This window comes from Isoptericola sp. NPDC055063, assembly GCF_053608125.1.
Genome location: NZ_JBSGUW010000013.1, coordinates 109,958 through 165,984, shown reverse-complemented (window position 1 = coordinate 165,984; position 56,027 = coordinate 109,958). Strand labels below are relative to the sequence as shown.

At 74.8% G+C, this 56,027-nt stretch carries 51 protein-coding genes, 1 pseudogene and 1 riboswitch (2 of these 53 running past the window's edge); of the genes and pseudogenes, 31 read left to right on the top strand and 21 right to left on the bottom strand.

All coding sequences use genetic code 11. The annotated features are described in order from the left end of the window. Positions 1–129, top strand: partial view of a PAS domain-containing protein gene (locus tag ACWF41_RS16710; protein WP_380326715.1) — the end only. It extends 657 nt beyond the left edge of the window; the window shows 129 of its 786 coding nt (coding positions 658–786); its start codon lies off the left edge, out of view; its stop codon occupies positions 127–129. 187 nt (positions 130–316) lie between these two features. On the opposite strand, the gene ACWF41_RS16705 is transcribed toward ACWF41_RS16710, so the two are convergent. Beyond that, a complete protein-coding gene (locus ACWF41_RS16705) occupies positions 317–583 on the bottom strand; it encodes a DUF4235 domain-containing protein (RefSeq protein WP_380323020.1) in 267 nt (88 codons plus the stop codon). 140 nt (positions 584–723) lie between these two features. After that, positions 724–828, top strand: a riboswitch (TPP riboswitch). A gap of 72 nt (positions 829–900) precedes the next feature. Between ACWF41_RS16705 and ACWF41_RS16700 the strand changes: the two genes are divergently transcribed. The 4 genes from ACWF41_RS16700 to ACWF41_RS16685 all read left to right on the top strand — a co-directional run bounded on the left by ACWF41_RS16700 (position 901) and on the right by ACWF41_RS16685 (position 5,075). Further along, a complete protein-coding gene (locus ACWF41_RS16700) occupies positions 901–2,013 on the top strand; it encodes a thiamine ABC transporter substrate-binding protein (RefSeq protein WP_380323017.1) in 1,113 nt (370 codons plus the stop codon). A 137-nt stretch (positions 2,014–2,150) separates the two neighbouring features. Beyond that, complete coding sequence (locus ACWF41_RS16695; protein ID WP_380323014.1) at positions 2,151–3,806, top strand: ABC transporter permease; 1,656 nt, start codon at positions 2,151–2,153, stop codon at positions 3,804–3,806. Continuing rightward, positions 3,806–4,642, top strand: a complete 837-nt coding sequence (locus ACWF41_RS16690; protein ID WP_380323011.1) for an ABC transporter ATP-binding protein — start codon at positions 3,806–3,808, stop codon at positions 4,640–4,642. Before ACWF41_RS16695 ends, ACWF41_RS16690 begins: the two co-directional genes overlap by 1 nt. Next, the gene (locus ACWF41_RS16685) at positions 4,629–5,075 is read left to right on the top strand and encodes a hypothetical protein (protein ID WP_380323008.1); all 447 of its coding nucleotides are present in this window, start codon (positions 4,629–4,631) and stop codon (positions 5,073–5,075) included. The genes ACWF41_RS16690 and ACWF41_RS16685 overlap by 14 nt, the downstream gene beginning before the upstream one ends. A gap of 3 nt (positions 5,076–5,078) precedes the next feature. On the opposite strand, the gene ACWF41_RS16680 is transcribed toward ACWF41_RS16685, so the two are convergent. Both ACWF41_RS16680 and ACWF41_RS16675 read right to left on the bottom strand, forming a co-directional pair. After that, positions 5,079–5,819, bottom strand: coding sequence for a response regulator transcription factor (locus tag ACWF41_RS16680; protein ID WP_380323005.1), 741 nt, complete (start codon positions 5,817–5,819; stop codon positions 5,079–5,081). After that, the gene (locus ACWF41_RS16675) at positions 5,816–7,060 is read right to left on the bottom strand and encodes a sensor histidine kinase (RefSeq protein ID WP_380323002.1); all 1,245 of its coding nucleotides are present in this window, start codon (positions 7,058–7,060) and stop codon (positions 5,816–5,818) included. Before ACWF41_RS16675 ends, ACWF41_RS16680 begins: the two co-directional genes overlap by 4 nt. A gap of 164 nt (positions 7,061–7,224) precedes the next feature. Between ACWF41_RS16675 and ACWF41_RS16670 the strand changes: the two genes are divergently transcribed. Continuing rightward, a complete protein-coding gene (locus ACWF41_RS16670) occupies positions 7,225–7,779 on the top strand; it encodes a DUF6069 family protein (RefSeq protein ID WP_380322999.1) in 555 nt (184 codons plus the stop codon). Here the strand turns inward: ACWF41_RS16670 and ACWF41_RS16665 are convergent. After that, on the bottom strand, positions 7,721–8,857 hold the full coding sequence (locus tag ACWF41_RS16665) for a PrsW family intramembrane metalloprotease (protein ID WP_380322996.1): 1,137 nt from the start codon (positions 8,855–8,857) through the stop codon (positions 7,721–7,723). The genes ACWF41_RS16670 and ACWF41_RS16665 overlap by 59 nt on opposite strands. Before the next feature lie 39 nt (positions 8,858–8,896). Between ACWF41_RS16665 and ACWF41_RS16660 the strand changes: the two genes are divergently transcribed. After that, positions 8,897–9,511, top strand: coding sequence for a dihydrofolate reductase family protein (locus ACWF41_RS16660; protein ID WP_380322993.1), 615 nt, complete (start codon positions 8,897–8,899; stop codon positions 9,509–9,511). 30 nt (positions 9,512–9,541) lie between these two features. Here ACWF41_RS16660 and pgi read toward each other — a convergent pair whose 3' ends face one another. After that, entirely contained in the window at positions 9,542–11,260 is a 1,719-nt protein-coding gene (gene pgi / locus ACWF41_RS16655; RefSeq protein ID WP_380322990.1) for a glucose-6-phosphate isomerase, read from the bottom strand. Between the two features lie 104 nt (positions 11,261–11,364). Between pgi and ACWF41_RS16650 the strand changes: the two genes are divergently transcribed. Continuing rightward, the gene (locus tag ACWF41_RS16650) at positions 11,365–11,850 is read left to right on the top strand and encodes a DUF1269 domain-containing protein (RefSeq protein ID WP_380322987.1); all 486 of its coding nucleotides are present in this window, start codon (positions 11,365–11,367) and stop codon (positions 11,848–11,850) included. A gap of 95 nt (positions 11,851–11,945) precedes the next feature. Here ACWF41_RS16650 and ACWF41_RS16645 read toward each other — a convergent pair whose 3' ends face one another. Next, a complete protein-coding gene (locus tag ACWF41_RS16645; protein ID WP_380322984.1) occupies positions 11,946–12,233 on the bottom strand; it encodes a hypothetical protein in 288 nt (95 codons plus the stop codon). A 128-nt stretch (positions 12,234–12,361) separates the two neighbouring features. Here ACWF41_RS16645 and ACWF41_RS16640 point away from each other — a divergent pair, with 128 nt between their 5' ends. The 3 genes from ACWF41_RS16640 (at position 12,362) to ACWF41_RS16630 (ending at position 14,413) form a co-directional block, all read left to right on the top strand. Next, on the top strand, positions 12,362–13,162 hold the full coding sequence (locus tag ACWF41_RS16640; RefSeq protein ID WP_380322981.1) for a copper homeostasis protein CutC: 801 nt from the start codon (positions 12,362–12,364) through the stop codon (positions 13,160–13,162). 86 nt (positions 13,163–13,248) lie between these two features. Further along, on the top strand, positions 13,249–13,872 hold the full coding sequence (locus tag ACWF41_RS16635; RefSeq protein WP_380323023.1) for a DedA family protein: 624 nt from the start codon (positions 13,249–13,251) through the stop codon (positions 13,870–13,872). A 22-nt stretch (positions 13,873–13,894) separates the two neighbouring features. Next, positions 13,895–14,413 (top strand): hypothetical protein, encoded by a 519-nt coding sequence (locus tag ACWF41_RS16630; protein WP_380322978.1) that lies wholly within the window; start codon positions 13,895–13,897, stop codon positions 14,411–14,413. Between the two features lie 12 nt (positions 14,414–14,425). Here ACWF41_RS16630 and ACWF41_RS16625 read toward each other — a convergent pair whose 3' ends face one another. Then, positions 14,426–15,475 carry a LacI family DNA-binding transcriptional regulator gene (locus ACWF41_RS16625; RefSeq protein WP_380322975.1) on the bottom strand — a complete coding sequence of 350 codons (1,050 nt, stop codon included), beginning with the start codon at positions 15,473–15,475 and terminating at the stop codon, positions 14,426–14,428. A gap of 197 nt (positions 15,476–15,672) precedes the next feature. Here ACWF41_RS16625 and ACWF41_RS16620 point away from each other — a divergent pair, with 197 nt between their 5' ends. The 4 genes from ACWF41_RS16620 to ACWF41_RS16605 are packed head-to-tail and all read left to right on the top strand — an operon-like array spanning position 15,673 to position 21,417. Beyond that, a complete protein-coding gene (locus ACWF41_RS16620) occupies positions 15,673–16,992 on the top strand; it encodes an ABC transporter substrate-binding protein (RefSeq protein ID WP_380322971.1) in 1,320 nt (439 codons plus the stop codon). Between the two features lie 5 nt (positions 16,993–16,997). After that, positions 16,998–18,011: a carbohydrate ABC transporter permease gene (locus tag ACWF41_RS16615; RefSeq protein ID WP_380346784.1), complete on the top strand. Its 1,014-nt coding sequence runs from the start codon at positions 16,998–17,000 to the stop codon at positions 18,009–18,011. A 5-nt stretch (positions 18,012–18,016) separates the two neighbouring features. After that, positions 18,017–18,925 (top strand): carbohydrate ABC transporter permease, encoded by a 909-nt coding sequence (locus ACWF41_RS16610; protein ID WP_380318661.1) that lies wholly within the window; start codon positions 18,017–18,019, stop codon positions 18,923–18,925. Beyond that, entirely contained in the window at positions 18,922–21,417 is a 2,496-nt protein-coding gene (locus tag ACWF41_RS16605; protein ID WP_380318652.1) for a beta-xylosidase/alpha-l-arabinosidase, read from the top strand. The genes ACWF41_RS16610 and ACWF41_RS16605 overlap by 4 nt, the downstream gene beginning before the upstream one ends. Before the next feature lie 21 nt (positions 21,418–21,438). Here the strand turns inward: ACWF41_RS16605 and ACWF41_RS16600 are convergent, their stop codons facing one another. Together ACWF41_RS16600 and ACWF41_RS16595 are read right to left on the bottom strand one after the other, a co-directional pair. Continuing rightward, positions 21,439–22,530 (bottom strand): LuxR C-terminal-related transcriptional regulator, encoded by a 1,092-nt coding sequence (locus ACWF41_RS16600; RefSeq protein ID WP_380318649.1) that lies wholly within the window; start codon positions 22,528–22,530, stop codon positions 21,439–21,441. Between the two features lie 123 nt (positions 22,531–22,653). Then, positions 22,654–25,467 carry a M4 family metallopeptidase gene (locus tag ACWF41_RS16595; protein WP_380318646.1) on the bottom strand — a complete coding sequence of 938 codons (2,814 nt, stop codon included), beginning with the start codon at positions 25,465–25,467 and terminating at the stop codon, positions 22,654–22,656. Positions 25,468–25,707: 240 nt separating this feature from the next. Here ACWF41_RS16595 and ACWF41_RS16590 point away from each other — a divergent pair, with 240 nt between their 5' ends. The 6 genes and pseudogenes from ACWF41_RS16590 to ACWF41_RS16565 all read left to right on the top strand — a co-directional run bounded on the left by ACWF41_RS16590 (position 25,708) and on the right by ACWF41_RS16565 (position 28,723). After that, positions 25,708–26,199 (top strand): nitroreductase family deazaflavin-dependent oxidoreductase, encoded by a 492-nt coding sequence (locus ACWF41_RS16590; RefSeq protein WP_380318643.1) that lies wholly within the window; start codon positions 25,708–25,710, stop codon positions 26,197–26,199. Between the two features lie 42 nt (positions 26,200–26,241). Continuing rightward, a pseudogene (locus tag ACWF41_RS16585) lies at positions 26,242–26,610 on the top strand (MFS transporter); the annotation flags it as partial. Then, positions 26,596–27,459 carry an MFS transporter gene (locus ACWF41_RS16580; RefSeq protein WP_380318658.1) on the top strand — a complete coding sequence of 288 codons (864 nt, stop codon included), beginning with the start codon at positions 26,596–26,598 and terminating at the stop codon, positions 27,457–27,459. The pseudogene ACWF41_RS16585 and the gene ACWF41_RS16580, both read left to right, overlap by 15 nt. Before the next feature lie 46 nt (positions 27,460–27,505). After that, complete coding sequence (locus tag ACWF41_RS16575) at positions 27,506–27,934, top strand: GNAT family N-acetyltransferase (RefSeq protein ID WP_380318640.1); 429 nt, start codon at positions 27,506–27,508, stop codon at positions 27,932–27,934. Between the two features lie 58 nt (positions 27,935–27,992). Further along, positions 27,993–28,241, top strand: a complete 249-nt coding sequence (locus ACWF41_RS16570) for a DUF2630 family protein (RefSeq protein WP_380318637.1) — start codon at positions 27,993–27,995, stop codon at positions 28,239–28,241. Between the two features lie 65 nt (positions 28,242–28,306). Beyond that, the gene (locus tag ACWF41_RS16565; RefSeq protein ID WP_380318634.1) at positions 28,307–28,723 is read left to right on the top strand and encodes a (R)-mandelonitrile lyase; all 417 of its coding nucleotides are present in this window, start codon (positions 28,307–28,309) and stop codon (positions 28,721–28,723) included. 21 nt (positions 28,724–28,744) lie between these two features. Here ACWF41_RS16565 and ACWF41_RS16560 read toward each other — a convergent pair whose 3' ends face one another. Together ACWF41_RS16560 and aspA are read right to left on the bottom strand one after the other, a co-directional pair. Continuing rightward, positions 28,745–30,052, bottom strand: coding sequence for an anaerobic C4-dicarboxylate transporter (locus tag ACWF41_RS16560; protein ID WP_380318631.1), 1,308 nt, complete (start codon positions 30,050–30,052; stop codon positions 28,745–28,747). Continuing rightward, on the bottom strand, positions 30,049–31,623 hold the full coding sequence (gene aspA, locus ACWF41_RS16555) for an aspartate ammonia-lyase (RefSeq protein WP_380318628.1): 1,575 nt from the start codon (positions 31,621–31,623) through the stop codon (positions 30,049–30,051). Before aspA ends, ACWF41_RS16560 begins: the two co-directional genes overlap by 4 nt. A gap of 106 nt (positions 31,624–31,729) precedes the next feature. Between aspA and ACWF41_RS16550 the strand changes: the two genes are divergently transcribed. Continuing rightward, complete coding sequence (locus tag ACWF41_RS16550) at positions 31,730–32,329, top strand: NADPH-dependent FMN reductase (RefSeq protein ID WP_380318624.1); 600 nt, start codon at positions 31,730–31,732, stop codon at positions 32,327–32,329. Between the two features lie 30 nt (positions 32,330–32,359). Beyond that, positions 32,360–32,719, top strand: coding sequence for an RNA-binding S4 domain-containing protein (locus ACWF41_RS16545; RefSeq protein ID WP_380318621.1), 360 nt, complete (start codon positions 32,360–32,362; stop codon positions 32,717–32,719). 18 nt (positions 32,720–32,737) lie between these two features. Here ACWF41_RS16545 and ACWF41_RS16540 read toward each other — a convergent pair whose 3' ends face one another. After that, positions 32,738–33,202: a hypothetical protein gene (locus ACWF41_RS16540; protein WP_380318618.1), complete on the bottom strand. Its 465-nt coding sequence runs from the start codon at positions 33,200–33,202 to the stop codon at positions 32,738–32,740. Between the two features lie 60 nt (positions 33,203–33,262). Between ACWF41_RS16540 and ACWF41_RS16535 the strand changes: the two genes are divergently transcribed. Together ACWF41_RS16535 and ACWF41_RS16530 are read left to right on the top strand one after the other, a co-directional pair. Further along, positions 33,263–34,468, top strand: a complete 1,206-nt coding sequence (locus tag ACWF41_RS16535; RefSeq protein WP_380318615.1) for a dipeptidase — start codon at positions 33,263–33,265, stop codon at positions 34,466–34,468. Between the two features lie 60 nt (positions 34,469–34,528). Next, positions 34,529–35,206 (top strand): response regulator, encoded by a 678-nt coding sequence (locus ACWF41_RS16530; RefSeq protein ID WP_380318612.1) that lies wholly within the window; start codon positions 34,529–34,531, stop codon positions 35,204–35,206. 36 nt (positions 35,207–35,242) lie between these two features. On the opposite strand, the gene ACWF41_RS16525 is transcribed toward ACWF41_RS16530, so the two are convergent. Next, positions 35,243–36,934 carry a sensor histidine kinase gene (locus tag ACWF41_RS16525; protein ID WP_380318609.1) on the bottom strand — a complete coding sequence of 564 codons (1,692 nt, stop codon included), beginning with the start codon at positions 36,932–36,934 and terminating at the stop codon, positions 35,243–35,245. 168 nt (positions 36,935–37,102) lie between these two features. Between ACWF41_RS16525 and ACWF41_RS16520 the strand changes: the two genes are divergently transcribed. Next, positions 37,103–37,990, top strand: a complete 888-nt coding sequence (locus ACWF41_RS16520; protein ID WP_380318606.1) for a universal stress protein — start codon at positions 37,103–37,105, stop codon at positions 37,988–37,990. Positions 37,991–38,019: 29 nt separating this feature from the next. Here the strand turns inward: ACWF41_RS16520 and ACWF41_RS16515 are convergent, their stop codons facing one another. Then, positions 38,020–38,307 (bottom strand): hypothetical protein, encoded by a 288-nt coding sequence (locus ACWF41_RS16515; RefSeq protein ID WP_380318603.1) that lies wholly within the window; start codon positions 38,305–38,307, stop codon positions 38,020–38,022. Positions 38,308–38,383: 76 nt separating this feature from the next. Here ACWF41_RS16515 and ACWF41_RS16510 point away from each other — a divergent pair, with 76 nt between their 5' ends. Then, entirely contained in the window at positions 38,384–40,465 is a 2,082-nt protein-coding gene (locus ACWF41_RS16510; protein WP_380318600.1) for a hypothetical protein, read from the top strand. Here ACWF41_RS16510 and ACWF41_RS16505 read toward each other — a convergent pair. Continuing rightward, the gene (locus ACWF41_RS16505; protein WP_380318597.1) at positions 40,349–40,924 is read right to left on the bottom strand and encodes a GNAT family N-acetyltransferase; all 576 of its coding nucleotides are present in this window, start codon (positions 40,922–40,924) and stop codon (positions 40,349–40,351) included. The genes ACWF41_RS16510 and ACWF41_RS16505 overlap by 117 nt on opposite strands. Before the next feature lie 10 nt (positions 40,925–40,934). Further along, positions 40,935–41,498, bottom strand: a complete 564-nt coding sequence (locus tag ACWF41_RS16500) for a TetR/AcrR family transcriptional regulator (RefSeq protein ID WP_380318594.1) — start codon at positions 41,496–41,498, stop codon at positions 40,935–40,937. An 84-nt stretch (positions 41,499–41,582) separates the two neighbouring features. Here ACWF41_RS16500 and ACWF41_RS16495 point away from each other — a divergent pair, with 84 nt between their 5' ends. Next, entirely contained in the window at positions 41,583–42,488 is a 906-nt protein-coding gene (locus ACWF41_RS16495; protein ID WP_380318591.1) for an SDR family oxidoreductase, read from the top strand. A 55-nt stretch (positions 42,489–42,543) separates the two neighbouring features. On the opposite strand, the gene ACWF41_RS16490 is transcribed toward ACWF41_RS16495, so the two are convergent. Beyond that, positions 42,544–43,125: a 1-acyl-sn-glycerol-3-phosphate acyltransferase gene (locus tag ACWF41_RS16490; RefSeq protein WP_380318588.1), complete on the bottom strand. Its 582-nt coding sequence runs from the start codon at positions 43,123–43,125 to the stop codon at positions 42,544–42,546. A gap of 83 nt (positions 43,126–43,208) precedes the next feature. Between ACWF41_RS16490 and ACWF41_RS16485 the strand changes: the two genes are divergently transcribed. Both ACWF41_RS16485 and ACWF41_RS16480 read left to right on the top strand, forming a co-directional pair. After that, a complete protein-coding gene (locus ACWF41_RS16485) occupies positions 43,209–43,865 on the top strand; it encodes a TetR/AcrR family transcriptional regulator (RefSeq protein ID WP_380318585.1) in 657 nt (218 codons plus the stop codon). Then, positions 43,862–44,914, top strand: coding sequence for a formyltransferase family protein (locus tag ACWF41_RS16480; protein WP_380318582.1), 1,053 nt, complete (start codon positions 43,862–43,864; stop codon positions 44,912–44,914). The genes ACWF41_RS16485 and ACWF41_RS16480 overlap by 4 nt, the downstream gene beginning before the upstream one ends. 304 nt (positions 44,915–45,218) lie before the next feature. Here ACWF41_RS16480 and ACWF41_RS16475 read toward each other — a convergent pair whose 3' ends face one another. Beyond that, on the bottom strand, positions 45,219–46,406 hold the full coding sequence (locus ACWF41_RS16475) for an SLC13 family permease (protein WP_380318579.1): 1,188 nt from the start codon (positions 46,404–46,406) through the stop codon (positions 45,219–45,221). Between the two features lie 121 nt (positions 46,407–46,527). Here ACWF41_RS16475 and ACWF41_RS16470 point away from each other — a divergent pair, with 121 nt between their 5' ends. Beyond that, positions 46,528–47,112: a hypothetical protein gene (locus tag ACWF41_RS16470; RefSeq protein ID WP_380318576.1), complete on the top strand. Its 585-nt coding sequence runs from the start codon at positions 46,528–46,530 to the stop codon at positions 47,110–47,112. A gap of 45 nt (positions 47,113–47,157) precedes the next feature. Here the strand turns inward: ACWF41_RS16470 and ACWF41_RS16465 are convergent, their stop codons facing one another. The 3 genes from ACWF41_RS16465 to ACWF41_RS16455 all read right to left on the bottom strand — a co-directional run. After that, complete coding sequence (locus ACWF41_RS16465) at positions 47,158–50,550, bottom strand: ATP-binding protein (protein ID WP_380320969.1); 3,393 nt, start codon at positions 50,548–50,550, stop codon at positions 47,158–47,160. A 104-nt stretch (positions 50,551–50,654) separates the two neighbouring features. After that, complete coding sequence (locus ACWF41_RS16460; RefSeq protein ID WP_380320972.1) at positions 50,655–53,555, bottom strand: FG-GAP repeat domain-containing protein; 2,901 nt, start codon at positions 53,553–53,555, stop codon at positions 50,655–50,657. A gap of 2 nt (positions 53,556–53,557) precedes the next feature. Next, a protein-coding gene (locus tag ACWF41_RS16455) for a S8 family serine peptidase (RefSeq protein WP_380320975.1) crosses the window boundary here: on the bottom strand, positions 53,558–56,027 show its 3' portion. It continues 65 nt past the right edge of the window; only the last 2,470 of its 2,535 coding nucleotides appear in the window; the start codon falls outside the window, past its right edge; it ends in the stop codon at positions 53,558–53,560.

The window sequence follows — 56,027 nt, the reverse complement described above, 5'->3', positions numbered from 1 at the left end:
CGGGCGGCGCCGCCCGCGAAGGACGCCGCCGACCGGCTGAGCCGCGCGCTCGCCGGCGTAGGGCCGGTGGACCGGCCGCACGGGCACGACGCGCAGCTCGCCCGACGCCGCCCTCGCGCGAGCCGCTGACGCCGCGCGAGCCGCTGACGCCGTCGCGGCCCCGGGCGCGCCGGGCACTCGAGGGCTCGGACCCGCCCTGACCCGGACAGTGGGCCGGGACACAGATGGGCCCGGACGCGCGTCGGCCCGGGCCCGCGCGATGCGAGCCCGGGCCGACGGCGCTCAGTAGCCGATGATGCTCAACGGCGGGTGATGCTCAGTGGCTGGGGATGAAGCGGGCGGCCGCGCGCACGGCGCCCCGACGCGCGAGGCGCTTCGCGAGGACGGCGACGCCCCCGGAGACGGCCGCGAAGGTCACGGCCTGGACGATGGAGATCTCGTCGTCGTCCACGTTGGTGGGGGCGACGTTGCCGGTCGCCTTCTCCCACACCACCCCGATCAGCTTCTGTGCGACCCATCCGGCGGCGATCGTCAGCACCACCGTGCCGACCTTCACGCCCAGCGGCTGCTCGGTGTCCGTCACGTGCTCTCCCTCGGTCGGTCCCCGGCATGGCCGGTGCGTCGTCGCGTGCGTGCCCACGAGCGTCGTGGCACGTCAGGCATGTCACACCAGGGCGCCGCGGACGGGACCACGGTAGCGCGGCGCCGGTGTGTAGGCTCGTGGTGATACGACAGGGGAGCGCCCGCCGGCGCTGAGAGTGCGGAACGCCGCAGACCCTCGAACCTGACCCGGTTAGCACCGGTGGAGGAAGTCGGGAATCTCGTTCCCTGCGGGACGGCCGCACCACGACGGTGCCGGGTGCTCGCAGGACCCCCTTCTCGCACCCTGAGGAGGACAGCATGACCCGCAGGACCACGCAGCACCCGACCAGGCGCCGCCGGGCGACGGCCGCGGCGGGCGTCGCCGTCGTCGCCGTCGTCGCCGCCGTCGCCCTGCTGCCGCTGCTGGCGGCGTGCGGAGACGGGAGCGCGCCGGACGACGCGGCGAGCGCGTCGGACGCCGTCACGCTCGTCACGCACGACTCGTTCGCCGTCTCCGACGACGTGCTGGCCGCGTTCGAGAAGGAGTCCGGCCTCACCGTGAAGCAGGTGGCCCCCGGCGACGCGGGCACGCTGGTGAACCAGCTCGTGCTCACCAAGGACGCGCCGCTGGGCGACGTCGTCTTCGGCGTGGACAACACGTACGCGTCGCGGGCCGTGGACGCGGGGGTCTTCGAGCCGTACCAGCCCGCCGACCTGGACCCGCGGGTGGCGGCGTACGCGCCGGACGACCTCGACGGCACGCTGACGCCCGTCGACGTGGGCGACGTGTGCATGAACCTCGACGACGGCTGGTTCGAGAAGCACGACGTCACGCCGCCGGCCACGCTGGAGGATCTCGCGAAGCCGGCGTACAAGGACCTGACCGTCGTGACCAACCCCGCGACGTCGTCGCCGGGCCTCGCGTTCCTGCTCGCGACGATCGGGGCGTTCGGCGACGACGGCTGGCAGGGCTACTGGTCCGACCTGCGCGCCAACGGCGTCAAGGTGGCCGAGTCGTGGGAGGACGCGTACTACGTGGACTTCTCCGGCGCGGGCGAGGGCGGCGAGCGGCCGATCGCGCTCTCGTACGCGACGTCCCCGGCGTTCACGGTGAGCGACGACGGGAAGACCTCCACCACGAGCGCGATGCTCGACACCTGCTTCCGGCAGGTCGAGTACGCGGGCGTGCTCACGGGCGCCGCGAACCCCGAGGGCGCGCAGAAGCTCGTCGACTTCCTCACCTCGGAGGCCTTCCAGGCGGACGTGCCCGGGCAGATGTACATGTACCCGGCCGACCCGGACGTGGAGCTGCCCGCGGACTGGCAGAAGTTCGCCCCGCTGGCCGACAAGCCCTTCGAGGTGGCTCCCGCCGACGTGGCCGCGCACCGTGACGAGTGGATCGAGCAGTGGACGGCGACGGTCGTCGGTTGACGCGCCCCGTGCTCCGAGCCGCCCGCCCCACCGCCAGCCCGGCCCCCGGGGCGGCGCGGTCGCGTGCGGATCGATGGCGCGCGGATCGATGGCGCGCGGACCGCTGGGGCGCCTGGTTGGGGTGGGGTGCCGCCGTCGTGCTCCCGCTGGGCTTCCTCGCGATCTTCTTCGCCTGGCCGGTGACTTCGCTCGTCGTGCAGGGTTTCTTCACCGACACCCCCGCGGGCCGGGAGCTCGACCTGTCCGGGTTCGCGGAGGTGCTGTCCCAGCCGCGCACGTGGCGGATCGTCGGGCAGACGCTGGCGCAGGCCGTCACCGGCACGGTGCTGTCCGTGCTGCTCGGCCTGCCCGGCGCGTACGTGCTGTACCGGTGCCGGTTCCCCGGCCGCACGCTGGTGCGGGGGCTGGTGACGGTGCCGTTCGTGCTGCCCAGCGTGGTCGTGGGCGTCGCGTTCCGTGCGCTGTTCGCGCCCGGCGGCCTGCTCGGCTGGGCGCACCTGGAGGAGAGCTTCGCCGGCATCGTGCTGGCGCTGGTGTTCTTCAACTACGCCGTCGTGGTGCGCACCGTCGGCGGCATGTGGGAGCGCCTGGACCCGCGCGCCGAGCAGGCGGCCCGGGCGCTGGGCGCCACGCCCTGGCGCGCCTTCCGCACCGTGACGCTGCCCGCCCTCGGGCCGGCGATCGCGTCGGCAGCCGCGGTCGTTTTCCTGTTCTGCGCGACGGCGTTCGGCGTCGTCCTCGTCCTGGGCGGCCTGCGCTACGGCACCATCGAGACGGAGATCTGGACCCGCACCACCCAGTTCCTGGACCTGCGCTCCGCGGCCGTGCTGTCGGTGCTGCAGCTCGTCGTGGTGGGGGCCGCCCTGGCGGTCAGCTCCCGCGCCCGGGCCCGCCGGGAGCGCGCGCTGCACCTCACCAGCGACCGCGTCTCCACGCACCGGATGCGCCTGCGCGCGGGCGCCGACGGCTCGGACGTCGTGCCCGCGCTCGTGACGCTCGTCGTGGTGGCGGGCCTGCTCGTGCTGCCGATGGCCGGCCTGGTCACCCGCTCCCTGCACGCCCCCGACGGGTCCTGGAGCCTCGCCAACTACGCGGCGCTCGGCACCACCGGCGGGCGCAACGCCCTCACGGTCACGGTGTGGGAGGCGCTCGGGAACTCGCTGCGCACCGCCGCCTGGGCCGCCGCGATCGCCGTCGTCGTGGGAGGGCTCGTGGCCCTCGTCGTGTCCCGGCGGCCACGCCGGGCGGGCCTGCGGCGGGCCGTCGGGGTGCTCGACGCCGCGTTCATGCTGCCGCTCGGCGTGTCCGCCGTGACCGTCGGGTTCGGCTTCCTCATCACGCTGGACCGGCCGCTGGGCCTCGACGTCGACCTGCGCACCTCCGGCGCGCTCGTGCCGATCGCGCAGGCCGTCGTGGCGATCCCGCTCGTGGTGCGCACGATCCTGCCGGTGCTGCGCGCCGTCGACCCGCGCCTGCGCGAGGCCGCGGCCGCGCTGGGCGCCGCCCCCGGTCGGGTGCTGCGCACCGTCGACGGGCCGCTGGGCGCGCGGTCGCTCGGGCTCGCGATCGGGTTCGCGTTCGCCGTCTCGCTGGGGGAGTTCGGCGCGACGTCGTTCCTCGCCCGCCCCGACACGGCCACGCTGCCGGTGGTGATCTTCCGGCTGATCGGGCGGCCCGGGGCCGAGAACTACGGGATGGCGCTCGCGGCGTCCGTGGTGCTGGCCGTGCTCACCGCGACCGTCATGATGGTGGCCGAGCGCCTGCGGGGCGACCGGCCGGGAGGGGAGTTCTGATGGGGCACGACCGCCAGGAGGGGCTCGCCGTCACGGACGCCGTCGTCCGGTACGGGGCCACGCGCCGCCGGCCGGGATCGGTGGCCGTCGACGGCGTCACCATCGACGTCGCGGCCGGCGAGATCGTGGCGTTGCTGGGGCCGAGCGGCTGCGGCAAGTCGTCGCTGCTGCGCGCCGTCGCCGGGCTGGAGCCGCTGGCCGGCGGCACCGTCGCCTTCGACGGCGCCGACCTCGCGGGCGTCCCCGTGCACCGCCGCGGCTTCGGCCTGCTCTTCCAGGACGGGCAGCTCTTCCCGCACCGCGACGTGGGCCGCAACGTGGCCTACGGGCTCGAGACGCAGAGCCTGCCGCGGGCCGAGCGTGCCGCCCGGGTGGCCGAGCTGCTCGACGACGTCGGGCTCGCCGGCTACGCGCGACGGTCCGTGGCGACGCTGTCCGGCGGGGAGAAGCAACGCGTCGCGCTCGCCCGCGCGCTGGCCCCGCGGCCGCGGCTGCTGCTGCTCGACGAGCCGCTGTCGGCCCTGGACCGCCGGCTGCGCGAGCGGCTCGCCGTCGACGTCCGCGACACCCTGAAGTCCACCGGCACTACCGCCGTGTTCGTCACGCACGACCACGACGAGGCGTTCACCGTCGCCGACCGCGTGGCCGTCATGGACGCCGGCCGGCTGCTGCAGGTGGACGCGCCGGACGTGCTGCTGCGCGCGCCCGCCAGCACGCGGGTGGCGGAGTTCCTCGGCCTCGCGCCCGACGACGCGCCAGGCTCCCCGGACACGCCCGGTGCGGCCGGTGCAAGGACCGCCACGGTGACGACATCATCGGGGCATGACGTGGTCTGACTCCCCGCGAGGGCGCCGCGCGGTGGCGTGGTGCGTGCCGTGCCTCGCGCTGCTGGGCGCGTGCGGCCCGGGGAACGGCGAGGACGCCTTCGCCGCCCGCGAGCCGCTCCCGTCGTGTGGCGAGGTGACCGCACGCCCCGACCTCGGGGAGGGCGAGCCGAAGGCGGAGCTGACCGAGGCGTTCGCCTGCCTCGACGCGGCGTCGGCACGCGGCGAGGGGGCCGAGCTCCTCGTGCGGTCCCTGACGGTCGAGGGGGACCCGATCGTGGAGTACCACCGCGTCGGGCCGGGGATCGACGGGCTCGAGATCTACGTCGACGGCACGCAGGACACGTTCGGCGAGCGGATCTGGACCTACCGGTCGTGCCCGGACACGGTGACGGCGGCGGAGCCGCTCGGCTGCCCGGGCGAGGCGGTGCCCGCCGCCGGCTGAGCCCTACGCCTCGCCGGCGTCGTGCACGAGCAGGGCGACCTGCGTGCGGTTCTCCAGCCCGAGCTTCTCCAGCACGCTCGACACGTGCGCCTTCACCGTGGGGACGCTGAGGTACAGGCGCGCCGCGATGTCGGCGTTCGACGCGCCGCGGCCGAGCTCGACGGCGACGTCCCGCTCGCGAGCGGTGAGCGCGTCCAGCGCGGCGCGGGCGCGGTCGCGCGCGCCGTCCGACCCGGCGACGGCCTGCATGAGCCGCCGCGCGACGTCGGGCGCCAGCACCGGCTCGCCCGCCGCGGCCGCGCGCACGGCCGCGGCGATGCGGGCGGGCGGCATGTCCTTGAGCAGGTAGCCCGCGGCCCCCGCGCGCAGCGCGCCACCCACCTCCTCGGCGGTGTCGAACGTGGTCAGCACGACGACGGCCGGCGGCGACGGGCGGGCCCGCACCCGGCGGGTCGCGGTGACGCCGTCGACGCCCGGCATGCGCAGGTCCATGAGGACGACGTCGGCCGGGTGCGCGTCCAGGACGCCGGGCACGTCCGCCCCGTCGGCGGCCTCCGCCACCACGCGCATGCCGTGCGCGCCGTCGAGCATGAGCCGCAGGCCCGCCCGCACCAGCGCGTCGTCGTCCACGAGCACGAGCCGGACGACCGTCCCCGGGTCGTCGGTGCCGGTGGGGTCGGTGCCGGCAGGGTCGGTGCTGGCAGGGTCGGTGCCGGCGGGTTCGGTGCCGGGGAGCGTCGTCACGCGTCCCACGGTAGCCATGCCTCCACCGCGAAGCCGCGCGACCCGTCGGGACCCGTGGAGAGCGTGCCGCCCAGCAGCGTGGCCCGCTCGCGCAGCCCGACGAGCCCGGTGCCCGTCCCCTCGCCCACCGGGGGCGTGCTGCCCGGCCGGGCGCCGTCGTCGGCCACGCGGACCCGCACCTCGCCGGGCGCCGTCGCGACCGTCACCCGCACGGCCGAGCCGGGCGCGTGCCGGCGGGCGTTGGTGAGCCCCTCCTGCACCACGCGGAACACGGCCGTCGCGACGGCGGCGGGCGGCGCGTCGTCGGGCGCGGTGGAACCCGTGCGCTCGAAGGCGACCGTGGTGCCGGCGGCGCGGGAGTCCTCGACGAGCCGCCGGACGTCGTCGAGGCCGGGCACGGGCCCGAGGTCGTCGGGGCCGGCCCGCAGCAGCCGGATCACCTGCCGCAGGTCCTCCAGGGCGTCGCTCACGCCCGCCCGCACGCGGCCCGCGGCCGCCGCGAGCTGCGCCGGGTCGGCGTCGGGCCGGTACTCCATCGCGCCGGCCGTGGCGGCCAGGAGGGACAGGCGGTGCGCGAGGGTGTCGTGCATCTCGCGGGCGATGCGGGTGCGCTCGGCGGTCCGTGCCTCGGCGACGCGCTGCTCCTGCGCCGCCTCGGCCCGGCGCGCCCGATCGCGCAGGGACCACAGGACGAGGGCGCGCTCGCGCCCGTACGCGCCCCACCCGAACAGCGCGGCGTGCACCGCGACGTCGCACAGCAGCCACCAGCCGAGCGGCAGGCCCACCGGCCGCCACAGCGCCTGGACGGCGTGCCCCAGGACCCCCGCGCCGGCCACCCACGCCGCCGTCCGGACCGGGTACCAGCGCGCCACCTGCAGCGTGCCGACGGTCGAGGCGGGTGTCGCCGCCCCCGAGACCGCGGCGAGCACGGCGAGCGCGACGGCGGCCACCACGCTGCGGCGCGTGAAGAGCAGCGGGACCAGCGCGATCGCAGCGACCCCGACGGCGACGTCCACGCCGGCCGGCACGAGGATCGAGGCCGTCCCGTCGTGCGCTGGTGCCGCGCCCGCGACGGCGAAGGTGGCGAACGCCGTCAGCACGGCGACGAGCGCCCACGCCGCCACGAGGATCCCGCGCGGGGCGGGCGGCGGGCCCTGGTCGGACGGCGCCCACGGGTCGTACTCCGCCCAGCCGCCGGGCCGGGCCGGGGCGGGGTGCGGGGTGGTGCCGGTGCTGGTCATGACCGGGACGCTACGGCCCACGGCCCCCGGGCGACACCGACGAAAGTCGGGGGTGGTCCCGTCGGACGGCGCGACGACGACCGACGACGGCAGGGCGCGCGCGGGGCCCGCCCCGCGGGACGGTCGTCGTACCGGCAGGGAGCCGGCACCGAGGAGGGGACGACATGGACACGACGACGCACCAGACGACCTTCACGACCACGAGCAGCGTCACCGGCAACACCGACGGACCGGCCGGGCCGGCGGGCGGCCGCGCGGTGCAGGGCCGGAACCCCGGCGGTCCGGCCGGGCGCTCGTGGCGCGACCGGGCCTGGTGGAACCGCCCGCGGTCCGTGATCGTGGGGGCGGTGCTCGCCGGCGCGGTGGTCTTCCTGGCCGGCACGCCGGCCGGCGTCGACCCGCAGGTGCGGGCCGGCTCGGGGACCCTCGAGGTCACGATCTCGATGGTCATCGCCACGAGCCTCACCGCGGCGCTCGGCGGGTGGGGGGTCCGCGCGCTCCTGCTCCGCCGCCCGGGCGGAGGCCGCCGCGCCTGGCTCCTGGTGAGCGGGGCGGTGCTGCTGGTCTCGCTGCTGGGCCCGCTGGGGGCGGCGAACGCCGGCGCGGTCGTGCTGCTCCAGCTGGAGCACCTCGTCGTGGGCGGCGTGATCATGCTCGGCCTCAGCGGGGCGGCGCCTCGGGCAGGAGCGGGCCGAAAGCCTGCCGCGCCGCGAGCATGAGCACGAGGAGCGGCTCGCGCCGTAGCTCGAACGCCGGTCGGTCGACGAGCCCGCGCTCCGCGCGACGGTGCAGCATGGCGAGCTCGGTGGCCGCCTGCTGGTAGTCGCGCAGGGCGCGGGCCGGGCCCGGCCCGCCGGCGGCGCGCACCCGGTCGCGGGCGCGACGCCGGGCGGGCAGCGACGCGAGCATGGCGACGTCCGCCCCGGTCACGACCCCCGCCGCCCGGTACGGCGGCAGGTACCGGCCGATCGACGCCACGGTGCGGGCCCGGTCGGCACGCACGACGACGAGCAGGCCCACCAGGACGACGAGGCCCACCGCGTAGACGGCCACGGTGGCGCCCGCGGGGAGGGTCGCGGCCCCGTTCCACAGCGCGTGGTACGTGACGGCGCCGAGCAGGCCGAGCAGCACGGGGACCGCCCGCCGCAGGCCGGGGGCGGCGAGGGCCGCCGTCGCGACCCCGATGCCGGTCAGGGACGAGCACAACGGGTGCACCAGGGGGGTCGCGATCCCGCGGGCGACGAACGTCGCGGCCAGGGCGTCCGGGCCGGCGACCGTGTAGTAGTGGATGTTCTCCACGGTGGCGAAGCCGAGGCCCACCATCGAGCCGTAGATGATGCCGTCGGTCGGGCCGTCGATCTCGTGCCGGCGGAACCACAGCATCCCCACCAGGACGAGGCCCTTGAGCGTCTCCTCGACGAACGGCGCCCCGAGCACCGCCGTCACGACGAACCCCTCCTCGGGCCCCAGCAGCGGCGCCCACAGCAGGGTGAGCCCGGCCGTGTTGAGCACCATCGCCAGCAGCACTGCGACGCCGGCGCCCCACAGGAACGACAGGACGAGGGCGTCGGGCGGCTCCGGCTCGAGCCGGTCGAGGGAGAGCACGCCCGCGAGCAGCAGGGGCAGCGGGAGCAGGGCGAGCAGCAGCCCCTGCGCGAACGTCGGCCCCTCGGCGGCCGTCACCGCGAGGACCACGAGCAGGCACAGCGACGACACCGCGATCACGACGATGGCGCCCACCGGCGGGCGACCGGGCCGCCGACCGGCGAGGATGGCCTTCGGGTCGAGGGCTGCCATGGCCCTCGATCCTAGAACCCGCCCCGAGGAGGTCGTGCCGTGACCACGGTCGTGTCCACCCTGTTCATCTCGCTCGACGGGGTCGCGGAGATCGACCCCGCCTGGCACTTCCCGTACTTCGACGACCACATGGCCGCCGCCGTCGACGACGACTACCAGGGCACGGACGTGCTCCTGGTCGGGCGGGTCACCTACGACAGCTTCGCCGGGGCGTGGCCCGGGCGGGAGGAGGCCGGCGAGGCCGACGCGTCGTTCGCGAAGCGGCTCGGCGACATGCGCAAGGTGGTCGCCACCCGCGGCGACGCCGACCTCGGCTGGCGGAACGTGGAGCGGCTGGAGGGCGACCTGCCGGCCGCCGTCGAGGCGCTGAAGGCCGAGGACGGCGTCGAGAAGGTCCTCGTGCCGGGCTCGCTGTCGGTCGTCCGCCAGCTCCTGGCCGCCGGACTGCTCGACGAGCTGCGCCTGCTGGTGCACCCCGTCGCCGCCCGCCGCGGCGAGCGGCTCTTCGACGAGGGCGAGCCGATCTACCCGCTCACCCTGCTGCGCTCGGAGGCGCTGCCGACCGGCGTCGTCCGGCTGATCTACGCGCCGAGCGAGCTGCCGAACCACGCCGGCTACGAGGACGTCAAGGACAAGGTGCCCGGCGGCGAGTAGTCCGCCGGGCACCTTCTGGTGAGGCGAGGGTCAGGCGCGGTGCTCGCGGTAGTAGCGGATGAGCGCCTGGGTGGAGGAGTCCTGCGCGGCGAGCGCGGCGTCGTCGCCCGAGACGGCCGGCGCGATCTCGAGGGCGAGCTTCTTGCCCAGCTCCACGCCCCACTGGTCGAAGCTGTCGATGCCCCACACCACGCCCTGCACGAACGTGATGTGCTCGTACAGCGCGACGAGCTGGCCCAGCACGGACGGCGTGAGCGCGGGCGCCACGATCGACGTCGTGGGCCGGTTCCCGGAGAAGACGCGCGCGGCGACGATCTCCTCGGGCGTGCCCTCGGCGCGCACCTCGTCCGCCGTCTTGCCGAAGGCGAGGGCCTTGGTCTGGGCGAAGAAGTTTGCGAGGAACAGCTCGTGCACGTCGGCGCCCGGCGCCACGGCCTTGCCGTCGCCGGCGGCGTCCGCCAGCGGGTAGGCGGGCGTCGCGACGGCGATGAAGTCCGCCGGGATGAGGCGCGTGCCCTGGTGGATGAGCTGGTAGAAGGCGTGCTGGCCGTTGGTGCCCGGCTCGCCCCAGAACACCTCGCCCGTCTGCGTCGTGACCGGGGAGCCGTCCGAGCGCACGGACTTGCCGTTCGACTCCATCGTCAGCTGCTGCAGGTAGGCCGGGAAGCGGTGCAGCTGCTGCGCGTACGGCAGCACGGCGTGCGTGTGGGCGCCGAGGAAGTTGCCGTACCAGACGTTCAGCATCCCCATGAGGACGGGCACGTTGGACTCGAACGGCGTGCTCCGGAAGTGCTCGTCGACGGTGCGGAAGCCGGCGAGGAGGTCGCGGAACACGTCGGGACCGAACGCGATCGCCAGCGACGTGCCGATCGCGGAGTCCACCGAGTAGCGGCCGCCCACCCAGTCCCAGAACCCGAACGCGTTGGCCGGGTCGATGCCGAACGCCGCGACCTTGTCGAGCGCCGTGGAGACCGCGACGAAGTGCTTCCCGACGGCGGCCTGGCGGGCCTCGTCCGTGTCCTCGATGGCGCCGGCCGTGACCAGGCCCTCCCAGAGCCAGGCGCGCGCGAGGCGGGCGTTCGTCAGCGTCTCCAGCGTGCCGAACGTCTTCGAGGCCACGATGAACAGCGTGGTCTCCGGGTCGAGCCCGGCCGTCTTCTGCGCGACGTCCGTCGGGTCGATGTTGGACACGAACCGGGCCTCGAGGGCGTCGTCGCCGGTGCGGCCGTACGGCTTGAGCGCCTCGTAGACCATGACCGGTCCGAGGTCGGAGCCGCCGATGCCGATGTTCACCACCGTGCGCACCGGCTTGCCGGTGACGCCCGTCCACGACCCGTCGCGCACCTGGTCGGCGAACGCGCTCAGCTTGTCGAGCTCGGCCTGCACGTCGGCGTCGACGTCCTGCCCGTCGACCACGAGCGGCGGCTGCGTGCCGGGCGCGCGGCGCAGCGCCGTGTGCAGCACGGCGCGGTCCTCCGTCACGTTGATGTGCTCGCCGGTGAACATCGCCTCGATGCGCTCCGGCAGGTGCACGTCGTGGGCGAGCCGGACCAGCAGGTCCAGGGTCTCGTCCGTCGCGAGGTTCTTCGACAGGTCGACGTGCAGGTCGCCCGCGACGTGGGTCATGCGCTCGGCGCGGCCCGGGTCGGCGGCGAACCAGCCGCGCAGGTCGCCCCGGAACTCCTGGTAGTGGGCGTAGAGGTCGCCCCAGGAGGTCGTGGTGGTGGGATCGACGGGGGAGGAGGTCATGGGTCCAACGGTACTGACCGCCCGGCCCGGTTGCGCGGCCTGTTCACGCTGCCAGGATGACCACCAGCCGGGGACGGACCCGGCCTGGCGGAGGAGAGGGACGCATGGCGAATTTCACGGTCTGGAAGTTCGACGACCCGGGCGCGGCCGACCGCGCCTTCAAGGCCGTCAAGGGCGGCGAGGCCGACGGCCTGGTGAAGATCGTCGACCACGCCGTGGTGAGCTGGCCGGAGGGTGCGAAGAAGCCCGACACCCACGGCTCGCACGACGACACGGCCAAGGCCACCGGCTGGGGCGCCGTCTGGGGACTCCTGCTCGGCGCGCTGTTCTTCCTGCCGGTCCTGGGGGCGGCCGCGGGCGCGGTGATCGCCGGCATCACGCGCTCGCTGTCCGACGTCGGCATCACGGCGAAGGACCTCGAGAAGATGAAGGCGGAGATCGTGCCCGGCACGTCGGCGCTGTTCATCGTGACCGAGCCGATCGACCCCGACCGTCTGGGGGAGCGCCTGCACGGCATCGACGCGACCCTGGTCAGCACCAACCTCACCGACGCGGAGCGACGGACCCTGCTGGAGTCGTTCGGCCAGTGAGCCCCGGCCGGCCCCGTGCCGCCCGGCCGACGAGCCCGCCGCCTCCACGGGCCGGCGGGCTCGCCCGTGCCGTGGGGCCCCGTCCATCAACACCGTCAGGCGGGCTGCCAGCGGTTGCCCCACCGGCGCGTGAGCACCGCGCCGAACGTGTCGGCCAGCGCGTCGACCCGGTCGTGCACGGCGTCCGCCACCCGGTGCGCGGCCGCGTCGTCGTCCGCCGTGAAGCGCACCGTCACGCGCGCCCGTCCGCGCACCACCCCGACGTCGAACGACTCGACGGTCACGAGGTCGCGGGCCGCGGCGGCCGCGGCCGGCAGCACGTCCGCCGGGTCAACCCCGGGTTGCAGGAGGCCGACGCCGAGCGTCACGCGGTAGGAGGGCACGCGGCGATCCTGCCACCCGGCGACGACGACGAGCCGCCCCGTCACCGGGTCCCGTCCTCGGCGACGCGCACCGTCCCGTCACAGGTCACCCCGGCCGCCGCCACGCGGGCCCCCGTAGACTCGCCGCCGTGACTGCCGCCTCGTCGACCGCACCCACCCCCGGCCCCGGGCCCGTCGCCCTCGAGATCGCCGTGCAGGACGTCGCCGGAGCGCGCGTCGCCGCCGCGGGCGGGGCCGACCGGCTCGAGCTGTGCGCCGCGCTCGCGGGCACCGGCGGGCTCACCCCGTCCGCGGGCATGGTCGCCGCCGTCGCCGACGCGCTGCGCGGCAGCGGCGTGGGCGTGCACGTCCTCGTGCGGCCCCGCCCCGGCGGGTTCGTCTTCTCCGCCGAGGAGACCGACGTCCAGGTGCGCGACGTCCGCTCCGTGCTCGACGCCGGCGCCGACGGCGTCGTCGTGGGCGCGATGACCCCGGACGGCGAGGTCGACGCCGCAGCCCTCGCGGCCTTCGTCGCCGCGGCCGGCGACTCCGAGGTGACCTTCCACCGCGCGATCGACCAGGTCGCGCGGCCCCTCGACGTGCTCGAGGCGCTCGCGGCCGCCGGCGTGCGGCGCGTGCTGACCTCGGGCGGCGCGGCGCGGGCGGGCGAGGGCCTCGACGTCCTCGCCGCGCTGGCCGGCCGCGGCCGCGAGCTCGGCGTCGAGGTCATGGCCGGCGGCGGCGTCCGCGTCGAGGACGTGCCCGCCCTCGTCGCGGCCGGCGTGCACGCCGTGCACCTCTCCGCCAAGCGCACCGTGGTCGCCGACGGCGGCCCCGGCGGAGGAGGCACCAGCGGCTACGACGTCACCGACCCCGACGTGGTCGCCGCGACCCGCGCCGCGCTCGACCGTGCGACCCTCGACCGCGCCGGCGCCGGGACCGCCCCGTGAGCGGCGCCGCCCACGCCTTGGCCGTCGCGGCCACCACCGACCCCGCCCAGGGGTACGACGGCTTCATCGGCTGGGTGCTCGGCCTGATGACCACGCTCGGCGAGGTCGGCGTCGGCGCCGCCGTCCTGCTCGAGACGTTCATCCCGCCCATCCCGTCCGAGGCCGTGCTGCCCGCCGCCGGCTTCCTCGCCTACGACGGGCAGATGAACGCGTGGCTCGCGATCCTCGCCGCGACGGCGGGCGCCGTCATCGGCGCCTGGGTGTGGTGGGGCCTGGGGCTGGCGCTCGGCCGGCGCCGCACGCGCGCCATCGTCGACGCCATCCCCCTCATGGACGGCACGGACTTCGACAAGGCCGAGGCGTTCTTCGCGAGATGGGGGCGCGTAGCGGTGCTGGTGGGGCGCTGCGTCCCGCTGGTGCGCAGCTTCATCTCCATCCCCGCCGGCATCGAGCGCATGCCGTTCTGGTCCTTCACCCTCTACACCGCCATCGGCTCCGGGGTGTGGAACAGCATCTGGGTCGGCCTGGGCTACGCCTTCGGCCCCGCCATCGAGCCCGTGCTCGAGCAGTGGAGCGGCATCATCTCCGACGCCGTGCTGGTGATCATCGCCCTGCTCGTGCTGTGGTTCGTCGTGGTGCGGCTGCGGCAGCGCTACGTCGCCCGCCGCGGACCGCGCGAGCCCGAGCGCCGGCACGGTCGCGCGCGCTGACGCGCCGTCCTACGCTCCGGGCATGCGGAGCACCGGTGCGCGCGCGGCGGGCGGTGTCCTCGCCCTGACGGCCCTGCTCGCGGGCTGCGAGCTGCTCGACGACGACGCCCTGGACGACGAGGCGGTCGGCTTCGGCACGCCGCAGGTCGAGTACCTCGACGAGCCGGAGCTGCACCAGTACTTCCGGGCCGATCCCGCCCCGCTCGACGGCGAGCTGCGCGCGCCGGAGAACGGGTGCCTGGTGGCCGTGATCGACGGTACGGAGCACGTGGTCTTCTGGCCCGACGGGACGAGGGCGGTCGACAGCGGCGAACCCGTCGGCCGCTACGTCGTGACCCTGCCGGGCGGGACGGTGCTCGAGGCCGACGCGAGCGGCGGCGACGCGTTCACCGCCACGGGCGTGGTGGCCGACGCCGGCGGCGTGATCGCCGCCGACCCCGAGCATCCGGACGGCGACTACGTGGGCAGCTACCTGTCGTTCTGCGGCGTGGACGCGCCGCCGGTGAAGTTCCCGGACGCCGCGACGTTCGTCGTGCGCTGACCGGGCGGCCGACTACCGCGGCGGGGGCGCCGTCGACGCGCGGACGACCAGCGACGTGGGCAGGCGCAGGTGGCGCTCGCGGGCCGTGCCGCCGAGCAGGTCGAGGACGAGGCGCAGGGCCTCGGCGCCCATGCGGTGCATGGGCTGGGCGACCGTGGTGAGCGGGGGAGCGCTGCCCCAGGACTCGGGGACGTTGTCGAAGCCGACGACGGAGAGGTCGTCGGGGACGCGCAGCCCCAGCTCGTGGGCGACCTCGAGGACGCGGATGGCGGACAGGTCGTTGGCGGCGAACACGGCGGTGGGCCGGTCGGGGCGGTCGAGCAGGGCGCGGACGGGGGCGTCGGCGAGGTCGGGGCGGTAACCGCCGACCTTGACGAGCAGCGGGTCGACGGCGATGCCGGCGGCCTCGAGCGCCTGCCGGTACCCGAGCTCGCGCAGCCGGGCGGACTCGAGGTCCGGGCGCCCGCCCAGGTGGGCGATGCGCCGGTGGCCGAGCGCGATGAGGTGCTCGACGGCCTCGCGGGCGCCGGTGGTGTTGTCGGAGTCGACGGTGGGGGTTCCCTCCGGCCCGGTGTGCGGGTCGACGGCGACGACGGGCACGGGGGAGTCCGGGGACAGCACCATCGTGGGCGTCACGACGATGGCCGCATCCACGAGCGTCCCGGCGAGACGCGAGAGCGACCGTCGCTCCCAGCCCGCCTGGGCGCCGCCGTCGGTGCGGCCGGCGTAGGCGAGGAGCTCGTACCCGGTGCCGTCGACGGCGGCGGAGATGCCCTTGAGCAGCTCGGTGGAGTACGGCTCGAACTCGGCCACGAGGACGCCGATGACGTTGGTGCTGGTGCGGCGCAGGCTGCGCGCCACCAGGGAGGACTCGTAGCCGAGGTCCTCGACGACGGCCAGCACCCGCTCGGACGTGGCCGCCGCGACGCCGTACCGGTTGTTGACGACCTTCGACACGGTGGCCACCGAGACGCCGGCGACACGCGCCACGTCGGAGATGGTGACGCGGCCCGGGGCGGGGGCAGGGATGCCCGCGGCGGGCGGGTCGGCGGGGGTGCTCACGAGTCGACAGTATGCGCCACGACCGCGCCCGTCACACGGCTCGCCCGCCGTCGGACGTCGGCGAGGGTGAGGTTGTCGAAATCGTTATCGACAACGATTGACGAAACGGTCGGGCGCCTGCCACTCTCGTGTTCAGGCACTCACCACCTCGCGGCAGCGTCGCTGCCGCGCCCGTCGACGAAGACAAGGGATCGATGATGACCAGGACGAGGATCATGCGCGGCGCCACCGCGGTCGCGCTCGGGACCGCCGTGGCGCTCCTCGGCGCCGCCTGCGCGGGCCAGGGCACCGCCGACCAGGGCGACGGCGGCGGCAACGCCGACGGCAAGTCCATCACGTGGTGGCACAACTCCAACACCGGTGAGGGCAAGGAGTACTACGACAAGGTCGCGGCCGACTTCGAGGCGGCGCACGAGGGTGTGACCGTCAAGGTCGAGGCCATGCAGCACGAGGACATGGTCACCAAGCTGCAGGCCGCGATGCAGGCTGGGAGCGGCATCCCGGACGTGTTCATGAGCCGCGGCGGCGGCGAGCTGCAGAACGACATCGACGCCGGCCTGCTCCGCGACCTCACCGACGACGCGTCGGACACGATCGAGAAGATCTCCTCGTTCGCCGGCCAGTACACGGTCGACGACCACACGTACGCCCTGCCCTTCTCGATGGGCATCGTGGGCATCTGGTACAACAAGGACATCTTCGCCAAGGCCGGCATCGACGACGTGTCGCCGAACCCGACCATCGACGAGTTCTACGGCTACATCGACAAGCTCAAGGCTGCGGGCGTCGACCCGCTCTCCGTGGGCGCCGGCGACAAGTGGCCGGCCGCGCACTACTGGTACTACGGCGTGGTGCGGGAGTGCCCGTTCGACACCGTCGAGGCGGCGATCGACTCCGGCGACTACTCCGACCCGTGCTTCATCAAGGCCGGTGAGCACGTCCAGGACATCATCGCCAAGAAGCCCTTCAACAAGGGGTTCCTGGGCACCGGGGCCCAGGAGGGTCCGACGTCGGCCTCCGGTCTGCTCGCCTCGGAGAAGGTCGGCATGGAGCTCGCCGGTCACTGGGAGCCCGGCGTCGTGGGCGGTCTCCGCGAGGACCAGCAGGTTCCGGACTGGATGGGCTGGTTCGCCTTCCCGACGTTCGACGGCCAGGGCGGCGCCCCGGACGACCAGATGGGCGGCGGTGACGCGTGGGCCGTCTCCAAGGACGCCCCGGACGTCGCGGTCGACTTCGCCGAGTACCTGCTGAGCGACGAGGTGCAGCAGGGCTTCGCCGAGCTGGACATGGGGCTGCCCACCAACCCGGCGGCCACCGACTCCCTGTCCAACGAGACGCTCAAGCAGCTCATCCCGGTGCGGGACGGCGGCGGCCAGACCCAGCTCTACCTGGACACCCGCCTCGGCCAGTCGGTCGGTAACGCGATGAACGACGCGATCGCCCTCATGTTCGCCGGCGAGGCCGGCCCGCAGGACATCGTCGACGCGATCGAAGAAGCCGCGGCGAAGCAGGGATGATCGAGATGGCAGACGACGCCGCCGTGACCACGGCGCCCGCATCGCCTGCCACCTCCTCCGGTCCGGCTGCCGGTGCGACCCCTCCGGGTCGCTCGGCAGCCGGACGTTCGGCTGGGGGTCGGCGGTCGACGGACTCGACGCTCCGCAAGCGTCTGGAGATCACGTTCTTCGTGGCCCCGGCGCTCGCGATGATCCTGCTCTTCGTCGTCTGGCCGGTCATCACGGCCGTCCAGATGTCCGGCTACCGGTGGAACGGTCGCGGCCCGATGGTCGACTTCGTCGGCCTCGCGAACTACGTGTCGGTGCTGACCGACGACGTGTTCGTCGGCTCGCTGGTGAACAACCTCGTGATCGTGGTGGGCTCGATCCTGATCCAGCTCCCCCTGGGGCTGGCGATCGCCCTGCTCCTCAACCGCCGGATGTGGGGCCAGAGCGCACTGCGCACCATCATCTTCGTGCCGTACGTCCTCGCCGAGGTCGTGGCGGGCGTCATCTGGTTCCAGCTGCTGCAGCCCCAGTACGGCGTGCTCGACACCCTCCTGACGGCCGTCGGCCTCACGCCTCCCGAGCAGGGCTGGCTCGGCGACCCCGACCTCGCCCTGTGGACGGTCCTGGCCATCCTGACGTGGAAGTACCTCGGCCTGGCCGTCATCCTCTTCCTCGCGGGCCTGCAGGGCGTGCCCGACGAGCTCTACGAGGCGGCCCAGCTCGACGGCGCGTCCTGGTGGCAGGTGCAGCGCAAGATCACCATCCCGCTGCTCGGCCCCACCATCCGCACCTGGGGCTTCCTGTCCATGATCGGCTCGCTGCAGCTCTTCGACATGGTCTGGATCCTCACCAAGGGCGGGCCGGCCAACGCCACCAGCACCATGGCGATCTACCTGGTCAACGAGGGCACCCGCAGCGCCAACTTCGGGATCGCCGGCGCTGCGTCCGTGATCCTCTTCCTGATCGCCCTCGTCATGGCGGTCCTCTACCAGCGACTCATCCTGCGTCGCGACGCCCAGGGGGTGGCGTGATGACCATGTCGACCCAGACTCCGGCCACGAACGACCCGACCACGAACAGGCCGACCGCGACCCGGCCGGCCGTGCGCCGTCGGGGCAGCGCGGGCAGGTTCCAGGGCGGCAGCCCCGCCGTCTACGCCGTCGCGTTCGTGGTGGTCTGCGCGACGCTCGGCCCCGTCGTCTACGGCGTGCTGAGCGGCTTCCGCAGCAACGCGCAGCTCGCGAACGCACCGGCGTCGCTGCCCGACCCGTGGATCTTCACCAACTACACGGGGGTGCTCACCAACCCCTCGTTCTGGCAGTACACCGTCAACTCCGTGATCATCGCGGTCATCACCACCGCGATCGTCGTGGTCTTCGGCGTGATGGCCGCCTACCCGCTCGCCCGGTACGCGTTCAAGGGCCGCGAGGCGCTGTTCATGGTGTTCGTGGCGGGTCTGCTCTTCCCCGCCACCGTGGCCGTCGTCCCGTTGTTCATCCTCCTCACGCAGAACTTCGGGCTCGGCAACACGTGGTGGGGCGTGGCCCTGCCGCAGGCGGCGTTCGCGCTGCCGATGACGGTCGTGATCCTGCGCCCCTTCATCAAGGCGCTGCCCAAGGAGCTGGAGGAGGCGGCACAGCTCGACGGCACCAGCCGGGTCGGGTTCTTCTGGCGCATCCTGCTGCCCCTGTCCGGGCCCGGCATGGTGACCGTGGGGGTGCTGGCCTTCGTCGGCTCCTGGAACGCCTACCTCCTCCCGCTGCTGCTGCTGCAGGGCGACATGAAGACGCTGCCGCTGGGCGTCGCCGACTTCTCCTCGGAGCACTCGTCGGACACCGCGGGCGTCTTCGCGTTCACGACGCTGGCGATGATCCCTGCGCTGGTGTTCTTCCTCGCGATGCAGAAGCGCATCGTGAACGGCCTGCAGGGAGCCGTGAAGGGATGACCCAGACCAGTGGGACCAGCCAAGGAGAGCACGTGACCCACCCTGTACCCACGGTGCCGGCGCTGCCGGCGCTGACCGAGCTGCCCGCGGTGTCCGAGCGCGTCCGCGCGCTGCACGCCCGCATGACGCTCGAGGAGAAGCTCGCGCAGCTCGTCGGGTACTGGCTCGACCAGGGCGGCGAGGTGGTCGCCCCGATGCAGGGGGAGATGGCGGCCGGCGACGGCGGCCGGCTCGAGGAGATCACCCGGCACGGCATCGGCCACTACACCCGCGTGTACGGCACCCGGCCGGTGGACCCGGCCGAGCGGGCCGCCTGGCTGTGGGCGGAGCAGCAGCGCCTGCGCCGCGACACCCGGCTCGGCATCCCCGCCCTCGTGCACGAGGAGTGCCTCACCGGCCTCTCGGCGTGGAAGGCGGCGACGTTCCCGACGCCGCTGGCCTGGGGCGCGTCGTTCGACCCGGAGCTCGTGGCCGAGATGGGCCGCGTCATCGGGGACTCGATGCGCGAGCTGGGCATCCACCAGGGCCTCGCGCCCGTGCTCGACGTCGTCCGCGACCCCCGCTGGGGCCGCGTCGACGAGTGCATCGGCGAGGACCCGTACCTCGTCGGCACGGTCGGCACCGCCTACGTGCGCGGCCTGCAGGACGCCGGCGTGCACGCCACGCTCAAGCACTTCGTCGGGTACTCCGGCTCCCGCGCCGGGCGCAACCACGCGCCCGTCTCGGCCGGCCCCCGCGAGATGGCCGACGTGTACCTGCCGCCGTTCGAGATGGCGGTGCGCGACGGCGGCGTGCGGTCCGTCATGGCGTCGTACGTCGACGTCGACGGCGTGCCGATGCACGCGAGCGCCGAGCACCTCACCGGGACCCTGCGGGAGCGGTGGGGCTTCGACGGGACCGTCGTCGCCGACTACTTCGGCGTCGCGTTCCTCGAGGTGATGCACCGCGTGGCCGCCGACCGCGGGGAGGCCGCCGCCCAGGCGCTCGAGGCCGGCCTCGACATCGAGCTGCCGTCGGGCGACGCGTACCTCGAGCCCCTCGCGGAGCTCGTCCGCGCGGGCGGGCTCGACGAGCGTTACGTGGACCGCGCCGTGCTGCGTGCCCTCGCGCAGAAGGAGGAGCTCGGGCTGCTCGACGACGACGCGTTCGCGGGCGAGCCGCCCGCGGTGGTCGACCTGGACTCGCCCGCGCACCGCGACGTGGCCCGGCGCCTGGCCGAGGAGTCGCTCGTCCTGCTCACCAACGACGGCGTGCTCCCGCTCAAGGACTGGAGCGCCGCGCCCGGCCGCGTCGCCGTCGTCGGCCCCAACGCGCACCGCAGCGACGCCCTCATGGGCTGCTACTCGTTCGCCAACCACGTGCTGGCGCACCACCCCGAGGTGCCGAAGGGCTTCCACATCCCCACGGTCTTCGAGTCGATCGGGGGCGCGTTCCGCTCCGCGGGGCTGCCGCAGCCGGAGCTGGTGCACGCCGCCGGCTGCGACGTCGAGGGCGAGGACACGTCGGGCTTCGCGGAGGCCGTCGCGGCCGCCGCGTCCGCGGACGTGGCCGTCGTCGTGGTGGGCGACCACGCGGGCCTGTTCGGCCGCGGCACCGTGGGCGAGGGCAACGACGCCGAGTCGCTGGAGCTGCCCGGCGTGCAGCGCGGCCTCGTCGAGGCGGTGCTGGCCACCGGCACCCCCGTCGTCATGGTGGTGCTCAGCGGCCGCCCGTACGCGATCGACTGGGCGCTCGACGTCGCCGGGGACTCCGGCGACCGTCGCCCCGGCGCCGTGCTGCAGGCGTTCTTCCCCGGGGAGGAGGGCGGCACGGCCGTCGCCGCGGCGATCGCCGGCGCCGTCAACCCGTCGGGCCGCCTGCCCGTCTCGCTGCCGCGGTCGGCGGGGGCGCAGCCGTACTCCTACCTGCACCCCGTCCTCGGCGGGCCGTCCGACGTCACGTCCACCGACTCGACGCCGCTGCGGCCGTTCGGGTTCGGGCTGTCGTACACGTCGTTCGCGTACACCGACCTGGACGTGGACGCCGAGGTCGCCGCGGGCGGCGACTTCGCGGCCGCCGTGCGGGTCACCAACACGGGGACGGTCGCCGGGTCGGACGTCGTGCAGCTCTACGGGCGCGACGTCGTCGGGTCCGTCACCCGGCCGGTGGCGCAGCTCCTGGCCTACCGCCGGGTCGCTCTGGGGCCGGGGGAGTCGGTCGTCGTGCGGTTCGACGTCCCCACCACCCGGCTCGCGTTCGCCGACCGCCGCCTGGTGCGCGTCGTCGAGCCGGGCGACGTCGAGGTGTGGGTCGGGTCGCATGTGGCCGCCACCCCCGACGCCGACGCCGAGGACGTGCAGCACGCCACCGGCGGCGCCATCACCAGCGCCCGCCGCTCGGAGAAGCGGGAGCTGCCGGGCACCGCGACGCCCCACGCGGTGCTGCTCGTCACGGGCGACACCTACGAGGTGACCGTCGCCGACCGGCGGGTGGTGACGTCGGCCGTCGTGTGAGCCGCCGGCTCGGCGGGGGTGTCAGCCCTCGCCGAGCCAGCCGCGCCGCGCGGCCTGGACCCCCGCCTGGAAGCGGCTCGACACCCCGAGCCGGGTCAGCAATGCGGTGATGCGGCGTCGCGCCGTCGCGACGTGCACGTCGAGCTGCCGGGCGATCGACTCGTCCTTGAGGCCCGCGGCGAGCATGGTGAGGAGCTCGCGCTCCTCCGCCGTGGGCGAGCCCTCCGGGCCCGGCGCGCCGGGCGCGACGCCGTCGTCGCCGACCGCGATCGGGACCGAGTCCGCCCAGAGCATCTCGAAGAACGGCACGAGGACGTGCATGAGGATCCCGCCGCGCAGCACCAGCGCGGTGGCCCGCGCGTCCGCGGTCGAGGACGGCGGGAGCAGCGCGGTGGTGCCGTCGACGAGGATCAGCTTGGACGGCAGGGTGGCGCGCACCCGCACGGACATCCCCTTGCCGACGCGGTCGCGGATGCCCTCGGCCCGGCCGGGCAGGTCCAGGGCCTCCCGCGCGAGGATCCGGCGGAACGTGACGCCCCGGTCCAGAGCCTCCTCGTCGGCGTCGGCGCCGCGGTTGAAGTGCGCCGACGGCGCGACCGCCGCGTCGTCCTGGGCGTACGGCGGGGCGTCGAGGATCAGCACCTCGCGCTCGGCCGCCATGACGATGTGCGTGCTGAGCCGCGCGATCTCCGGCAGCCCGACGACGAGGCCCACATCGGCGACGGGCAGCCGCGCGTCCTGCGGCCACAGCGAGTCCGCGAGCCCGTCCACCATCGCGTCGACGGTGCGCAGCTCCGCCTCCCGTGCGGTCAGCTCCGCCAGCCGGCGCACGACGACGGTCCGCAGCGCCGCGCGCGGCGCGACCGCCCCGTAGGAGGTGAGGAAGCCGTCGGCCGAGAGTCGCTCCAGCGCCCGCTCCGTGCGGTCGGGATCGAGCCCCACCTGCGCGGCCAGCTCCGCGGAGGACGTGCCCCCGATGCGTAGTGCCGCCCGGTAGAGCCGCAGCATGTCGTCGTCCAGGCCGAGCCGGGACAGCTCGGAACGCTCGGCGACGGGGCCGGCGACGGCGGTCTCGTCGCCGGTCGGCGGGCGGTCGGGCACGGCGGGGGGCACGACCGGAGTGTGCGGTCTCCGGACACGAGAGACAAATCGCCACACCGTGCCGGACGGACCGCGGCCGGGCATCCCACGTGGGGCGCCCGGCCGCGGCCTGTCTGCAGGTGTCGGGAGGTCAGGTCAGCACTTGCCGACCGGGCGGTCCCGCTTTACCAGGTTGGTGTGACTGGTGGTGCCGTCGAACCACAGCACGCGGGAGCCCTCGTCGGCGGCGGCGAACATCTGCTCGCCACGGCCGCAGGACATCCGCTGCGCGCCCTTCGTGCCGTCGGCGGCCACCTGGTAGAGCTTCGGCAGCGTCGCGTTGGCCCACGTCGTCGCCGGCGGGATCGACGTGATCGTCACCGCGGTGCCCGACGCCGTCAGCGAGTAGGGGTAGAGCGTGCTGTCGGCCGACTCCGGGACCAGCGTCACCGGGTGGGTGCCGTCGAAGGACGCCTTGCGCACGGCGGCCTGGCCGCCGTCGGCGATGTCGGTGTCCTCGATCCAGACGACCCCGTCGTCGGTGAAGCCGGTCTGGCCGATGCCCATCACGGAGGCGTTGTCCATCGGCATGAGGGTCTTGGTCCCGGCGACGGTGTCGAAGACCTCGACGCCGAGCCGCGGGCCGTCCGCCGTGTACCAGAGCTTCGCGTAGGCGATCTTGCCGTCCTTGACCGACGGCAGGGCCGTGGACACCGCGGGGCTGCCGGGGTCGACCAGGCCGGACGCTCCGGTCTTCATGTTCACCCAGCCGACGTGCTGGGTCCCGGTGGTGTAGTCGGTCACCGTCCGGACGGCGAGGTCGCCGTCGACGGCCAGCGACCCGACGGGCCCGTTGTGGCTGAAGACGATCGGCTTCGTCACACCGCCGGACACGGCGCGCGACCACATGTTGATCGAGCTGCCGGTGTACTCGGCCCAGACGACGGACTTGCCGTCGGTGTCGGCGTACACGTTGAAGTTGCCGTTGTTGCCGCTCACGAGCTCCGGCTGGCCCTTGCCGTCCGTGCTGCCCAGCCACACCGAGTACGGCATCGAGCCGTCCTCGTTGCTCCGCGAGACGGCGTACTTGCCGCCGCCGGCGCCGACCCCGGTGTCGCCGACGTTGACGTCCGCCATCAGGAGGTCGCTGTCGACGCCGAGCTTGGTCTCCCAGCCGGCCACGATGCCGTGCGCGTCGAAGGCTGCGTTGACGACCTTCAGCTGGTCCTTCGTGGCGCCGAGCTCCTGGGCGGCGGCGACCACGGCGGTGCGGCCGGCGAGGAAGTCGTCCAGCGGGGTCATGTACCCCGACAGGGCGCGGTAGACGATCTGGTCGGCAAGCTCCGCGCCGAGCTGCTCCCGGATGTCCCACAGGGAGCCCGAGAAGATCGTGGAGTTGAGGTGGACGCCGCCGTTGTCGCTGCCGATGCCGGCACCGACGAAGTTGGCGAAGGTGGTGGCGCCGTCGTTCAGGTCGCGCAGCGCGCAGTCGCGGGGGGCGAGGGTCGTGCACAGGTCCTCGCCGAGGAGCGCGGCGTCCGGGTCGTCCATCGAGACGCCGTTGGCCTCGAGGTCGATCGCGTTGCCGAAGTAGTCGGCGACGGCCTCGTTCATGGCGCCGGACTGGCCGACGTAGACGAGGTTCGCGGTGTGCTCGACGACCCCGTGGGTCATCTCGTGGCCGACGACATCGGTGTCCGCGGAGAAGGTGCGGTAGTCGCCGCCGCCCTTGCCGTAGACCATCTTCTGGCCGTCCCAGAAGGCGTTGTTGTAGGGCCCGCCGTTCGCGGTGACGCCCACGATGGAGTTGATGAAGGCGTCGGTCCCGTCGAGACCCTTCCGGCCGAACGTGTCCTTGTAGTAGTCGTAGACCTGGCCCGCCGCCCAGTGCGCGTCGACCATGCCGGAGTCCGTGAACTCCGGGCCGAAGTCCGCGGTGGCGTTCTGGCCGATCGTCGCCTGGCTGGGCCAGACGCCGGAGGAGTAGGCGGCCTCCGCGCCGTTCGCGTCGTACGTCTTGATCAGCGGGCCCTGGAAGGGCGAGTCCTCCGCCCGGCGGGTGTAGTCGAGCATCTGGAACGGCTTGTCCGCGCTGGGCTGGTAGAGGCCGAGGTCGACCGTCTCGCCGTTGTAGCGGACCCCGGTGCCGACGACCGAGCCAGGGGTGGAGGTCACCGCCGCCTCCGGGGCGTCGGCGGTCGTGGCGGTCGCCGCCGCGGCGGCGGGGTCGCCGTCCGGCGCGCCGAAGGTCTTGATCGCGCTGTACTGCAGCACCGGGAAGCCGCCGGCGGCGTCGACGTACACCTCCTGCTTGACCGGCATCCCGTCGGCGTCCACGCCGGTCACGGTGATGTGGCGGGTCAGCACGCCGTCGCCCTGCGGGAGGATGGCCAGGCCCTGCGACTCGCCGCTGAACGCCTTGAGGGTCTCGGGCGTGTCCTTCCGGAGGAGCCCCCCGGGGACGCCGGCAACCGCGGCGACCGCGCGCTGGATCGCGACCTTCTCCGAGACGGCCGGGGTCACGGTGTCCAGGGCGAGGTCGGTGTAGTACTTGCCCGACGTGCCGGTGACGGTGCGCTCGTCGCCGGACTTCGTCATCCGCACGACGTACTCGCCGCCCAGGACGTCGACGCCCTGGTACTGCTGCTGCAGGCGGACGACCTCCTGGCCGTCGGCGCTCTCGGTGCCGGCCGACTTCAGGGTCCTGCCCGGGTCGGCGATGTGGAAGCGGCCCTTGCTGGCGCCGAGGAACCCCTTGGCGGCCGTGGCGGGCGCGACCGACGCGTCGGCCTTCGCGGCCAGCCCGGTCACCAGCGCGGGGGTGTCCGTCGTGGTCTCGCCGTCGGGGATCGCGGTGGCCGCCACCGGCGACTGCTGCGCCGCGCCGGACGTCTGCGCGGACGCGACGGACGGCATCCCCGTCATGACCAGACCGGCGACGACGAGGGCCGTGAGGCCGTAGCCCGACACCCGCCGGCATCGCTGCCCTGCCCCCGGTGCTGCCGTCCCTGCCCGTGTCGCGTGCTCGTGTGCTGAGGTCGCCATCCGCGTCTCCTTCGTCCCAGGGGTGAACCTGCTCGATGGGTCCAAGGGAACGGGCGGCGCGGTGCCGCGGTCAACGGCCTGCGGCGCCGACAAGTTGGCATGCGCAGATGTGCACGCAAGCCTGTCGGCCTACCGGTCGTGGCCGGGCACCCGCCAGGATGAGGCATGGCCACGCTGTTGCAGGGGATCCGGTCCGTCGTCGCGCCCGTGACGCGCACGCGTGCTTTCCGGGCGGCGGCGCCGCGGGCGATGCCGCCCGTCGAGCGGGCGCTGGCGTGGCTCACCCGCGGGCGGTTCCAGCTCAGCGCGGTGCTCGTGCCCTCGCTGGTGCTGCACACGACGGGGGCGCGGTCGGGGGAGCCGCGCGACACCTACCTCATGTACACGCCGCTCGGGGAGGGACGACTGGTCGTGGCGGGCACGTCGTTCGCGCGCGACCGGCACCCGGCCTGGACGTACAACCTGCTGGCCCACCCGGACGCGGCGGTGAGCATCCGCGGCCGGCGGTACCCGGTGCGGGCCACGCTCGTGGACGACGCTGCGGAGCGCGACGCCGCGTGGGCGCGCATCGAGGCGCAGTGGCCCGGCTACCGGGCCTACGAGCGGGAGTCGGGGCGGGTGGTGCGGCTGTTCCGCCTCGAGCGCGCGGGCGCCTGACGGGGCCGGACGCACCGTAGGCTCGGGCGGCACCCGTCGACCCGCCCCCGGAGCCACCCCCTCGTGACCGCCAGCCTGCGCGCGCGCCGCAACGCGCTGTTCGCGCTGTTCTTCCTCAACGGCATCGCCATCTCCTCGTGGGTCACCCGCACCCCCGACGTGCGCGACCTCGTCGGCGCCTCCACCGGGCAGATGGGGCTCATCCTGTTCGGCCTGTCCGTCGGGTCGATGGCCGGGATCCTGGCCTCCGGCCCGCTCGTGGCGCGGTGGGGCACCCGCCCCGTGACGGTCGTCGGCATCTCCGCGATGGCGGTGGGCGTGGCGGTCGTCGGCGGGGGAGCGGCGCTGGGGTCGGGCGGGGTGGTCGCCCTCGGTCTCGGGCTCGTCGGGTGCGGCATGGGCGGCGGGGAGATCGCGCTCAACGTCGAGGGGGCGGAGGTCGAGCGGCTCCTCGGCCGTTCGGCGCTGCCCGCCATGCACGGCTTCTTCAGCCTCGGCACCGTGGTGGGCGCGACCGTCGGGATGGTGCTCACGAGCGTCGCGTTCCCGGTCGTCGTGCACCTGCTGGCGGCGGCCGCGGTGATGCTCGCCGGGCTCGCGGTCGCGATCCGGCCGATCCCCGCGGGCGTCGGCCGCCGCGACCCCGCCGCGCGGCGCGCCGACGCGGCGGCCGGGCCGCCTGTCTGGAAGGACGCACGCCTGCTGCTCATCGGCGGCATCATCCTCGCGCTCGCGCTGGCCGAGGGCGCCGCCAACGACTGGCTGCCGCTCGTCATGGTCGACGGGCACGGCTTCGACGCCGCCCTCGGGTCCGCCGTGTACGCCGTGTTCGCCGCCGCCATGACGATCGGCCGGTTCGTGGGCGGGCGGTTCGTGGACCGGTTCGGCCGCGCGGCGGTGCTGTGCGCCAGCGCCGTCGTGGGCGCCGCCGGCCTCGCGCTCGTGATCTTCGCGGACCAGCAGTGGGTCGCGGCGGGCGCCGCCGTCCTGTGGGGGCTCGGCGCGTCGCTCGGCTTCCCCGTGGCGCTGTCGGCCGCGGGCGACTCCGGCCCGAACCCGGCCGCGCGGGTGTCCCTCGCCGCCACCCTCGGCTACGTCTCGTTCCTCGTGGGGCCGCCCGTGCTCGGCTTCCTCGGCGACCACTACGGCCTGCGCTCCGCGCTGATCGTCGTCCTCGTGCTGGTCGCCGCGGCCGCGTTCCTCGCGCCCGCGGCGCGGACGCCCGCCCGGGTGCCGGCCAAGGTCGCCGAGCCCGTCTGAGCCCACCGCCGGGCCCCCGTCGGCAGGCCCTCCTAGGGTGAGGCGCATGGCCGACGCGAACGACCCGTACGAGCTCGTCCCCACCCCGCCCGACGTCGACGCGTACCTGCGCCTGCGCCGCGACGCGGGCCTCAGCCCGAAGACGGCGGAGCAGGCGGGCCACGCCGTCGCGAACAGCTGGGCGTTCGCACACGTGCGGCACCGCGGGTCCGGCGAGGCGGTCGCGATGGGCCGCGTGCTCGGCGACGGCGGCTGGTACTTCGTCGTCGCCGACATCGCGACGCTCCCCGCGCACCAGCGGCAGGGCCTGGGGCGCCGCGTGCTGGAGTGGCTGCTCGCCCAGATCGACGAGCGGGCTCCCGCCGACCCGTACATCACGCTCATGGCCGACGCCCCGGGACGACCGCTGTACCGCAGCCTCGGCTTCGTCGAGTCCGCCCCGCAGAGCCTCGGGATGGTCTGGGCGGGCCGCTAGAGAGAGGATCGACGTCGGACCCGGGCGCCGCGCCCGGGGGAGCGGCAGGAGGGCCGGCATGACCACCGACGGCGACATCCAGCAGACCATCGGCGACCTCATCGCCCGCGAGCGCGAGCTGCGCGCGCGTCTGGGGAAGGGCGAGATCGACGCGAGCACCGAGCACGAGGAGCTCGCCGCCACCGAGACGCGCCTCGACCAGTGCTGGGACCTGCTGCGGCAGCGCCAGGCGGCGCGCGAGTTCGGCGGCGACCCGGCGCAGGCGAAGGTCCGCCCGGCCGACGTCGTCGAGCACTACCGGGGGTAGCCGGGCGGCGTCAGCGCCCGTCGCGCCCGTCGCGGGCGCCCCGACCACCGAAGGAGCCACGACCGATGAAGAAGATCCCCCGCCCGGCCACGACGAAGAACCCGCCCGAGCAGTTCCGGGGCGACGTGTGGCTCGACCCGATCGTGGTGCCGCAGGAGGCGGACCAGCGGATGGTGGTGGCGCTGGTGCGGTTCGCCCCGGCGGCGCGCACGGCCTGGCACTCGCACGCCCGCGGCCAGACGTTGCACATCGTCTCCGGCGTGGCGCTGGTCGGCACGCGCGACGGCGTCGTCGTGGAGGCCCGGCCGGGCGAGACGGTGTACTGCCCGCCGGGGGAGGAGCACTGGCACGGGGCGTCGCCGGACGACTTCATGGAGCACCTGGCGATGCTGGAGAACGCCGACGACCCGTCCGCCACGACCACCTGGCGGGAGCACGTCACGGACGAGGAGTACGCCCGCGCGCCGTGGCTCGACGTCTGAGACCGCCGTCGGCCCGCGCAGTCAGATCAGCAGCGGCGCGAGGCCGAAGCCGACGGCGACAGCGGTCCCGACGGCCACCAGCCCCGGCACCATGAACGAGTGGTTGAACAGGTACTTCCCGATGCGGGTGGTGCCGGTGTCGTCGAGCTCGATCGCCGCGACCACGGTGGTGTAGGTCGGCAGCAGGAACAGCCCGGTGACGGCGGGGAACGACGCCACCATCGTGGTGGCGGCCACGCCCATGCCGGCCGCGACGGGCATCAGCGCGATCGTCGTCGCGGCCTGCGAGTACAGCAGCGCGGAGGCCAGCAGCAGCACGACGGCCAGCATCCACGGGTACTGCCGGATGAGGTCGCCGCCCAGCTCCTCGATCTCGGCGGTGTGGCCCTGCACGAACGTGTTGCCCAGCCACGCGACGCCGATGATGCAGACGGCGGCGCTCATGCCCGAGCGGAACGTCTGCTGCGTGATGACGGTGCCCACGTCGATCTTGCAGAAGACGGCGATGAGCAGCCCCGCCAGCAGCATGAACGTCATGATGGCGCCGCTGCGGGTGATGGTCGGGTCCTCGATGAGGCCTACCGAGTCGGACACCGCGGTCGAGTACAGCACCACGACCAGCAGCGCGGCGGCGAAGATGATCAGCGACAGCAGCGCGCGCGGCTTCGCGACGAACTCGGTGCGCTCGCGCCGCTTCACCAGGCCCTTGGCGAGCCGCTCCTGGTACACCGGGTCGTCCTGCAGCTCCACGCCCTGCCGGGACGCGACGACGGCCCCGACCAGGCAGCCCACCAGCGTGGAGACGCCCGCCACGGTGAGGAGGGTGAGGTAGTCGACGCCCAGCGGCTCGACGACGGCGGCCATGGCCACCACCGCCGCGGAGATGGGGGACGCCGCGATCGCCATCTGCGACGCGACCACCGCGATCGACAGCGGCCGCGACGGCCGCACGTTGGACTCCTTCGCCACCTCCGCGATCACGGGCAGGGTGGAGAAGGCGACCTGGCCCGTGCCGGCGAACACGGTCATGAAGTAGGTGACGAGCGGCGCGAGGAAGGTGATGTTGCGCGGGCGGGCGCGCAGCAGCACCTCCGTCTTCGCCACCAGGTAGTCGAGCCCGCCGGCGGCCTGCATCGCGGCGATGGCCGCGATGACGCACATGATGATGCCCAGCACGTCCCAGGGGACGCCCGTCGCCGGGTCGACCTCGAGGCCCAGCAGCCCGAGGACGATGACGCCGGCGCCGCCCGCCAGCCCGATCCCGATCCCTCCGATGCGCGCACCGATGAAGACGAAGACCAGGACGACGACGAACTGGACGACGATCACCGCGCGGCCTCACCCTCCTCGCCGGCGGACGGTTCGGGGTGCTCGTGCTCGGGGTCCGACGGGGCGCCCGTGGCGTCGTCGGACTCGACGACGGTCGACGACCCGCCCTCCTCGCCAGCGTCCGGGATGCCGCGCTCGTCCGGCGCGTAGAACCGGCCGGAGTAGCGCGGGTGCAGGAAGTTCTCCGTGGTGAGGATCTTGTCGACCTCCTCGGCGGTGAGCAGGCCGCGCGCGATGACGACGTCCCGCACGGAGCTGCCGGTGCGGGCGGCCTCCTTGCCGACCAGGTCGCCGTTGTGGTGGCCGATCACCTCGTTGAGGTAGGTGACGATGCCGATGGAGCCGAGCACGTGCCGGCGCATGACCTCGGCATTGGCGGTGATCCCGACGACGCACTTGGTGCGCAGCGCGTCGCACGCGTTGGTCAGCAGGCGGATCGACTCGAACATCGACTCCGCGAGCACGGGCTCCATGACGTTGAGCTGCAGCTGCCCGGCCTCGGCGGCGTGCGTGATGGTGACGTCGTTGCCCATCACCTTGAAGCAGACCTGGTTGACCACCTCGGGGATCACCGGGTTCACCTTGGCGGGCATGATCGACGACCCGGCCTGCAGCTCGGGCAGGTTGATCTCGTTGAGCCCCGCGCGCGGCCCCGAGGACAGCAGGCGCAGGTCGTTGCAGATCTTGGACACCTTGGCCGCGAGCCGCTTCACCGCGGAGTGCACGGCCAGATAGGCGCCGTTGTCGTAGGTGGCCTCGACGAGGTTCTCCGCGGGGACCGTGCCGAGCCCGCTGACCTCCGCGAGCCGCCGCGCCGCGACCTTGGGGTAGCCGGGCGGCGTGTTGAGGCCCGTGCCGATCGCGGTGGCGCCCAGGTTGACCTCGAGCAGCAGGTCGGCCGCGTTGCGCAGGCGCTTGACCTCCTCGGCCACGTTCACCGAGAAGCCGGCGAACTCCTGGCCCAGGCTCATCGGCACCGCGTCCTGCAGCTGGGTGCGGCCCATCTTGGGCAGGTCCGCGAACTCGGACGCCTTCTCGTCGAACGCCCGCGACAGCCGCCGCACCGCCACGACGAGCGCCTCGGTCAGGGCGTGCACGGCCAGGCGGAAGCCGGTGGGGTAGGCGTCGTTGGTGGACTGCGACTTGTTGACGTGGTCGTTGGGGTTGATGACGTCGTAGCGGCCCTTGGGGAAGCCGGACAGCTCCAGCGCGAGGTTCGCGATCACCTCGTTGGTGTTCATGTTGACGCTGGTGCCGGCGCCGCCCTGGAACACGTCGACGGGGAACTGGTCCAGGCACCGCCCCTTGACGAGCACCTCGTCGCACGCGCCGATGATGGCGTCCGCGACGTCCCGCTGGATGGCGCGCAGCTCCCGGTTCGCGAGCGCCGCCGCCTTCTTCACCATCACCATGCCGCGGATCATCTCCGGCACGTCGTTGATGGTCGTCCCGGAGATGGGGAAGTTCTCGATCGCCCGGACGGTGTGGATCCCGTAGTACGCCTGCGCAGGGACCTCTTTCGATCCGAGCAGGTCTTCCTCGACGCGCACGTCAGCCGTGGGTTCAGCCATGGGCCTGACGCTAGCAACGCGGGCGCCCCGGCACCCGCGCAGAATGGAAGCCGGCCTGCCGACGTCCGCCGTCGGGCCTTCGGACATCGGAGGAGCAGGAGTCGTCATGACGCACCAGATCGGCTACATCGTCGGGAGCCTCGCGAAGGGATCCATCAACCGCACGCTGTCCCGGGCGCTCGTCCGCCTGGCGCCCGCGGACCTCGAGTTCACCGAGATCCCCATCGGGGACCTCCCGCTCTACAGCTGGGACTACGACGCCGACTACCCGCCCGAGGGCCTGGCGTTCAAGGCGGCGATCGCGGCGTCCGACGGGCTGCTGATCGTGTCGCCGGAGTACAACCGGTCGATCCCAGGCGCGCTGAAGAACGCCATCGACTGGGGCTCGCGGCCCTGGGGGCAGAACTCGTTCGCGCGCAAGCCCGTCGGCATCATCGGGGCGTCGCCGGGCGGCATCGGCACCGCGGTGATGCAGTCGTCGATGCGCGCCGTCCTCAGCTTCCTGGACGCGCCGCAGCTCAACGCCCCGGAGGCCTACATCACCTACGTCGCCGACGACTTCGGCCCCGACGGCGAGGTCACCAACGAGGCCACCGCCGGCTTCCTGCGGCACTACATGGACGAGTACTGCGCCTTCGTGCAGCGCGTGCTCGCCGTCACCGCGCCCGGGCACATCGGCGACAGCGACCCGGCGTCGGCCAAGTAGGCGCGGGTCGCGCCGTGAGAGGCTGACGCCGTGCGGGTGGACGTGTGGTTGTGGGCGGTGCGGCTCTTCAAGAGCCGGTCGTCGTCGGCCGCCCTGCTCCGGTCGGGGCGGGTGCGGGTGAACGGCACGGTGGCCAAGCCGTCGACGTCCGTCACCGTGGGCGACACGGTCACCTGGCGCGACCCGCTGCGCGACCGCAAGGTCGTGGTCGTCGAGCTGCTGCCCAAGCGCGTCGGTGCGCCGCTCGCCGTCAAGGCCTACCGCGACGAGAGCCCGCCGGTCCCCACGCGTCAGGAGCGGGAGGCCGTCGGCGTCCGCGACCGCGGCGCCGGCCGCCCCACCAAGCGCGAGCGCCGGGAGATCGACCGGCTGCGCGGCGGGCGACGCTGAGACCGACGGCGCGCGCCGTCAGGCGACGCTCCCTCCCGCGTTGCGGACCAGGCGCTGCAGCACCTTCACCGTGGTGACGTAGTCCGTGTCGTCGATGCCCTCGTGGAGGGCGTCGCGGATGGCGGGGGCGTTGCGCGCGAGGTCGACGCGGGCCTGCTCGCCCGCCTCGGTGAGCCACAGCCGGTGGTCGGCGTCCCGCGTCAGCCAGCCGCGCTCCACCAGCGCCTCGGACTCGGCGGCCAGGTCGTCCTCGGGCCGCAGGTAGGAGGCCATGGCACGACGCAGCTCGTCCAGGGTCATCCCCTCGCCGTCCGGTGAGATGTCGTGGACGGACAGGTTGCGCAGCAGCCAGAACTGCGGCTGGGTGTATCCCTTCTCGGCCTGTCGCGCCCGGGTGTACGCGATGAGCGCCTCGTAGGCGACTCCGGTCCAGTACGCGGCGGGCTGGGCGGCCAGCTGGGCGTCGGAGGTCTGGGTAGTCATGCGGCGACGGTAAGACCTCGATCAAGGTTGAGGTCAAGGGTGTGTCGATAGGGTCGCCAGATGACGACCGTGCACTCCGACCGGATCTCCGCCCTCCTGCGCGACCACCCCGTCTGGGACGGGCACAACGACCTGCCGTGGGAGGCGCGCGACCAGGTCGCGTACGACTGGTCCCGCCTGGACCTGGTGGCAGGCACCGAGGGGCGCACGCACACCGACGTGCCGCGGTTGCGCGCGGGGGGCGTGGGCGCCCAGTTCTGGTCGGTCTACGTGCCGTCCAACCTGCCCGGCAGCGCCGCGGTGACCGCCACGCTGGAGCAGGTCGACGCCGTCCACCGCATGGTCGAGCGGTGGCCGGAGCACTTCCGCCTCGCGACGAGCGCGGACGACGTCGTGGCGGCGTGGGCCGACGGGCGGATCGCCTCGCTCATGGGGGCCGAGGGCGGACAGTCGATCGACTCGTCGATGGGCGCGCTGCGCATGCTGTACGAGATGGGCGTGCGGTACATGACGCTCACGCACAACCACCACAACCCGTGGGCGGAGTCGGCGACGGACGACCGGCCCGCGGACGGCCGGTTCGACGAGGGCGGGCTGACGCCGTTCGGGCGCGAGGTGGTGCGCGAGATGAACCGCCTCGGGATGCTCGTCGACCTGTCGCACGTCTCGGCGGGAACGATGCGCGCCGCCCTGGACGTCTCCGAGGCGCCGGTGATCTTCTCGCACAGCTCCGCGCGCGCCGTGGCCGACGTGCCGCGCAACGTTCCCGACGACGTCCTGGCACGCCTCGGGGACAACGGCGGCGTGTGCATGGTGACGTTCGTGCCGAGCTTCGTCACCCCCGCGATCGGCCGGTGGCGGGCGGAGGCCGGCGAGGCGGCGAGGGCGGCGGGGATCGCGCCGAACGACTACGCCGAGTTCGACCGGTTCTCGACCGACTGGGCGACGACGCACCCCAAGCCCCCCACGACGCTGGACGACGTCGTCGCGCACGTCGAGCACGTGCGCGAGGTCGCGGGCCCGCGGCACGTCGGCCTCGGCGGCGACTACGACGGCGCGGGCGGCTTCGCCGACGAGCTGCGCGACGTCTCCGGCTATCCGAACCTGCTCGCGGCGCTCGCCGACCGCGGCTGGTCGGACGCCGACCTCGCGGGCCTGGCCAGCGGCAACGTGCTGCGCGTGCTGCGCGAGGCCGAGGGCGTCGCCGCGCGGCTGCGGGCGGAGCGCGAGCCCAGCGTCGCCCGCATCGAGGACCTGGACGCCTGACGGTCGGTCGCCCCTGACCACCGACCCGCCAGGACGCCACGGGAGGGCTACGTTGAGGCCATGACCGGTGCGCCCGTGCGGGTGTTCCTCGTCGACGACCACGAGGTGGTGCGTCGCGGCGTGGCCGACCTGCTCGGGATGGAGGACGACCTCGAGGTCGTCGGCGTCGCCGGGACGGCGGCCGAGGCGCTGGCCCGGGTCCCCGCGCTGCGCCCGGACGTCGTCGTTCTCGACGTGCGCCTGCCCGACGGCGACGGCGTGAGCGTGTGCCGGGAGCTGCGGTCGCGCACCGACGTCGCGGTGCTGATGCTGACGTCGTTCGACGACGACGAGTCGCTGTTCGACGCGATCCTCGCCGGCGCGTCCGGGTACGTGCTCAAGCAGGTGCGCGGCACCGACCTCGTCGCGGGCATCCGCACGGTGGCGGCGGGCGGCTCCACCCTCGACCCCAAGGCCACGGGCCGCGTCCTGGCCCGGATGCGGCACCAGGGGGAGGGCGACGACCCGCTCGCGGAGCTCACGCCGCAGGAGCGCCGCGTCCTCGGCCTCGTGGGCGAGGGGATGACGAACCGGCAGATCGGCGCGGAACTGTTCCTCGCCGAGAAGACGGTGAAGAACTACGTGTCGAGCCTGCTCGCGAAGCTGGGCCTGGAGCGGCGGGTCCAGGCCGCGGTGCTGGCCGCGCGCCTCGAGCGGGCCGGCCGGCACGGCGAGCCCGAGCGACCGACCGAGCACTGACCGACCGAGCACTGACCGACCGAGCACTGACCGGCGTCACCGCTCCGTCACCAGCGGGACCCGCCAGCGCACCGCCGTGCCGCCCGCGCGGCCGGGCTGCACCTCGAACGACCCGCCCAGCTCCGACGCGCGCCGCTCGAGGTTCGCCAGCCCGCTGCGGGGCGCGTCCGTGGCGATGCCCGTGCCGTCGTCCACCACGGTCAGCACGAGGTCGTCGCCCGCCCGCAGGCTCACGTGCACGCGCGTGGCGCGGGCGTGCCGGGCCGCGTTCGACAGGCTCTCGCGCAGCACCGCCACGAGGTGGGCGGCCGTGGTGGACGGCACCTGCGCGTCGATCGGCCCCTCGAAGCGGACCGTCGGCGCGAAGCCCAGGGAGTGCGTCGCGGCCTCCGCCTCCGCCAGCAGCAGGGAGCGCGTCGCGACCCGGCGCGGACCACCGGCACCCGGGTCCCGCAGGCCGCGGATCGTGGTGCGGATCAGGTCGATCGTCTCGTCGATCTGGTCGATCGACTCCCCGACGCGGGTCGCGATCTCGCCGCGTGCCTCGGGGCCCAGCGGCCGCGCGTCGCCGAGCCGCCGGTCGACCGCCTGCAGCGACAGGCCCGTCGCGTACAGCCGCTGGACGGCCAGGTCGTGCAGGTCGCGGGCGATGCGGTCGCGGTCGCGCACGACGGCGAGCCGCGCCGCGTCCGCGCGCCGCTCCGCCAGCTCGAGCGCCACCGTCGCCTGGTTCGCGAACGCGCCCAGCGCCTCGATCACCACCGTGGGGAACGGCGGCGCGCCCCGCACCCGCCCGACGACGAGGACGCCGAGGGGCCGCCGGCCCCGGCCGATCAGCGGGAACGCGGCGAGCGGGCCGAGGGTGCCGTCGGGGTGCAGCGCCACCGCGGCGCGGCCGTCGGAGGTCGCGTCCGTCGAGACGATCGGCCGACCCTCGCCGAAGGCCTTCGCCGTGAACGACCCCGGCGTGCGCAGCAGCCGGCCGCGCAGCACGTCCGCCCGGATCCCCACCACCGACCGCACGGCCAGGACGGGCCGGTCCTCGGTGCCCTCGTCGTCCTCCACCGGGACGGCGATCCCCGCGGTGTCCGCCGCCGCGACGTCGATCGCCTCCGACGCGACGAGGTCCAGCACCGTGTCGGGGTCCTCGCCCGACAGCAGGCGCCGGGCGATCTCGTCGTCCGCCCGCGACCACCGCTCGCGCAGCCGCGTCTCCTCGTACAGCCGGGCGTTCTCGACGGCGACGCTCGCCGCGGACGCGAACCCTTCCAGGAGGCGCTGGTCGGCCTCCGTGAACTCCCCGCCGCCCCGCTTCTCGGTGAGGTACAGGTTCCCGAACGGCGCCCCGTGCACCTGCAGCGGCACCCCCAGGAAGCTGTGCATGGGCGGGTGGTGGGCGGGGAACCCCACCGACCGTTCGTCGGCGGCGATGTCCGGCAGCCGCAGTGGGCGCGGGTGCCGGATCAGCTCGCCCAGGATCCCGTGCCCCGTGGGGAACGGGCCGACCGCGCGGATCTGCTCCTCCGTCATCCCCACCGTGATGAACCGGGCGATGCGCTGGTCGCCGCCGAGGACGCCGAGGGCCGCGTAGCGCGCGTCGACCACCACGGCGGCGGCCTGCACCACCCGGTGCAGCGTCGTCTCCAGCTCCAGGCCCCGGCCCACGGACACGACGGCGTCCAGCAGGACGTCCATGTCCCGGTCCCGGCGGCCCTGCCGCGGGCTCACCGATCCCACGGTAGTACGGGGTGCCCCAGATTTCCGGGTGATCCCCGAAGGCCGCGATCGGGACCTTCGGCCCGGGGCCGGGAGGCCACCCGCCCTGCTCCCGGGGGCGTTCGGCACTGCCGCGCGCACTCGCCCCCGTGGCGCACTGGACACGGACGGAGGTGGCCCATGAGCGGCAGCGTCGAGGTGTCGACCCGGGACGTGGTGGTGGGCGTCGACGGGTCGGAGGGCGGCTACCACGCGATGGCGTGGGCGGCGGGGGAGGCCGCACGCCTGGCCACGCGGCTGGTCGTGCTGCACGCGTACGCCCTGCCGGTCGGGGTGGGGGCGGTCGCCGCACCGGCCGGCCGCCCGGACCCGCGGGCCGAGGCCGAGGCGCTGCTCGCGCGCGCCCGGGCCCGCCTCGACCGCACGGCGCGCACCGGCGCACTCGCGGCCGAGCCCGCCGAGGTGGCGTACGCGACGGTGCGCGGCGACGCGAGCGCCGCCCTCGTCCACCACGCGCGCCGTGGCGCCGTGGTCGTCGTCGGCCGCCGCGGCGTCGGGACGTTCGACCGGGTCCTCATGGGCTCCGTGTCGTCGTCGGTCGCGGCACTGGCGCCCGGCACGGTGGTCGTCGTGCCGCGCGCGGCCCGGGTGCAGGACCCGCGGCGGGTGGTGGCGGCGGTCGACCCGAGCGAGCCGCTGGACCGTGTGCTTGAGGCGGGGTTCGACGAGGCCGACCGCGCCGGCGTCGCCCTGCTGGCGGCGCACGCCGTCGACCGGGGGATGTTCGTGGGCGTCACGGAGGGCGACCTCGACTGGCTCGAGCGGCTGCGCGCCGAGGCGCGGGCGGACCTGGAGGCACGTGCCAGCCTCTGGGGGGAGAAGTACCCGCGGGTGCGCTGGACGGTCGAGGGCCGCGGCGGCCACGCGCCCGGCGCGCTGCTCGCGGTGCTCCGCTCGGACGACCTGGTCGTGACCGGCGGGCGCGACGTGCGAGAGGTCGTCCGCGGCTCGGTGCCGGACCGGCTCGTGCGCCACGCGCCGTGCCCGGTGAGCGTCGTGCACCCCTGAGGGATCGCCCGGGCGTCAGGCGTGCGGCGTCAGGCGTGCTGCGAGCGCTGCGACCAGCTCACGCCGAGGGTGCGCAGCACGTCCTGCGGGTCGCGCCGGGTGGCGTCCGTGTACGCGCGCAGCGACATGACGGAGGCCGTGAGCATCGTCGTGAGCACCTCGCGGGCGAGGCGCGCGTCGTGGCTGGCCTCGTCGAGCAGCTCCTGCACCACGCGCGAGCGGATGCCGAGGTCGGGCTCCGAGCAGGCGGTCAGCAGCGCGATCGTCATCGACCCGGCGTCCGTGCCGGGGTGGGTGCTGTTCTCGTCAGTACTCATGGCGTCCCCCTCCGCGGCCCGACCCCTTTGGTCTACCGCACCGTGACCCCGGCCGCACGTGGAAGGATGCCCCGCGATGAGCCCGTCGCCCGCGTCCCGTCGCCACCCCGCCCTGCTCGCCCTGCTGGGCGCGGGCCTGGTCGGCGCGGTCGTGCTCGCCGGCCCGGCCGCCGTCGCCGACGAGGGGCTCACGGAGGAGTCGCACAGCCGGTACGAGCTGCGGGCGAAGGGCACCGAGGTCCGCGCCACGATGACCACCACCATCGGCAACGTGACCCCCGACCGCGGGCTGACGTACTACTACTACACGTCGTACGCGGTCCCCGTCCCGGCCGGGGCGGAGCACCTGCGGGCCACCAGCGGGGGTGCGCCGCTGAGCGTGTCGCTCGAGGCGACCCAGGACCCGAGCACCCGGTACGCGGTGGCCTCGTTCCCCCCGCTGCGCTACGGCGCCACGCGCACCATCGAGTGGAGCTTCGACATCCCCGGCGAGCCCGTGCGCTCGAAGGACTACACGCGCGTGGGCGACGGGTTCGCCACGTTCGCGGCGTCGGGGGTGGGGGACGTCGGCCGGACGACCGTCGAGGTGGTGCTGCCCGCCTCGATGACGTTCGACGCCACGTCGGACGGCTTCACCGAGAAGCGCACCGGCAAGACCGTCACGTACACGGCCACCGAGAACTCGGACGAGGACGGCATCTGGGCCGTGGTCTCGGCCCGGGACCCGAAGAAGGCGGACGAGAAGAGGGTCGACGTCGCCGGCACCACCCTCTCGCTGCAGAGCTTTCCCGGCGACTCCCGGTGGACGACGTTCGTGTCGCGCAAGCTGACGAAGGGGCTGCCGGCGCTGGAGGACCTCGTGGGGAGGCCCTGGCCGGGCGGGCTCGAGACCATCCGCGAGGACGTGTCGCCCAAGGTGCTCGGGTACGCGTGGTTCGACCCGGGCAAGGACGAGATCGTCATCCCCGAGGACCTGGACGACGTCACGCTCTACCACGAGCTCGGGCACGCCTGGCTGAACCCGGACCGCCTCAAAGGGCGATGGCTGTCCGAGGGGATGACGGAGGTGGTGGCCCACCGCGTCGTCGCACGCACCGGCGGCACCAGCGACCCGTGGAAGGCGCCCGACCGTGGCGCCGACGTCGCCCTGCCGCTCGCGGCGTGGGAGGCGAACCCCGGCGAGCTCGACGCCGACGTCGAGGCGTACGGGTACGCCGCGTCGTACACGGCGGTGCAGCGGCTGATCGGCGGGCTCGACGACGACGCGTTCACGGCCGTGGTCTCGGCCGCCCAGGCGGGGGAGAGTGCCTACGAGCGCCCCGGGTCGACCGACGAGAACCACGGCCGCACGGACTGGCGGCGCTTCCTCGACCTCGTCGAGACGCGCGGCGACGTGTCCGGGGCGCCGAAGGTGCTGCGCACGTGGGTGCTCGACGGCGACCAGCAGGCGAGACTGAAGCCCCGGGCGGCCGCGCGGGACGCGTACGCGGCGATCGACGAGGCGGACGGCGCGTGGCAGCCGCCGCTCGGGCTGCGCACCGCGATGACGGACTGGGAGTTCGGCGACGCGAAGGCCGCCCGGTCGGCGCTCGGCGGCGCGGCCGAGGACGCGGGTGCCGTGCAGGCCGCCGCCGACGCGGCAGGGCTGGAGGCGCCGGCCGCCGTCCGCGCGGCGTACGAGGGCGCGTCCGACGACGCGCAGTACGCGGAGCTCGCGACCCTGCTGCCGCGCGCCGCCGACGTCACGACGCAGGTCGGGGAGGCCGTGCGCGCGGCGGACGCCGACCGCGACCCGGTGTCGGCGCTGGGGGCGCTGGTGCTCGGCGTCGAGGGTTCCGCCGAGCGGGCGCGCGACGACCTCGCCGCCGGAGACCTGGACGACGCCGCCGCGCACGCGGACGCGGCGTCCGGCCGGGCCGGCGTCGCGACGGCCGCGGGTGCCGGGATCGTCGTGCTGGTGCTCGCGGCGGGCGGCGGGGTGGTCGCCCTCGTCGTGCGCGGGCGGCGGCGCGCGCGGGACGCGCGGGTCGGCGCGGTCGCGTCAGTCGTGGAGGATCCGCTGGAACAGGGCGTGGTCCTGCCAGCGGCCGGCGATGCGGAGGTAGCGGGGCGCGGTGCCGATCCGTTCGAAGCCGGTCCGCGCGAGCACCCGCTGTGACGCGTCGTTGTGCAGCAGCGTGGCGGCCTGCACGCGGTGCAGGGCCAGGTCGTCGCGCGCGTGGGCGCACACGGCCTCGACCGCCGCGGTCATGATGCCGCGGCCGGCGAGATCCGCGTCGACCCAGTAGCCGAGGTGGGCGCTGTGGAACGCGCCGAGCACGATGTCGCTCAGGTTCACGCGGCCCACGACGTCCCCGTCGCGCTCGAGCACGAGGGGCACGGACCGCCCCGAGCCGTGCGACAGCAGCTCCACGGGGATGCGCTCGGCGTGGTACGCGGCCTCGTAGAACGCGGCCGGCCGCTCCGGCTCCCAGGGGGCGAGGTGGTCGCGGTTGCGGGCGTACGCGGCGGCCAGCGCGGGGCCGTCGTCGCGGCGCAGCAGGCGCAGGACGACGCCGTCGGGCAGGTCGGCGGGGACGTGAGACGGCTGGTCGGCGGGGGTTCCGGTCGCGGGCACGACGGCGAGCCTAGACCGCGGCCTGGTCGCGCAGCGCCGTGAGCGCGTCGCGCACCTCGTCCGCGACGGGCCGCGCCTGACCGGACGCGATCCAGGCCTCGAAGCCGACCTTGAACGCCGCGACCCCGACCTCCGCGACCATCGATGCGGCCGGCTCGGGGACGCCGCGGGCGCGCAGCGCCGCGGCGGCGTCGTCCCGCAGTGCGGCGAGCTTGAGGAGCTCGCGCTCCCGGAGGCGGGGCGTGGCCGCGACGACGGCGGCGCGGCGGGCCGCGAACTCGCGGCGGTCCTCGAGCTCGCCGGCGACGCGCACGAACGCGGCGCCCACGGCGTCGAGCGGGGCGGCGTCGTCGGGCGCACCGGCGACGGCCGAGGTGACGAGGGCCTCGAGCTCGTGCGAGCCGTCGAACAGCACCTCGCGCTTGTCCGCGAAATGCCGGAAGTAGGTGCGCTCGGTGACGCCGGCACGCTCGGCGATCTGCGCGGTCGTCGTCTGCTCGAACCCCTGCTCGGTGTACAGGTCGAGGGCGGCGCGCGTCATGCGTCCGCGGGCGTCGGGTTCCCATCGGGCCATGCCGGACAGTCTAGTGATGACAGTGCCAGACATCGGGTGTAGCGTGAGTGATGTCAGCAACTGACATCACTGGAAGAGGGAATCATGCGCGTCTTCGTCACCGGAGCCTCCGGCTGGATCGGCTCCCACACCGTCCCGCACCTGCTCGCCGCGGGGCACGACGTCGTCGGCCTCGGCTACTCGGACGACTCCGCCCGCCGGGTCGAGGCCTTGGGGGCGACCGTCCACCGTGGCGGGCTCGACGACCTGGAGAGCCTGCGTGCCGGCGCGAAGGACGCCGACGCCGTCGTGCACCTGGCCTTCAAGCACGACTTCGACAACTACCGGGAGGCCGGCCGCGTCGAGCGCGCCGCCGTCGCGACCTTCGTCGACGAGCTGGCGGGCAGCGGCCGCGGCCTCCTGCTGGCGTCGGGCCTGATCGGCACCACCCCGGGCGCGGTGATGACCGAGAACGACCGCTCCGTGTTCTCCGGCCCGGACGCCCCGCGCGGAGGCTCCGAGGGGCTGGCCCTCGACGCCGCGGACCGGGGGGTGCGGTCGGTGGCGTTGCGGTTCTCGGCCACCGTGCACGGGGTCGGCGACCACGGGTTCGCGGCGGTGCTGACGCAGATCGCGCGCGAGCGCGGCGTCTCCGGCTATGTCGGCGACGGGTCGGGCCGGTGGCCGGCCGTCCACGTCGACGACGCCGGGCGCCTCGTCGCCCTCGCGGTCGACAAGGCGCCCGCGGGGTCTGCGGTGCACGCGGTCGCCGAGGAGGGCGTCGCGTCGCGCGACATCGCCGAGGCGATCGGCCGTGCCGTCGGCGTGCCGGCCGTGTCGGTCGACCCGGCGGACGCGGCCGAGCACTTCGGCTGGCTGAGCCGGTTCTGGGGCCTGGACGCCGTCGCGTCGAGCGCGATCACCCGCGAACGGCTGGGCTGGGAGCCCACCCGGCCGACCCTGGTCGAGGACCTCGCCGCCGGCGCGTACGACCACGTCGCGCGCGGCTGACACGCGGCTGACGCCCGGCTGACCTGGCGCCGGGCGCGGGGGCCGCGCGGGCGGATCAGCCCTCGCGGTCCTCGTCGGCCAGCCGTGGCTCGGTGCGCAGGGCCGGCCGCACGCCCGCCTTGTCGGCGTAGAACCCGCGGATGTCGTCCATGTCGGCGCGCACGTCGCCGGTGAGGCGGATCGTGGGGCCGAGGCCGGTGGTCATGGTGGTGCGGTCGACGTAGCCGAGCGTCACGGGGAGGTCGGCGGCGCGCGCGATGCGGTAGAAGCCTGACTTCCAGCCGTCGCCGGAGCGGGTGCCCTCGGGGGTGACGACGAGGTGGAAGACCTCGCCCGCCCGGACCCGCGTGAGGACGTCGTCGACGACGCGGCTGGGGTCGCGGCGGTCCACGGGGATCCCGCCGAGCGCGCGCATCAGCGGCCCCCGCCACCCGGCGAACAGGGTGTGCTTGCCCAGCCAGCGCACGTCGAGCCCGAGCCGCCAGGCGATGGCGAGCATCAGCACGAAGTCCCAGTTGGACGTGTGCGGCGCCCCCACCAGCACGCCCGCCTGCGCGGGCACGGGCTCGCTGCGGAGGGTCCAGCGGCTGAGCCGCCAGTAGATGCCGGCGAGCGCCCGCCGCAGGGTTCTGAGCATCGGGCGACTCTACCGGCCAGGTCCCGGGTGTGATGGAATCTGAACATGTTCAAACTGAACGCGTTCAGACAGGATGGGTCGCGATGACCCGGCCGGAGGAGTCGACGCGCGACCTCGTGCGGCGCACGGCGCTGCGGATGTTCCGCGAGCGCGGGTTCGCGGCGACGACGATGCGCGCGATCGCCACGGAGGCCGGCGTCGCGACGGGTGTCGCGTACTACTGGTTCGGGTCCAAGCGGGACCTGGTCCAGGAGCTCTACGTCGAGGTCAACGAGGACCACGCCCGGCGGGCGGAGACAGCCCTCGACCGGGTCGGCGGCCTCGGGCCACGGCTGCGCGCGCTGTGGCATGCGGGCCTCGACGCGTTCGGGCCGTCGCACGACCTCGGCGCCGAGCTCGTCGCGGTCGCGATCCGTCCGGGCGCCGCCGAGAGCCCGTTCTCGTCCGCCTCCGCCGAGACCGCGCGCCTCAGCCGGTCCCTGCACGAGCAGGTCGTGGCGGGGGCGACGACGCGCGTCCCCGCGGCCGTGCGCGAGGAGCTGCCGCGCCTCCTCTGGCTGGCCTGGCTGGGTGTGACCCTGTTCTGGGTGCACGACGGCTCGCCCGGGCAGCGCCGCGCGCGCGCGCTCGTCGACGGCGCGGCGCCGCTGATCGCCCGTCTGGTGCGGGTCGCGGGGCTGCCCGGTGTGCGGTCGGTGGTGGACGACGTCGTCGGCCTGGCGCGGCAGGTAGGGGCGTGAGCCGCGACGCGGCACGGCCGCTCGAGAACGACTGGGACGGCCCGTGGCCGGCCGCGACCTCCGTCGCGGCCCGGACGTGCGCATGGGCATGCGGCATCTTGCTCACTTATGTCCCCCTAGCGGCACTGGTGGCGGGCGTCGCGGGCGTGGTGGACCCCTGGGGTGGCCTGGAGTGGGCGGCGTCGACGGCCCTGTTCGGCCTCATGATCTGGGTCGTCTCCGCGGTGGCCGCGTGGGTGCTGGGCTTCCCGCTGGGCATCGCCGTCGAGCGGGCGCTCGCGCGAGCGGGAGCGGGGACGGGCACGCGGGCGGTGGCCCTCGCCGGCGTCGCCGGCGCGGTCGGCGCGGCGGTGGCGTTCTCGGTCTGGCCGGCGCTCTGGGTGTTGCTGGTTCCGCTGGCGGTGCTTGGCGCCGCGAGCACCGGGATCGCGCGTGTCGTGGTCGCGCGGCGGGACCGGCGTGTGCGCCGGGGCGCGGCCAGTACCCCGGTCCGCGTCGGCCTGTTGGGATCTGGCGCGGGCAGCACCGCCGCGCACGTGCTCGCGGCCGATGCGGTGGACGTGCGCCTGGTGGTGGGCAACAACAGCAGGTCGGGGATCTTCGACGTCGCGCGCCGCCACGGCGTCCCGGCGGCACACCTCAGCGGTGCCGTCTATCCCGATCCGGACGAGCTCGACGCCGCGATCCTGGCCGCGCTGCTCGACGCGGGAGTGGAGGTCGTGGTGCTCGCCGGGTACATGAAGAAGCTGGGACCCCGGGTGCTGGAGCGCTACGAGGGGTGCATCCTCAACCCCCACCCGGCGCTCCTGCCCGAGTTCGGCGGTGTCGGCATGTACGGCGACCGTGTCCACGCGGCGGTGCTCGCCGCCGGCAGGGAGGTGTCGGGAGCCACCGTGCACCTCGTGACGGCGGGGTACGACGAGGGCCCGGTGGTGGCGCGGCGCGAGGTCCCGGTGCTTCCCGGCGACGACGTGCCCGCGCTGCGTGCCCGCGTGCAGGCGGCGGAGAAAGATCTGCTCGTCGACGTGCTGCGGACCTGGACCCGCTGACGGCCGCGCGGGGGTCGGCGTGTCTGCTCGGCGCGTCGTCGCTCCGCGCGGGTTGTCGTTTCGTGCGGGGTCCGCGGATCAGGAACGGCGACTGCTCAGCCGCCCCCTATGCGCTCCCACCGTCAATTCGTGAGAGAGCGGACTCGTGCCTGCCCGGCGGGAGTCGCTCTCGCTGAGCAGGAATTGGTTGCTGAGCCGGATCGGCGCCCGAGCAGCAGGCCGTTCTCCAGTTCTGCGGACTCCGCACAAAACAACAACGTCGGCGGAGCGACGACACGCCGGGCGCCGCCGGGCGCCGCCGGCCTCAGCCGGTCGCGGCGAGCGCGAGGACCCCTGCCGCGAGGGCGAGGGGTGCGACCACGATGCCCTGGGCGACGACGCGGCGCACCAGGCCGTCGGGGGCCGAGAACGTGTGGCGGCGGTACTGCTGCAGCCACAGAAGGGTCGCGAGGGACGCCCACGGGGTGATCAGCGGGCCGGCGTTCACGCCGACGAGGAGGGCGGCGAGCCGCGCGTCGTCGCCGGTGACGGTCGGCGCGAGCGCGAGGTACGCGGGCAGGTTGTTCACCGCGTTGGCCGACGCCGCGCCGACGGCCGCGACCTGGGCGAGGCTGCCGGCGTCGTCGCCGGTGCCGACGAGCGGGGCGAGGAGCTCAGTGAGCCCGTGCGCGTGCCACGTACCGACCACGGCGAACAGGCCCGCGGTCACCACGACTGTGCGCCACGGCACCAGCTCCCGGACCGGGACGAGCAGCGGGGCCCGACGCCACGCCGTCGCCGCGCCCAGGACCGCGGTGGCGCCCAGCGCCACCGGTAGCACGGGGAGCCCGGCCGCGAACCCGGTGCCCATGAGCAGCACGACGACGGCCGCGACGCGCAGCAGCACCGGGTCCGCGGCCGCGCGGGCGGCCGGGACGGTGAACCGGCCCCGCAGCGCGGGCGCGTGCAGGGCTGCGAGCGCGAGCAGCACCACGACGAGCACGGCCAGCGCGGGCGCGGCCATCACGCCGAGGTAGCCGGCCTCGAACGAGCGCGCCGCCATGAGGTTCGTCAGGTTGGAGACGGGCAGCAGCAGCGACGCCGTGTTGGCCAGCGCCAGCACCGTGAGGGCCAGGGGGAGCGGGTCGCGGTCGAGGCGCCGCGCCACCGCGACCACGGCCGGGGTGAGCAGCACCGCCGTCGTGTCGAGGGAGAGCACGACCGTGCACGCCGCCGCCACGGCCGCCACCAGCAGCCACAGCACCCAGGCGCGGCCGCGGGCCAGACGAGCGGCGCCGTCGGCCACGGCGTCGAACAGGCCGGCGCCGGCGCACAGCTCCGACACGACCGTCAGCAGCACCACGAACCCCAGCACCGGGCCCGTCAGGGCGGCGAGGGAGCGGGCATCCGCGGCGGGGAGCGCACCCGTCAGCGGCAGGAGGACCACCAGCAGCAGCGCCGGCACCCACAGGGGTGGCAGGAGCCACCGGGCCCGGCGGCCGGGGCCGGTCATCGCCGGCTCGCGGGGCGTGTCACGGGCCGAGCGTAGTGCGCCGCCCGGAGATCAACGGTCCGGAGGCCGAGACCGACCGGGCCGGAGGTAAGGATCGGGCCCCTGCCGGCAACTGAGAGATATGAGCACACGCCGACGACGCCCCGGGGACGCCTCCGCCGCGCTGCTCTTCGCCCTGGTGGCGGTGGGCTGCGCGACGGTGTGGGTGGTCTGGGCCGGCGTGCTGATGCTCATGACGCCGGACGCGCCGCGCGCCGCCGGTTGGGTGTGCACGGTGGCCGGGGTGGTCGTGCTCGTGGCCGTCGGTCTGCTGGTGGTGTCGCTGCTGCGCGGCCCGGTGCGGGTCGTGCCGCTCGACGCGTCGGGCACGCACTGGTCCCTGCGGGCAGCGCCCGTGCCGCTGCGGATGGCGAGCTCCGCAACGCTCCTCCCCGGGTCACGCGGGGAGGCGCTCGCGGCGCAGGTGGTGCGGGCCACGACCCGGGGCACCGCGCGACGCGCGAACCCGGCCCGGGCCGTGCCGCTGCTGCAGCAGATCCTCGAGCTCGCGCGCCGCCCGCAGGCGGAGCAGTGCTCAGCGGCGGGTGAGGCCGAGTGGGCGCGTGTGCGCGCGTCCGTCGTCGACCTCACCCTGCGGGCGTCCGACCACCCGCCGCACCCCGTCACCCTGCTGCCGTGGGAGGAGCACCTGGCCGCCCCACACTGAGTCTGCCGGCGACCCCAGTCTGCTGGCGGCGCCCGCCCGGCCGGATCAGGGGCCGTCCGGGCGGGTGCCGCCAGCGTCCACCGACCGCGCCGCCCCGACGGACTGCGCCGCCTCGGCCGCAGCCGACGCGCCGGCCGGGTACGGCAACGCGTCGGCCAGCGCGGCGGCCGCGGTCAGGACCTCGGCCGAGCGGGCCGCGTCGCCGAGCCGGTGAAGGGCGACGGCCTGCGCCACCTGGGCGTCGACCACGGCGAGCAGCTCCCCGGCGCCCCGTGCGCGATCGGCCTCGGCCGCGGCGAGGTCCAGCGCCCCCTGAGGATCGCCGGTGTCCAGCGCGCACCACGCCGCGAGGACCGGTTCGGGCTCCTCGTCCTCGGCGAGCGCCCGCAGCGCGTCGGCGGGCCGCCCCTCGCGCAGGGCAAGCTCCGCGAGGGCGGTGCTGGCCTGGTGCAGGGCCTGCCGGTCGGCGATCCCCCGGGCGGACGTCGCCGCCCGGTCGAGGAGCGCCAGCGCCTCGGCCGGCCGCCCGGCGACGCCCAGGACGCGCCCGAGCACGGCGAGCGCGTACGGCAGGATCCACTCGGCCTCGCCCTCGGCCCCGGCCGCGGCCTCCTCGGCCAGGTCCCGGGCGGCGTCGACCTCCCCCAGCAGCAGGTGCAGCTCGGCGAGGTTGGCGCGCTCGAACGCCGCCGACACCGGGTCGCCGGACTGCGCGACGAGGTCGAGGGCGCGTCGGCCGATCGACACCGACTCGTGGAGGCGTCCCGCCCGGCGGGCGTTCTCGCGCTGCGACGACAGGAGGTTTCCCAGCAGGGTCGGGTCGCCATACGCCTCGGCGTGCGGGAGGCCGGTGTCCGCGGCCTCTCCCGCCTCGCGGATGCGGCCCGACTTCCCGAGGTTCGTGGCGCGCAGGGCGTAGGCGCGCGCGAGGAGCCCTTCGCGGGCCGGCTCCGGCACGTGCTCGACGATCGGCAGCGCACGGTCCACCGCGGCGACGCCGTCGTCGTGCCGCCCGAGCCTGCTCAGCAGCGTGGCCCACGCCAGGTGGTGGGCGGCGGCCTGCTCGGGCGACGTGCGCGGCCCGGCCGGGTGGCGCTCCAGCACCTCGACCGCGGGGCCCAGCTCCCCGGTCCGGGCGAGCATCTCGGCCAGCCGGGACGCGGCGAGCACGGTGCCGTCGTGGTCCTCCCGCCGCACGAACTCGGCGAGCGCGGGCCGCAGCACCGCCACCGACTGCTCGAACTGGCCCATCCGGCGCAGCACCTGGCCGTGGTCGAGGCGCGCGCGGGCGGCGTCGACGTCGAGCCGGGCGACGAGGTCGCGGTAGTACCGGTCGGCGGAGTCGTTCGCGTACAGGGCGGCGGCGCGCTCGGCGGCGCGGCGCAGGTACTCGGCCGCGCGTGGGTCGTCCGTGCGCGCGAAGTGCGAGGCCAGCACGTCGACGGCCTCGGGCCGGCGGCGCAGCACCGTCTGCGCGAACGCGGCGTGGAGCCGCCGACGCCGGACCGTGCTGAGCCGGTCGTAGCAGGTGAGCCGCACCAGCGGGTGGCGGAACGCGAGGCCCGGCTCGGCGCGCCCGTCCACGACGACCACGCGCTCCTCGACGAGCGACGCCGCCAGGGCCCGCTCCACCGCGTCGGCGGCCGCGGGCCCGGTGAGCGGCGGGTTCAGGCCGTCCGCGGCGACGTCGAGCAGCTCGGTCAGCGCGGCGTCCCCGCCCGCCGCCGACAGCGCCTCCACCACCTGTCGCGCGTCGGGGTCGAGCCGGCCCAGCCGTTCGTCGACGAGCTGTCGCACGCCGAGCGGCGCGACGTCGTGCCCCGCGTCGCCCGGAGCGGCAGGGTCGCCGAGCCCGCGCGCGAGCTCGGCGGCGAACAGCGGGTTGCCGAGCGACAGGTCCCAGACCCGGCCGAGTCGCTCCGCGGTGGCAGAGCTCCCGCCCGTGTCCCCGCCGTCGTCGCTGCCGCCGCCGCCACCCAGCGCGTCCGTCGCGACGGCGAGGCACGCGTCCCGGTCGAGCCGCCCGATCTCCTCGGGCGCCGCGAGCCCGGCCCGCTCCAGGGCCGTCAGCCCGACGCGACGGGGGTCGCCGTCGGGCAGCTCCTCCCACCGGAGCGTCACGAGGAAGCGCAGCGGCGTCCCGGCCCGGGCGGCGCGCCGGGCGAGGTGGCCGAGCAGCTGGAACGACCCGGCGTCGGCGGCGTGCAGGTCGTCCAGCACGACGACGACGGGCCGGGTCGCGGCGAGGTCGCCGAGCAGCGCGGCGGTGCCGCGGAAGAGGCGGTCCCGCTCCTCCTCCGGGCTGCGGCCGCCGCGGTCGGCCCGGCCGAGCGACGGCAGGAACGCCGCGAGCTCCGGGTGCTCCGCGCCGACCCGGGCGCGGGAGGCGGCGCTCTGCTCGGCCAGCCAGCCGTCGAGCGCCTCGGCGAACGCCCCGTACGGCGTGTGTCCCTCGGCGTCGTGCCCGCCGCCCCACAGCACGGCCGCGCCGTCGGCGGCGGCCCGCCGTGCGACCTCCGCGACCAGCCTCGTCTTGCCCACGCCGGCCTCGCCGGAGAGCAGGCGGACCGGTGGCCCGCCGTCCGCGAGTAGGAGCGAGAGCTCGGCCTCCCGGCCGCGCAGCGGCGTCGCGGCGGGGGCGCGCAGGGGCGCGGGGAGCGCGGCGCCGTCCGGCGTCCCCGACGGCGTGGCGTCGAGGGCGAGGCGGTGCAGGCGCTCCGTCTCGGGGCCCGGCCGCACGCCGAGCTCCGCGTCGAGGGCCTCGCGGCAGGCGTGGTACTGGTACACCGCGCGGCGACGCAGGCCCTGGCGCAGGAACGCCTCGATGAGCACCCGGTGCGCCAGCTCCTCCGCGGGGCTGTCGGCGAGCACGGCCTCGGCCGCCGCCACCGCCTGCGCGACGTCCCCTGCCGCGAGGTGCGCGGCCGCGAGCGCGAGCCGCACCTGCTCCCGCAGCCCGACCAGCCTGTCGCGGCGCGCCTGCGCCCAGGTGGCGTACCGGTCCTCGGGCAGCAGGTCGCCGGTGAACAGGGCGAGGGCGTCGGTCAAGGCCTCCGCGTCTCCGGACGCGAGCGCGGCGACGGCGGCGGCCTCCGCGTGGTCGGCGTCGATCCACACGGTGGCCGGGTCGAGCCGCAGCAGCGCGCCGTCGGCCACGAGGTACGACGACACGGCCCGAGGAGCCAGCTCCGGTTCGAGGGCGTGGCGCGCCGCGTGCAGCGCCACCCGCAGGCTGCCCACCTGGGCCGACCCGTCCGCGTCGGGCCAGCAGACGTCCATGGCCTCCTCGCGGTGCAGCCGGCGGTCGGGCGAGACGGCGAGCAGCTTCACGAGCGTGCGGGCGCTGGGACGCGGCCAGCGCTCCGGGAGCTCGGGGCCGCCGTCGCGGGTCACCCGGAACCCGCCGAGGAGATGCAGCCGCAGCAGAGGTGCGGTCATGTCCCGGAACTGTAATCCAGCACGACGAGGCCCCCCGGCCCGGTGCCCGAGGACACCGGGCCGGAGGGCCCGTGCGGCCGCCTCGTCAGGCGGCGGTCACGACGTCAGGAGAGAGAGAACGTCGTGACGCCGTGGGTGTTCTTGTCCAGGGACAGCAGCCCGCCACCGAGCAGGTCGGCCATCCGGTTGTACCCGAGGTGGTCGAAGTTCAGCGAGACGAGCTCCTCGCCCCCGTCGCCGTCCAGGTCGACGGCCAGGTAGTTACGCCCGCCCAGCGCGGCGCCGGTGCCCACGCCGTCCTGGAACGACCAGCCGGTGCCGAGCACCGACGGGTCCCAGGCGCCGACGCCGCCCTCGACACCGCCGGCGAGCAGCCGTCGGCCGCCGGGCCCGGTGACGAACTGCACGCCGCGCAGCGGCGCGATGACGGACGACGACGTGTCCAGGCCGTCCGCGCCGAAGCCGCGGAGGGTGCCGAAGCTCAGCTGGTACAGCATGCCCGCCTCGTCGTCGACGAAGTAGCCGTCGTGCGACCAGGGGCTGCCGACGATCGCCTGCTTCAGCACCTCGCCGGTGCGCCCGTCCCGGATCTCGGTGACTGCGCGGGGCTCCACGAGGGCGACGTCGCCCTCGGTGGCGGTGCCGGTGCCCGCGATCCACGTGTAGACGACGGCGTGCCCGTCGGCGTAGGGGATGGCGGGGTCGGTGAAGACGCCGCGGCGCAGGATCGCGCCGTGCAGCTTCCCGTCGGACGCGCCGGCCGGGGCCGTCGGGGTCGCGGCCCACGCCGCGGCGCCCGTGGCGGCGTCGAGCGCGACCGCGCCCTGCACGCCGTCGGCCAGCTCGAACGAGTCGACGCTGGCGTACTGCGCGTACACCTGCCCGTCGCCGACGACGGCGTCCGAGAACACCACGTCGCCGGAGCCCGCGGGGGCGGCGTAGGTCCACAGGGCCTTGCCGGCGCCGGTGTAGGCGCGCAGGGCGTCGGTCGGGACGAGCACCTCGTCGGTGCCGTCGCCGTTCACGTCCGCGACGGTCACGGAGCGGACGTAGGCGCCGCCGCCGTCGATCGTCGCGACGGTCTTCCCGGTGGCGCCGTCGAGGACCACCGTGGCGGTGTCGGCGGCCACGACGACGTCGGGCTTCCCGTCGCCGGTCACGTCGCCGGTCTCGACGTCGTGCACCTCGCCGGGCACGGTGGCGCGCCACAGGAGCTCGGGCGTGCCGTCGAGGAGCGAGCGCCCGGTCCAGGCCCACACGCCGCGGGACGTGCCGCCCGCGACGACGTCCTGGCCGCCGTCGCCGTCCAGGTCCGCGGCGGCCGCGAAGTTCACGTCGCCCTGCATCGGGGCGACGGAGGTCTCCTCGCCCTTGGCGGCGCTGAAGGTGTGGATGTTCTGGTTCTGGTCGACGACGCGGACGAAGTCCTTGGAGCCGACCCGGTAGACCTGCTGGAACATCGGCGACGCGTCGGTGCCGTCCTGGCGCCACAGCTCCGTGCCCGCGTTCGAGTACGCCGTGAGCGAGCCGTACCGCAGGCCGCCGACGTTCGCGGCGGTGGCCATGCCGGCGTCGTCCTGGGCGGTGACGATCAGCGTGCCGCCCTTGATCACGTCGAGGCCCCACGCGCTCGGGGCGTCGGCGTGGTTGTCCGCGTCGCGCTTGGTGGTGGACACCCACCGCACCGTGGCGGCGTCGTCCCCGCTCAGGACGCGGATCGTGGAGGCGTTGAGGAAGAGGTCGGAGTCCAGCGTGGACTCGCTGACCACGTACTCGGTGCCCTTGGCCTTCGCGGCGTCGCCGACCGTCATGGCGGTGGCCAGCGCGTTCACGCGCGTGCTGAGCACGCTGCGGTCGCCGGACGCGAGGTCGTACGCCACCACGGAGTAGGCGACGCCGTCGGAGAAGTCCGGCTGCTCGATCGCGACGAGGCGGCCCCGGTCGGTGTCCAGGTGGAGCTGTCGTCCGTACAGGTCGCCGTCCGCCTGCCAGCCGACGGACCCGTCCGCGGCGTCCAGCACGAGGGTGTGGCCCTGCGGGGCCACCGTGTCCGTCTTGCGGGTGTTCCACGAGACGGCGACGCGGCCGTCGCCGAGCGCGGTGATCCCGCCCCAGGAGGCGTTGCCCGCCTCGCCGGTGTCGTGGGTCCACGTGTCCGTCGGGGTGAGGGCGCCGTCCGCGAACGAGAACCGGGTGCCCGTGAGGGTGGCGGCCTCGGTGGCGGGCGCGTACTGGTTGGTGCGCGGGGCGTTCGCGACCAGGAGCGTGCCGTCGACGACCTTCACCATCGAGGCGAAGGAGTACACCTTGGACCACAGGGTCTTGCCGGTGGCGCCGTCGAGGACGGTGACCAGGGTGCCCTGCTTCATCGTGGTGCCGGGGATGGTGGCGCCGACCGGCGGGTTCGTCCCGACGGACGCGGAGAACACGACGTCGGGCGTGCCGTCGCCGGTGAGGTCGGCGGTGTCGTACCCCGCGTCCGACGTCGGCGAGAACGGGCTCACCGCGTTGTAGCCCATGAGGACCAGCGGCGGGTACATGACCTTCTCCCACGCGCGGGCGGGCCGGACGCCCCAGTCCTTGTACAGGGAGCTGTTGTTCCGCTCCCACACGGTGCTGCCGTCCGCGCGGTGCAGCTGGACGTTGCCCAGGCTGTGCAGCGTGAAGTACTGGTCGCCCGCGGCGGGCAGCGTGACGCCCACGCCGCGCACGCCCTCGATCGTCGAGCGGGCGGTGAACGTGACCGGCGTCGACGGGTCGACGGCGCTGCCGTCGCCGGTCGTGTCGCCGGTCGTCGCGTCGTCGGAGGTGCTGTCGTCCGCCGTCGCGTCGTCGCCGTACAGCCCGCCGCTCATGCGGTCGGCCAGCGCCTGGGCCTGGTCGGCGGTGAGGGTCAGCGCGCCGTCGTCGTCGGCCGCGAGGGCCTGCGGGGCCGCGGCGAGCACGAGACCCGCCGCGACGAGGGTGGAGGCGAGCCGGTTGGCCCGCGTGGAGAGGGGTCGCATGGTCAGTCTCCCTGCGCGATGCGGATCGCCGAGCCGTCGGTGAGGACGGCCTGGTCGAACGAGTACTGGAGGGCGTCGGAGCCGGCCTGGTTCTCGATGCCGACGGTGGCGCCGGACCCGTTGCCGGGCACGGACTTGTACTGGAACGTGACGGCGCCGGTGGCCTCGTCGAAGAGGGCCTCGAACGTCACGCGGCCGGAGCCGGAGGCGAGCAGGGCGTCGGTCCAGACGACGGCGAACGTGCGCGCCCCCGCCTTGCCCGTCGTGGCCGTCTGCACGCTGGACTTCTTGTCCAAGGTCAGGTCGTCCCAGAACGGGGCGACGATGCCGTTCGGCTTCGCGGCCGCGGGCAGCGCGGTGTTGTCGTAGTCGCCGAGGCGCGGCTCGAGGAAGTTGACGAGGCCGTTCGTGGTGACCGACGCGGCGGAGTAGTCCACGCCGTACAGCGAGACGGGGAACGGCAGCGAGATCGTCGCCGCGTCCTCGTCGCCGCTCAGCGCGACCTTGGTCGAGCCCTTCACCCAGGAGTAGGACGCCGGGGTGCAGCTGTTGCCGGACCGGTCGGCCCGCGGCGGGAGCTGCACGGTGCGGGTCTCGTCGCCGTCGACGGTGAGGGCGTCGTGCGCGGTCCCGTTGCACAGGACCGGCTCGGCCGGCGTCGCCGTGAGGGTGTAGTCGCCCTCGGCGACGGCGGGGAGGGTGAACGAGCCGTCGGCGGCCGTGACCACCGCGTCGACGGGGGTGCCCGCCACCGCGACGGTCGTGCCGGCCAGCGGCTTGCCCGTGACGTCCAGGACGGTGCCCGTGACCGGGTGGGCCGCCGTGGGCTCCATCGCGACGTCCTGCGTCAGCGGCTCGCCCGTGGTGAGGGTGACGCCGGAGCGGGCCGCCGAGGCGTACCCGTAGCCGCCGAACGCGAAGTCGTACGTGCCCGGAGCCAGCGTGATGCGGTAGGTGCCGGCCGCCGAGGTCGTCACCGTGCGGGCGCCGGCGGCGCCGGTCGCGGTCACGTCGATGCCGCGCGCGGGGGCGCCCGTGGCCGCGTTCGTCACCGTGCCGGTGACCGCCACGGCGGTGTGCGGCGCGAGCTCGACCGAGGCGAGGATGTCCAGCTTGCCGTCGCCCCACACGTTGTTCGCGTCGGCGGTGCCGCCGCAGTGCGTGTCGTCGACGTCGCGGGCGCCGGAGTTCAGCAGCGCGCGGGTGCCCTCGATGTCGCCGATGAGCGACGGGGCGGCCGACCACAGCAGGGCCACGGCGCCCGCGACGTGCGGGGTCGCCATCGACGTGCCGTTCTCCGCGAGGTAGGACGACCCGGGCCACGTGGATCGCACGTTGACGCCCGGGGCGGAGATGTTCGGCTTCGCGGAGCCGTCGACCGGCGACGGGCCGAAGCCGGAGAAGCTCGCGATCTTGCCGTTCACGTCGTACGCGCCGACGCCGTAGGCCGGGGCCTGCGCGCCCGGCGCCTCCGTGGTGGAGCAGGTCGCGCCGTCGCCGGAGTTGCCGGCGGCGAACGCCTCGAAGATCCCCGCGGCGTTCCAGGCCTCGATGATGTCCTGGTAGAAGGTGGTCTCGCCGCCGCCCCACGAGTTGTTCACGACGTTCGGCGCGAGGTCCGGGCGGGGGTTGTTCCCCTGCGAGTCCGTGGGCGCCAGGATCCACTGGCCGGCCTTCAGGAGCGAGGTGTCGGAGCAGGACCGCGACTCGCAGCCCTTGGCGGCGATCCACGTCGCGTTCGGGGCGACGCCGATGCCGTTCTTCGCGACCATCGTGCCCATCGTGTGGGTGCCGTGGCCGTTGTTGTCGCACGGGACGGTCGCGTCGCCGCACTCACCGGTCGGGTTGTACCAGTTGTAGTCGTGCGTGAACGTGCCGTCGCCGTTGTTGCCGCGGTAGCCCGCCACCAGGTCGGAGTGGTCGAACTGCACGCCGGAGTCGATGTTGGCGATGACGATGCCCTCGCCGCGGTCCTCGTACTGCGACCACACGTCGTCGGCGTTGATGTCGGCGACGCCCCACTCGGGGGTGCCGTCGTCGGCGAGCGTCGACGTGACCTCGCCCGCCGGCGCCGACTCGGTCTCGTCGAGCGTGTACGTCTTCTCCTTGACGAGCGACGCGACGTCGGACCGCGCGGCCAGCGCGGCGACGAGGTCGGCGTCGCCGGTCACCTCGACCGTGTTGGCGATCCAGTAGTCCTCGTGGCCCACCTGCTGGGCGTCGAGGTAGGCCGTCAGCGACTTCTGGCTGGTCGCGGCGTGCGCGCGCAGCTCGGTGTAGGCCGCCTTCGCGCGCGCCGCGTGGGACTTCGCGGCCTTCGGCGCGGCCAGCGTCGCCTGGTCCTTCAGGACGACGAAGAAGGTGGCGTCCTTGCCACCCTTCACGGCGCTCGCGAGGGCCGCGTCCACCTTGGCGTCGCCGGCGGGCGCGGCGGGGTCGGCGGTGGCGGACAGCGGGCTGGCCAGCAGCGCG

Coding starts and splice junctions, on each gene's coding strand:
- ACWF41_RS16490 (WP_380318588.1), bottom strand. CDS start 43,125: ATGCTCAGAACCCTGCGGCGGGCGCTCGCCGGCATCTACTGGCGGCTC.
- ACWF41_RS16635 (WP_380323023.1), top strand. CDS start 13,249: ATGACCACGCTCGGCGAGGTCGGCGTCGGCGCCGCCGTCCTGCTCGAG.
- ACWF41_RS16515 (WP_380318603.1), bottom strand. CDS start 38,307: ATGAGTACTGACGAGAACAGCACCCACCCCGGCACGGACGCCGGGTCG.
- ACWF41_RS16620 (WP_380322971.1), top strand. CDS start 15,673: ATGACCAGGACGAGGATCATGCGCGGCGCCACCGCGGTCGCGCTCGGG.
- ACWF41_RS16465 (WP_380320969.1), bottom strand. CDS start 50,550: ATGACCGCACCTCTGCTGCGGCTGCATCTCCTCGGCGGGTTCCGGGTG.
- ACWF41_RS16700 (WP_380323017.1), top strand. CDS start 901: ATGACCCGCAGGACCACGCAGCACCCGACCAGGCGCCGCCGGGCGACG.
- ACWF41_RS16605 (WP_380318652.1), top strand. CDS start 18,922: ATGACCCAGACCAGTGGGACCAGCCAAGGAGAGCACGTGACCCACCCT.
- ACWF41_RS16570 (WP_380318637.1), top strand. CDS start 27,993: ATGACCACCGACGGCGACATCCAGCAGACCATCGGCGACCTCATCGCC.
- ACWF41_RS16610 (WP_380318661.1), top strand. CDS start 18,017: ATGTCGACCCAGACTCCGGCCACGAACGACCCGACCACGAACAGGCCG.
- ACWF41_RS16685 (WP_380323008.1), top strand. CDS start 4,629: ATGACGTGGTCTGACTCCCCGCGAGGGCGCCGCGCGGTGGCGTGGTGC.
- pgi (WP_380322990.1), bottom strand. CDS start 11,260: ATGACCTCCTCCCCCGTCGATCCCACCACCACGACCTCCTGGGGCGAC.
- ACWF41_RS16530 (WP_380318612.1), top strand. CDS start 34,529: ATGACCGGTGCGCCCGTGCGGGTGTTCCTCGTCGACGACCACGAGGTG.
- ACWF41_RS16650 (WP_380322987.1), top strand. CDS start 11,365: ATGGCGAATTTCACGGTCTGGAAGTTCGACGACCCGGGCGCGGCCGAC.
- ACWF41_RS16550 (WP_380318624.1), top strand. CDS start 31,730: ATGACGCACCAGATCGGCTACATCGTCGGGAGCCTCGCGAAGGGATCC.
- ACWF41_RS16590 (WP_380318643.1), top strand. CDS start 25,708: ATGGCCACGCTGTTGCAGGGGATCCGGTCCGTCGTCGCGCCCGTGACG.
- ACWF41_RS16460 (WP_380320972.1), bottom strand. CDS start 53,555: ATGCGACCCCTCTCCACGCGGGCCAACCGGCTCGCCTCCACCCTCGTC.
- ACWF41_RS16535 (WP_380318615.1), top strand. CDS start 33,263: ATGACGACCGTGCACTCCGACCGGATCTCCGCCCTCCTGCGCGACCAC.
- ACWF41_RS16520 (WP_380318606.1), top strand. CDS start 37,103: ATGAGCGGCAGCGTCGAGGTGTCGACCCGGGACGTGGTGGTGGGCGTC.
- ACWF41_RS16565 (WP_380318634.1), top strand. CDS start 28,307: ATGAAGAAGATCCCCCGCCCGGCCACGACGAAGAACCCGCCCGAGCAG.
- ACWF41_RS16670 (WP_380322999.1), top strand. CDS start 7,225: ATGGACACGACGACGCACCAGACGACCTTCACGACCACGAGCAGCGTC.
- ACWF41_RS16485 (WP_380318585.1), top strand. CDS start 43,209: ATGACCCGGCCGGAGGAGTCGACGCGCGACCTCGTGCGGCGCACGGCG.
- ACWF41_RS16475 (WP_380318579.1), bottom strand. CDS start 46,406: ATGACCGGCCCCGGCCGCCGGGCCCGGTGGCTCCTGCCACCCCTGTGG.
- aspA (WP_380318628.1), bottom strand. CDS start 31,623: ATGGCTGAACCCACGGCTGACGTGCGCGTCGAGGAAGACCTGCTCGGA.
- ACWF41_RS16690 (WP_380323011.1), top strand. CDS start 3,806: ATGGGGCACGACCGCCAGGAGGGGCTCGCCGTCACGGACGCCGTCGTC.
- ACWF41_RS16540 (WP_380318618.1), bottom strand. CDS start 33,202: ATGACTACCCAGACCTCCGACGCCCAGCTGGCCGCCCAGCCCGCCGCG.
- ACWF41_RS16675 (WP_380323002.1), bottom strand. CDS start 7,060: ATGACCAGCACCGGCACCACCCCGCACCCCGCCCCGGCCCGGCCCGGC.
- ACWF41_RS16495 (WP_380318591.1), top strand. CDS start 41,583: ATGCGCGTCTTCGTCACCGGAGCCTCCGGCTGGATCGGCTCCCACACC.
- ACWF41_RS16665 (WP_380322996.1), bottom strand. CDS start 8,857: ATGGCAGCCCTCGACCCGAAGGCCATCCTCGCCGGTCGGCGGCCCGGT.
- ACWF41_RS16575 (WP_380318640.1), top strand. CDS start 27,506: ATGGCCGACGCGAACGACCCGTACGAGCTCGTCCCCACCCCGCCCGAC.
- ACWF41_RS16580 (WP_380318658.1), top strand. CDS start 26,596: ATGGGCGGCGGGGAGATCGCGCTCAACGTCGAGGGGGCGGAGGTCGAG.
- ACWF41_RS16615 (WP_380346784.1), top strand. CDS start 16,998: ATGGCAGACGACGCCGCCGTGACCACGGCGCCCGCATCGCCTGCCACC.
- ACWF41_RS16500 (WP_380318594.1), bottom strand. CDS start 41,498: ATGGCCCGATGGGAACCCGACGCCCGCGGACGCATGACGCGCGCCGCC.
- ACWF41_RS16630 (WP_380322978.1), top strand. CDS start 13,895: ATGCGGAGCACCGGTGCGCGCGCGGCGGGCGGTGTCCTCGCCCTGACG.
- ACWF41_RS16510 (WP_380318600.1), top strand. CDS start 38,384: ATGAGCCCGTCGCCCGCGTCCCGTCGCCACCCCGCCCTGCTCGCCCTG.
- ACWF41_RS16470 (WP_380318576.1), top strand. CDS start 46,528: ATGAGCACACGCCGACGACGCCCCGGGGACGCCTCCGCCGCGCTGCTC.